Source organism: Rhodophyticola sp. SM2404, from assembly GCF_053570515.1.
Window position 1 is genome coordinate 56835 of the sequence record NZ_JBSEDL010000006.1, and the last position, 55422, is coordinate 112256.

Consider the following 55422-nt stretch of genomic DNA (forward strand, 5'->3'; position numbering starts at 1 on the left):
CATCGAGATCGCCAGATCATTCAACCAGCCGATGAAATTCTCGGCCCGCGCCAATTCCTGATTGTCATCCACATCAATCAGCAAAAGCACATGGAAATTTCCGTCCCCTACATGGCCGACAATCGGTGCCTTAAAGCCCAATTCCAACGCCTTATCCTGCGCAGCGGTCACGCATTCGGCCAAGCGGCTGACGGGCACACAAACATCTGTCGACAAGCCCTTACAGCCAGGGCGCAGGGCCAGACTCGCCCAATAGGTGTCATGGCGCGCCTGCCAGAGGCGGTTGCGCTCTTCCTCACGGGTGGTGAAGACAAAGCCCGATCCGCCAAATTCCTGCGCGATATCGCCAAAGGTTTCGGCTTGTTCCTTGACGCTGGCATCGCTGCCATGAAATTCCAGCAACAAAAGCGGCGAGACAGGTAGGCTGAGCTTGGAATAGGCATTCACCGCCTCGACGGTCAGCGCATCCAGCAATTCGATCCGCGCCACCGGAAGCCCGTATTGGATCGTCATGATCACTGCGTTGCAGGCCTCCTCGACCGTGGCGAAAGAACAGGTTGCCGCCGAAATCGCCTCGGGCGTGCCTTGCAATTTCACGGTCAATTCCGTGATCAGGCCAAGCGTACCTTCCGAGCCGATCATCAGCCGCGTCAGGTCATAGCCCGCGCTGGTCTTGCGCGCCCGCGCGGCGGTCTTGACCACCTCGCCCGAGGGCAGAACCGCTTTGAGCGCAAGGATATTGTCCTTCATCGTGCCATAGCGCACCGCATTGGTGCCGCTGGCATTGGTCGCAGCCATCCCGCCAAGCGAGGCATCCGCGCCTGGATCAACGGGGAAGAACAGCCCCGTATCGCGCAGATGCGTATTCAGCGCCTTGCGCGTCACACCGGGCTGGATCACGGCATCCATATCCTCGGCATGTACATCAAGAATGGCATTCATCTGACTGAAATCAATTGATATTCCGCCCGCTGGCGCATTTACATGCCCCTCAAGCGAGGTGCCTGCCCCAAAGGGAATAATCGGCACGCCATGCGCGGCGCAGACCTCGACCACCGCCACCACATCTTCGGTGCTTTGCACAAAGACCACCGCATCAGGGGCTTGGGTGCGGAGCCATGTTGTGGTGTGGCCATGCTGCTCCCGCAGGGAGCCGCCCGTTTCGCAACGCGGGCCAAAGCGCTGCTGCAAAATACCGATTGCTGTCGAAATTCCCGCTTCATTGCGTGGCAAATCAAGGATCAGAGCCATTATGTTTCCTATCTCTCGGGCCGTCATTGCCCTTTGGGTCAGTCTAGGCGCTCGCCCGCCTAAGGGCAATTCGGCTGTGGCTTAGCGCTCGGGCGGGATGGAATAGGTCATGGTGGCCCGCGCCACGGGCGTGTCACTGCCTTCCGAGAAGATCAAACAATCCCCCACCGCCAGCACACGGCCCAGTTTGAGCAGACGACATTCACATATCAGATCGCGCCCTGCGGCGGGTTTGCGCATAAAATCAATCGAGCAATTCGTGGTCACCGCCAAGGCTTTCGGCCCGATCATTGCCAAAACCGTCAGATAGACCGAAACATCTGCCAAAGCGAACATGGCAGGGCCTGAAACAGTGCCCCCCGGTCTGAGATGCTGCGGCGAGATCACCAGACGGATGCGGGCCTGATTGGGCTGCACCTCCTCGATCTGGAAATCTTCGCTGACCTGAGGAAAATCCGATGCCAGAAACGCCTGCAAAGCGGCCTTATCCATCGTTACGTCTTTTGTCTCACGCATTGCCTGCCTCTCCCTTTGGGCCTAAGGTTTCATAGGTTTTTACAGGCTTGGCAAGGGAGAAGCCGATGAGTGACGATATCCTGATCCGCAAAGATGACGGCGCAATCACCCATTTGGTGCTGAACGCGCCTGCCAGCCTGAATGCCCTCTCCGATGCGATGCTGGCCCGCCTGAAGGCCGAATTTAGCGATTTGTTAGAGAGCGAGAGCCAAAGGGTTGTGGTGATCAGCGGCACAGGCAAAGCTTTTTGCGCGGGCCATGACCTCAAGGAAATGACGGCCAAGCGGCAATCCCCCGATGGCGGGGCGGCGGATTTTGGAGATCTCTTCGCGCGCTGCGGCGAGGTGATGCAAATGATCCCCCGCCTGCCCCAGCCCGTAATCGCCCAAACCCATGGCATTGCCACGGCGGCGGGATGCCAATTGGTGGCAAGCTGTGATCTCGCCGTGGCCGCCGAGGGCACGCGTTTCGGGGTGAACGGGGTGAATATCGGGCTGTTCTGCTCCACCCCGATGGTGGCTTTGTCGCGCAATATGCCGCGCAAACAGGTGATGGAAATGCTGGTCACGGGCAATTTCATCGATGCCAGCCGCGCCAAGGAATTGGGGCTGGTCAACCGCGTGGTCCCCGAGGCCGAGCTTGCGGCTAAGACCCGTGCCTTGGCCGAACAGATCGCGGGTAAATTGGGCCGCGCAGTGCGTATCGGCAAACGCGCCTTTTATGACCAGATCCAGATGCCCTTGGATCAAGCCTATGAGTTCACGGGCGCTGTCATGGTGGAAAACATGCTTGAGAGCGACACCGAGGAAGGGATCGCCGCTTTCATCGAAAAGCGCGACCCGACTTGGACGCAATAGCTTGTTTCAAAGGGGATAGCGGGGCGCGCGGGCGAGGCCCACGCCCCGTTTTCAAGTATTTTTAAAGCAAAGATGATCAGAGGTCGTAAATCGAGGCGAATTTCGCTTCGAGATACTCAAGAAGCGGGGCCTCACTGATTTCGCCGACTGCATCAGCGATCACTTGACGCGGCTCTTTCAAACCTCCAAAACGCTGAACCTTTTCGCGCAACCATCCCGTGGCGGGGGCAAGCTGGCCTTGACCCAGATCAGCGTCGAGATCAGGCAGGTCTTTGCGCATCGCTTGATGCAGGCAGCCTGCATAGACATTGCCCAGACTATAGGTCGGGAAATAGCCAAACAGCCCCTCGGACCAATGCACATCCTGCAACATACCGTTTGAGGGCCTGTCCACCTCCAGCCCGAAATCGGCTTTGAAGCGGTCATTCCATGCGGCTTCCATATCGGCCACTTGCAAATCCCCCTTGATCAAGGCGCGCTCCAGATCAAAGCGCAGCATGACATGGAGATTGTAATGCACCTCATCGGCTTCCGTTCGGATATAGCCTGAGGCCACGCGATTGACGGCGGCAAAGAACCCATCGGCACTGTCGATATTCAAATTGCCAAAGCTCTCGCCCATGCGATCAAAGAGCCAGCCTGTGAAGGGTTTCGAGCGGCCAAGCTGGTTTTCATAGATGCGACTTTGGCTTTCATGCACCCCCATCGACACGCCTTGCCCCAAAGGGGTCAGCGCATAATCTGCGTCGATATTCTGCTCATAGCAGGCATGGCCCACTTCATGGATCGTGGAATAAAGCGCGCCGAAGGGATCGTCCTCAGAGACGCGGGTGGTGATACGCACATCCGAGCCTGAACCCGAGCTGAAAGGATGTACCGCCAGATCGATGCGGCCCTTGCTCAGATCATAGCCAAAGGCGGTGGCGATTTTGCTGGTCAGCGCCAGTTGCGCATCATGGGCGAAATTGCCCGCCAGCGCTTTGGGCGCGGGCTTGCCCAAGATTGCCTCGCGCAGCGCCACAAGGCGGGGGCGCATACGGTCAAACATCGCCGCGATTTCAGCGCCCGTCATGCCGGGCTCGTAATCATCGACCAGCGCGTCATAGAGATCACCACCATTGGCCAGACAGGCGGCCTCTTGGCGGCGCAGATCGACCACTTTTTCCAGCATCGGCAGGAAGGCCGCGACATCATCATTGGCCCGCGCCTCGGCCCAGACACCATGCGCGATCGAGGTGGTTCGGGCCAATTCGGCGGCAAGGCTTTCGGGCAGTTTGTTGGCGCGGTCATAATCGCGGCGGATATGGCGCAGCTTGGCGGCATCCACCGCATCGCGCGGCTCGGCCAAGGCAAGCCATTCGCCGATACGCGGGTTCATCCGACGCTCATGCAGCATGGCGGCCATCGCTCCCATCTCCTCGGAGCGTTGGCGGGCCGCGCCGCGGGGCATCACGGTCTCCTGATCCCAACCAAGCCGCCCTGCCACTTGGCTCAGGGCCTCGGTCTGGCTGGCATAATCCAGAAGCGCGTCTAGGGCTGTGTGGTTCGACATGGGCTTACGCCTCCCGTACAGAGGTGGGGATTGGGTAGATCGACACGAACCGCGCCCGCATAATCAACACGATCAGCACAACCGCGCCCAATTGATGCGCCAGCGCCAAGGCGACAGGGGCAGAATTCATCACCGTGACAATCCCGATCACCATCTGCGCCAGCATCATGACCGCCACCCAATCAAAGGCGCGGCGCGTATGCGGGTTGCCCGATTTGCGCGAGGCAAACCACACACCAATGCCAAAGAGAAACAGCACATAGCCAACCATGCGATGGATGAATTGCACCGTGCCGTCATTTTCAAAAAGGTTGCGATACCAAGGCTCGATCGCCCACATGCCGGGTGGTGTGAAGCCGCCGGCCATCAAGGGCCAATCGATATAATTGCGCCCTGCATCAATCCCCGCCACCAAGGCCCCGATCAGGATTTGCACAAAGGCCAGATGCATCAGCCCCGTCGACATCCCCTTGAGCTTGCGATCCGCGCCGCGACGCGCCTGCATCAAAGCCCCTTCTTCGCGGCTGAGCAGCAAAATATACCACGCCATCAGCGCCAGAATGAAGAAGGCCAACCCCAAATGGGTCGCCAGACGGTAGGAGGCCACATCAAACATGCCAGGTGCGAGGCCGGAATAGACCATCCACCACCCCACAGCGCCCTGTAGCCCTCCCAGAGCGCCCAAGATCACCAAGCGTCCCGTCCAGCCGACAGGCACCGATTTGCTCAGCAGCAAAGCTCCAAGGCCAAGCGCCCAGACAAGCCCGATCATCCGCCCCCATTGGCGATGACCCCATTCCCAAAAATAGATATATTTGAACTCATCAAGGCTCATGCCCCGATTTTGCTCCTGATATTCGGTGGTCTGCTGATACAGCTCGAATTCCGACAGCCAATCAGCCTCATTCAAAGGTGGCACCGCGCCCGAGATCGGCGCCCATTCCGTGATCGACAGGCCTGAATCCGTCAATCGCGTCATGCCGCCAATGGCGATCATGATCGCGACCATCGCAAACAGCACCATCACAAAGGCCCGCGTCCAGCGCCGCCCCTGCCCGCGATCGCGGCTCACACCGCCCGGCGTTGCGGCAGGCTTTGCTGTTTGGGAAACATCTTCGAAAATATTGCGGCTCTTGGACATGCGCCCCACCCTTTTTTGATCGTTGCGCCAGACCTATCGCGCAGCGGCTTTCGCTTCAAGCACGCGCGACAAGCTGACCCAAGCAACCCCGTGATCATCTTTGCTTGCCAAATACTTCGGGGGAGGCGCCGCGCAAGCGGTGGCGGGGGCAGAGCCCCCAAATACAGGTTATTTCCGCTCGGCCCATCTGACCATCTGGCGCAACACGCCATGCAACATCTGAACATCCGCCCGCGTCAGCGGCAATCGCGCCCAAAGATTGCGTAAATTAATCTTCATATAAGCCGCTTTTTCCTCGGGAAAGAAAAAGCCCGCCTTGCCCAAGCGCTCCTCGAAATGATCGCCCAGTTTCTCGATATCCTGCCCCGTGGCGAAATCGGTCTTGGCCATTTCCATGACCATATCCTCGACCTCGCCACTCAGACGCTGCCATTCATAGGAACAAAGCAACACACATTGCGCGAGGTTGAGCGAGGGAAAGTCTGGGTTCACCGGCACCGAGATCAGCGCATTGGCAAGGGCCACATCCTCATTTTCCAGCCCTGCACGCTCAGGCCCGAACAAGACCCCGACCTTGCCCCCTTGGGCATGGATGGCGCGGGCCTCGGCCATGGCGCGCTCGGGGCTTACGATCGGTTTGGTCAATCCACGCTGTCGGGCGGTGGTGGCGAAGACATAGGTGCAATCACCAATCGCCTTGGCCGTGCTTGGCATAACGCCCGCATTGTCCAGCACCTTGCCCGCCGCCCCCGAGGCCAGCGCCACGGCGCGCTCATTCGGCCAGCCATCGCGCGGCTCGACCAAGCGCATATGGCTCAGGCCGAAATTCCACATGGCGCGTGCCGCCGCGCCGATATTCTCGCCCATTTGCGGACGCACAAGGATGAAACAAGGCTCAGTCATGGCCAGCGCCATAGCGCGCGGCGCGCATCCCCGCAAGTCTTGCGCCACACCAAGCATTGAACCACCCGCCCCTTCCCAGTATTGAGGCGCCACCACGCATCAGGAACCGCCCCCATGGATAGTCAAGACCGCCCGCAGCTTTATCTCGTGACACCGCCCGCTTTCGAGCTGGAGGCCTTTGGCACCCGTTTATCGGCCGTGCTCGACACCCATGAGATCGCCTGCCTGAGACTGGCCTTGGCCACCAGCGATGAAGATACGCTGTCGCGCGCGGGTGATCATCTGCGCGAGATTGCCCATGCCCGTGATATTCCGCTGGTCATCACCAATCATCTGCAAATGGTTGAAAAGCTTGGGCTTGATGGTGTTCATCTGACAGATGGCTCCCGCAGCATTCGCGCCACCCGCAAAGCCTTGGGGGCCGATCCAATCGTAGGTGCGTTTTGCGCCATATCGCGCCATGACGGCATGACCGCAGGCGAGGCTGGAACCGATTACATCGCCTTTGGCCCTGTGGGCGACACGGCCCTTGGCGATGGCTCCAAAGCCGAGGCTGAGCTGTTTGCTTGGTGGTCCGAGATGATCGAATTGCCCGTGGTGGCCGAAGGCGCGCTGACCACAGACTTGGTTGAAACCCTCGCCCCCGTCACCGATTTCTTCGCCGTGGGGGAAGAGATTTGGCGGCAAGAGGATGCAGCCCTCGCGCTTGGCGCGCTTATGGCGCCTTTGGGGTAAAGCCCGCCCGCACGGCCGCCTCACATGCCAGTGCCAAAGCCTTGCGATCGGCAAATTCCGCGACCCTTAACGCCTCGTGATAGGTGATCTCGACACGGCCTTGGCCTTGGGTCGCCAAAATCTTGATCAGGTTTGACCCGAAATCCATATCCCCCCACCAGCCGTAATAGGCCGCATCCTCGCCTTGGGGGGCTTGATAACGCAGGGATATGGGCTGGATATGCAGCGCATCGCGCAAAGCATCCGAGAAAAAGGCCTGAAACAGCGTGGTCTTGAAGGGCAACACCCGCAATCCATCGGTCGAGGTGCCTTCAGGGAAAAACAGCAATTTATGCCCTGCCTGCAGGCGCTCTTCAAACAGGGCCTGCTGCGCCTTGGCGCGCAGCCTGTTGCGCTCGATGAAAACGGTGCCCGTGCCCCGCGCCAGCCAGCCGATTCCGGGCCAGGCATGTACCTCGGATTTGGCAACAAAATACATGCGTTTCGATGCATTTAGCGCCAGAATATCAAGCCAGCTTGTATGATTGGCAACAAAGGCCCCGCGTTGCGGCATGGGCTGGCCTGTGACATGGCGCTGGAGGCCCAAAAAGCGGCAGATCAGGATGCAGACGGTTTGCGTGATCCATGGCGTCAGCGGCCTGTTCATGCCCCAGATCGCCTGCTCAGGCAGGCGTAGGAGCAAAAGGCTCGGGAAAGCGATCAAAAGCAGCAGCAATGATGGCAGCCCGCGCGCGACGACCCGTAACCAATCGCGCAACCCCAATGCGCGGGCGGGCGGCGCGGGTGGCGGCACCCAAGCCTCACTCATGCAGCACCACCTTTGGCGTAGAAGGCGCGGTGTTTCTCGCTGATCACGGCCGTATCCACGATCAGGCAGACATCGGTGCAATTGAAGGCGCGATCAATCCAAGCGCCCTGCCCCACAAAACCGCCAATGCGCAGATAGGCTTTGATCAGCGCGGGCACCCCACGTGCGGCTGCGACGAAATCCAGATCCTCAGGCGCGATCATATCCATCGCTACTCCATGGGGCGCACGGGCCTGCGCGCGCAGGGCGGCAGGTGCAAGATGGCGGTGATGCAGCAAGGATAAGGGCGCGGCCAAGGCGGCAGGATCGGTGCCTTTAAGCGAGGCGACCCCGAACATCACCTCAACCCCGTGATCGGTCATAAAGGCAGACAGACCTTTCCACAGATGCACCATGGCGATGCCTCCGCGATACTCGGAATGCACGCAGGAGCGGCCCAATTCCATCAAGCTGCGATCTGAGGATTTCAACGGCTCAAGGTCATATTCGCCTTCGGAATAAAACTGCCCCGCCGCGCGCGCCTGCTCAGCGCGCATCATGCGGTAGACGCCTACAACCTGATCCTCCGCGTCACGGCGGCGATCAAGCAGCATCAAATGGTCGAAATAGGGGTCAAAGCGGTCGCGCTCCAGCCGCGCATCATGATCCACCAGATCACCACCCGCGCCCAGTTCCTCAACAAAAACCTGATAGCGCAGGCGCTGTGCCGCGCGCAGATCGCTGTCATCGCAAGCCAAGCGCAATTCAAAATGGCTATCTTCGATCTGCATGCCCCATCCGCATTTCGTTTCCCGCGAGGTTTGCCCCCGTTTTCCCCCTGCTGCTACCCTATTGGCGGGCGCTTAGGCAAGTTTCTCCGGCCGCGTTAGCCTTCTGTTAACCATCTGCTGAGTAGGTTTGCGGGATTATATGCGCCCAATTCAGGTATCGAAATCCATGAGAAGCATGATCCTGCGACTATCGATCACGACCTTGCCTTCATTCTCGAAATTCACAGTCACCTTGCCCCCAATATTGGATTGCACCTGCCCCAGACCCCAATCGGGCTGGTTGGGATGGCGCACAAACATGCCCGGCTCCAGAAGTGAATTCATTTCCTCGGACATTGAGGGATCCCTTTCATGAATGATCTCGCCCCTTTGAACGAGGATGGCGCTCTCGCGGCTTTGGTGGCCTCGCGGCTCTGCCATGACCTTGTGAACCCATTGGGCGCAATCGGCAATGGGGTTGAACTGCTTGGCATGACAGGCGGCCAGCAAAGCCCCGAGATGGAATTGATTTCCGATGCCGTGCGTGATGCGCAAGCGCGGGTGCGCTTTTTCCGCATGGCCTTTGGCGCATCGCAACAGGGCCAAATGACATCTTTGCGCGAGGCGCGCACCATCCTGTCCGATCTCTATGATAGCGGGCGGCTGGATGTCACTTGGACCGCCGAAACCGATCTGCCCCGCGCTGAAACAAAGATCGGGTTCCTGATGATCGCCTGTGCCGAATCCGCCCTGCCGATGGGGGGCGATATCACCGTGTCACGCCTGTCAGAGGGGCAATGGCATCTCAACGCCACTGGCGCGCGGGTTCTGACCGATAAACAGGGCTGGAGCATGCTGGATCGCACAAGCGCGCCCGCCAATGGCCTACGCCCTGCCGAAGTGCATTTCCTGCTGCTCCGCCAAGAGGCCATGGCCCATAATGCGCAGCTGAATTTGACACTTGGCGACACTGAGATTGAGATTATTTTTTCATTTTAACAGTGTTTTAGGCTGGGATATTAAACCTTTTTCAATCCCGCGCAGAAGCGGCGCATATTTTCTTGGTAATGCACAGCCGATTGGATCAAGCCAAGCCGCGCCGTCTCGTCCAACTCACGCACCACCTTACCAGGCATGCCCATCACAAGGCTTCCATCGGGGATATGCTTGCCTTCGGGGATCAAAGCGCCTGCACCGATCAAGCAGCCTTGGCCGATCACAGCCCCATTGAGAACCGTCGCCCCCATCCCGATCAGCGATCCATCCCCAATCACGCAACCATGCAGCATCGCCTTATGACCGATGGTGCAATTCTCGCCAATCGTCAGCGGGCATCCCGGATCGGTATGGAAAACGCAGTTTTCCTGCACATTCGAGCCGCGCCCGATGCGGATATCTTCATTATCGCCCCGAATGGTGCTGCCAAACCAGATGCTCGCGCCGTCTTCCAGAAAAACGCGGCCAATCACATTGGCATCGGGGGCCACCCATGTGTCCTCGGCGATTTGCGGGGCAATCCCATCCAGCGCGTAAATCATGACTGACCCTTTTCAAATTCATCCTGCAATTTGCGCACATGGCCTGCCAAAGCGGGCTGCTGCTCACGGCGCAAGCGTTCCGAGGCGATGATGGTCTTGAGGCTTTCAAATGTCGCGTCGAGATCATCATTGACCAGCACAAAATCATATTCCGCCCAATGGCTTATCTCATCCCAGCTTTTGATCATGCGCTTGGCGATGGTCTCGGGCGTGTCCTGCCCACGGCTGACCAGACGGCGCTGCAATTCAGGGATCGAGGGCGGCAGAATAAAGATCGAGAGCGCGTGATCCTGCAGGCTGGAATTGCTGATCTGCTGCGCGCCTTGCCAATCGATATCAAACAGAACATCGCGGCCTGCCTCGATCGCCTCGGAGACGGGCGCTGTCGGTGAGCCGTAGTAATTTCCGAAAACATGCGCATGTTCCAGCATGGCTGCATCGGCAACCAAACCCTTAAAGGCGCTCTCGCTCATGAAATGGTAATCTTTTCCATCCACCTCGCCTTCGCGCGGGGCGCGCGTGGTGGCCGAGACCGAAAAACTCAGCGACGGGTCCCATGCCATAAGCCGTTTGGCCAGCGTTGATTTACCTGCGCCTGAGGGCGAGGACAGGATGATCAGCAATCCACGGCGGGTTTGAACGGGATCGGACATGATTACTCCACGTTTTGAACTTGCTCGCGCATCTGATCGATCAGCAATTTGAGGTCAAGCCCCGCACGCGTCAGCGCTTGATCCGAGGATTTCGAGCAGAGCGTATTCGCCTCACGGTTGAATTCCTGCATCAAGAAATCCAGCTTGCGCCCAATCGGCCCGCTTTCGGCCAGATGCGCCTTGGCCGCTGCGATATGGGCTTTGAGGCGGTCAAGCTCCTCGGTCACATCGGTTTTTTGCGCCAGAATGGCCAATTCCTGTGCGATCCGTGCAGGCTCGATATCGCTGGCCTCAAGAATGCGGGCGACATTGGCTAGGAAGGTCTCGGCTTGGCTCTGCGCGCGCGCGGTGGCGGCGGTTTCGGCCTCGGCAAGGGCGGTTTCCATCTGCGCCAACTGCCCCTCCAGAATGCCAAGCAGCGCTGCCCCTTCCGAGGCGCGACTGGCCACAAAACTCTGCAAGACGGGCTCGAAATCAGCCAGCAATACGTCTGGTTTGGGTAAATTCGGGCCGCTCGTCGCCTCGAACACGCCCCGAACGCCCAAGATCGCCGTTGCATGGGAGGGGGCCAAATGCAGGCCAAGTGCGCCCGCTTGCGCCTCAACCTCGGAGAGGGCCGCCATGGCAGCGGCCAAGGCATCATGATCAAGCGAGGCGGCCTGCGCCCCACTTTTCATTCCTGTTTTCAGAGAGATAGACACCGCGCCGCGCGCCACATATTTGCCGGCGCGTTCGCGAAGCCCTGCCTCAAGCGCGCCCAACCCATCGGGCAGACGCAGCCGCACATCCAGACCGCGCGCATTGACCGAGCGGATTTCCCATGACCAAGACAGATCCTGATCCGCGCCATCCCGCGCGCTATAGCCAGTCATCGAGTTAACCACTTAAGAGATTGCCCCCTGCATTTTCATTTATAATTTTACTATTAAGCCTGCGGTAACGAAGGTTTCTGAAGAGTTAACACAAACCACCCCCTCCGCCAACGCGGCTTGGGTGATCTCTGTGGGCAGGTGAGAGAAGAGTAATCATGGCGCAGTTTTCAGCACAAAGCGGCGAGGTCATCGCCATCTCCCAACATGAAGCCGCGATGATGCATCCCAGCTTGGGGCTGGTTTTGCAGCATTGGGAGGGGATTTGTCAGGGCCATCAGCCCCCCGCGCGCGACGCACTTGACCCGCGCGATCTAACGGGGCTGCTGTCGCATATCTTCATTCTGGAACGCAGCCGCCCCGCCACCGTGCGGCTCAGGCTTGGGGGAACGCATCTGACCGATTTGATGGGGATGGAGGTGCGCGGCCTGCCGATCCGCGCCTTTTTCGAATTAAGCGAGCGCACAAGATTGATGAGCGAGGTGGAACAAGTCTTTACCCGCTCGGCCAAGCTGATGCTGCATCTGACCTCGGATCAACAGGGCCAAGCCGTGCTGGACGGGCAGATGCTGCTTCTGCCTTTGCTTGGGTCACATGGCGAGATTGACCGCGCCCTTGGCGTGGTGACAACGACAGGCCCGCTCGGGCTGCGCCCACGCCGCTTCCGCATCAAACGGGCCAAGCTTACGCCGCTGGAAGGCGAGATCGCGGCCAACGGCCAAACCGCTGAGGCACCGCCCGAACCCGCAAAAGGCACCCCCGCCCTGACCTTGATTCAAGGCGGGCTAGCGGAGACCTGATGCGCGTGATCTGAAACAAGAAAAAAGGCCCGAAACTGCGTGGGTTCGGGCCTTTTCAACATCCTAGTTGGGGCAGGCTTATGCGCCAGCCGCCATCCTGTCTGCATCACGAATGGAGACCAGCTCCTCGGCCACGAGGAAGGCCAGTTCCAGCGACTGGCTGGCATTCAGGCGCGGGTCACAGGCTGTGTGATAGCGCGAGGAGAGATCCTCATCGGTCACAGCCCGCACGCCGCCCGTGCATTCGGTCACGTCCTTGCCCGTCATCTCGAAATGCACACCGCCCGGGATCGTGCCCTCAGCGCGGTGGATCGCGAAGAATTCCTGCACTTCGCGCAGGATCGAGTCGAAGGGTCGTGTCTTATAGCCCGTGGAGGATTTGATCACATTGCCATGCATCGGATCACAGGTCCAAAGAACATTGGCGCCCATCTCCTGCACCGTCTTGATCAGGCGTGGCAGGTGATCGCCCACCTTGCCCGCCCCAAAGCGCGCGATCAGCGTCAGACGGCCCGCTTCATTGGCAGGGTTGAGTTTTTCGATCAGCACTTTGAGATCTTCGGCGCTGGTGGTCGGACCACATTTCAACCCGATCGGGTTTTGCACGCCACGGCAGAATTCGACATGCGCGCCATCAGGCTGGCGGGTGCGATCCCCGATCCAGATCATATGGCCCGAGCCTGCAATCGGCTGGCCGCTGGTGGAATCGATGCGGCAGAAAGCCTCTTCATATTCCAGCAACAGCGCTTCATGGCTGGTGTAGAAATCCACCGTGGACAGATTGGGGTTTGTCGCACTGGTCAGGCCTGCAGCGGTCATGAAATCAAGGCTGTCTTGAATGCGGCCCGCCATATCGCGGTAGCGTTCGGCATCGTCACGATCGGTGAAGCCAAGCGTCCAGCTATGAACGCGGTGAATATCGGCGAAACCACCCGTCGAGAACGCCCGCAACAGGTTCAGCGTTGCAGCCGATTGCGTATAGGCCTGCAGCATCTTGGCAGGATCGGGGATGCGGCTTTCAGGGGTGAAATCAAGCTCATTGATAATGTCACCGCGATAGGAGGGCAGCTCCACCCCGTCAATCACCTCGGAAGGCGCGCTGCGGGGCTTGGCGAATTGGCCGGCCATACGGCCCACTTTGACCACAGGCACTTTGGCCCCATAGGTCAGCACCATCGCCATTTGCAGCATCACTTTGAAAGTGTCGCGAATCCCGTCAGCGGAGAATTCCGAGAAGCTCTCGGCGCAATCGCCACCTTGCAGCAAAAAGGCCTCGCCGCGCGATGCAGCGCCAAGAGCGGCCTTCAACCTTCGCGCTTCACCTGCAAAAACCAGCGGAGGATATTGGCCAAGTTGCGCCTCGACGGCCTCAAGGGCGGCTTGATCCGGATAATCCGGCATCTGCACCCGAGGTTTGTTTCGCCAGTTCGCTTTGTTCCATGCCTGTGCGGTCATGGTACCCTCCTAGAATTACGTTAACGGGGCGCTTATACGCAGGTCTCGCCCGCCATCCAATGACAAATTCCGCATTCGGGGGGATTGCGCCGTCGCAAAATTGGTGCTTTCGCTATTTCGGCACGGTTCCAGACGGCTGTGCGAATGTCAGGAAGGTCTGCCGCATGCCCACCCTTTCGCATGGTGTTCCAACGCACCCCAAGCGATATATCTTTGTTCTGCTGGACCAATTTACAATGCTCTGCTTCTCATCGGCGGTCGAGGCGTTGCGGATTGCCAACCGTATGTCGGGCCATGAACTGTATTCATGGGCCTTGGCGGGCGAAGGCGGAGAGATAGCACATTGCTCGGCGGGGATCGGCTTCAAGCTTGATATGGATCTCGACGAATTGCAGCGCGATGACACAATCATGCTGTGTGGCGGGATCAATGTGCAGGCCGCGACCTCCAAACGGGTGTTGAACTGGCTCAGGCGCGAGGCGCGGCGCGGGGCCACGATTGGCGGGCTTTGCACGGCGGGCTATTCACTGGCCAAGGCGGGCTTGCTAGATGGCAAACGCGCCACGATCCATTGGGAAAATCAGGACAGCTTTTCCGAAGAATTCGAGGACGTCACCCTGACCAAATCGGTCTTCGTGATTGACGGCAACCGCATCACCACAGCCGGCGGCACCGCCTCGATTGACCTGATGCTCAAGATCATCGCCAATGATCATGGTGAGGATCTTGCCAATATGGTGGCGGATCAGTTGATCTATACCTCGATCCGCACCGATCAGGACACGCAGCGCCTGTCGATCCCGACCCGTATCGGCGTGCGCCACCCCAAATTGGGGCAGGTGATCCGCATGATGGAGCAAAATATCGAAGAGCCGATCAGCCCTGCCAGTCTGGCCAAGGATGTCGGCATGTCCACGCGCCAGCTAGAGCGGCTGTTTCGCCGCTATCTCAACCGCTCGCCCAAGCGCTATTACATGGAATTGCGGCTGGCCAAGGCGCGTAACCTGCTGATGCAGACGGATATGAGCGTGATCAATGTGGCTTTGGCCTGCGGCTTTGCCTCACCCTCGCATTTCTCGAAATGCTACCGCGCGCATTATGACACAACGCCCTACCGCGAGCGTGGCACCCAAGCGAGCAAAGAGCCGAGTTAGACCACCCTTCGCGCGAATAGCGCCGAAGGCGCCGCGCGATCGCCAGACCGCCCGTAAGGGCTGGCGATTTTGCAATTCAATGCGCATCGTTCATATCTCATCAGGGCTTGGCAGATATAAAGCGCTTCGGCGCAAAAGACGGATCGCCACCCCGTCGTCTGGCGCTCGCGCTCAGCTCTCGGATAAACGCGCCGCGCGCCCGCCTCGACGCTTTGCAGCAGGCGGGGCTTTGGTGCCCTCGGTCAAAACCTGCGTCATCGGGTGGTCTGGTGCATCAGGTGCATAGACCTCCAGCAGACGCGCCAAATGCGCAGGCGCATCGACGCTGTCGATCGACAAGGCCCAATCCACAAAGATCGAGCGGCATTCCTCAAGGCTGATCCCGTCGATGCGATAGGCTTCGCGGATCAGGGCCTTTGGGTCGGTGATGTCACCCTTCATTGCAATCGTCCTATTCCGGCTCAAACCTCTTTGAGCACCCTGTCAATAATCTGCGCCGAGGCCTCGCGCGCCTGTGCCAATTTCAAAGCCAAATCCTTGGCGTCTTTCGCCCCCGCCGCACGGGCCAGAAACCCTTGCCCGCCAATTCCCAATTCATCTGGATCAAGCGGGCGCTCCGTCAAGAGGCGACCTGCCTGATTTACCGTTGAGAAGAGCCGATGGGAAGCGCGCAAAACCTCCGCATCCTCACCCTGTAGCCATCCGATCTGCGCACCCGCCCGCAATTGCCCCTCAACCTGTCGCACAGGATCGGCCGCCATCAAAGCCGCAGCCTGCGCGCAAAGCTCGATATCCTGCATCCCGCCCTTGCCCTCTTTCACCTCGAAGGTCGAGCCCTTGCGCCCCGCTGCCTGCAATCGCGCCCGCATTTGTGCCGCATCCTTCACTACAAGGGCGCGCGCGGCTTTGGCCTTCAGCACATTTTGGCGGATCGCTTCGATATCGGCCAAAAGGCTGGCCTCCCCCGCAATGGGCCGCGCGCGGGTCAGCGCCATATGCTCCCAAGTCCAGGCCTCATGATGTTGGTAATGATCAAACGCCTCCAGCCCCGTGGCCACTGGCCCTTGCCGTCCCGAGGGGCGCAGCCGCATATCAACCTCATAGAGCTTACCCTCAGCCGTCGGCACGCTAAGCGCCGTGACAAGGGTTTTGGTGGCTTTGGCAAACCAGCCGCGCGGGTCCAAGGGGCGGCGACCTTCGGTCAAATCAACCCCGCCCGCATCATAGATCACGATCAGATCAAGATCAGACCCCGCTGTCAGCGCCCCTGCCCCAAGGCTGCCCATGGCCAGCACCGTACCGCCCCGTCCAGGCGCTGGACCGTGGCGTTTGGCGATCTCGGCGCAGGCAATCGGCCAAAGCGCTGTCACCACGGCATCTGCCAGCGCAGTATATTGCGCGCCTGCCTCGGCTTCATCAATCAGATCACGCAAATGATGCACGCCAATGCGGAAATGCCATTCTTTATGCCAGCGCCGCGCAGTATCCAGCGCGGCCTCATAATCCAGCCCCTCAAGCGCGGTTGAGAGCGCGCCTTGCAAGCGTTCTTTTTCGGGCCAAGGCGCAAAGAAAGCCCCGCCAAGCACCGCATCCAATACGCCTGCATTGCGCGACAGATAGCGCGACAAACCCGGCGCTGTGGCACAGATATCGCCGATCAGATCGACCAAAGACGGGTTCGCCTCGAAGAGAGAAAACAGTTGAACACCAGCAGGCAAGCCTTTGAGAAAGCTATCAAAGTTAATCAAGGCCTCATCGGGGTCGGCGGCTTTTTGGAAACAGGTCAGAAGATCGGGCTTGAGGCGATCGAAAATCTCCTGCCCGCGCGCGGACCGCAAGGCAGGATAATGCGGCCAGCGCGAGACGATTTCATGCGCAGGCTCGGACAGCTCGGGCATCGGGGCCTCAAGGCTCGTGGGATTGGGCGCAAAGAACGGCTCGCAAAGCGCATCTACCTGCGCCAGCCGCGCTTGTAATTCCTTGCGAAAGCGCTGCGTATCGCCCTCGCCCATGAAACGGGCCAAACGGTCAAAGCCTTCGGGGGATTTGGGCAGGTCATGGGTTTGGGCATCATTGATCATCTGCAAACGATGCTCCACCTCACGGTGCTGGATATAAAGCTCCGAGAGCGTGTCAGCGACATCCCCGCCGATCCAGCCTTTCGCCGCCAAGGCGGCCAGCGCATCCTTGGTGCGGCGGCCGCGCAGACCTGCGTCACGCCCGCCCGAGACCAATTGGCGGGTCTGGGCGAAAAATTCGATCTCGCGGATGCCGCCCTGCCCAAGCTTGATATTGTGTCCCTCCAGCGCCATGCCATGCAGGCCCTTATGGCTGCGGATGCGTTGGCGCATGTCTTGGGTGTCATGGATCGCCGCGAAATCCAGATGCTTGCGCCAGACAAAGGGGGTGAGGGTTTCCAAGAACCGCGCCCCTGCCGCCAGATCGCCCGCAGCGGGACGCGCTTTGATATAGGCCCCGCGTTCCCAATTGCGCCCTTCCGCCTCGTAATACCGCTCGGCCGCGGCCATGGAGATGCAGACAGGCGTGACGCTGGCATCAGGGCGCAGCCGTAGATCGGTGCGAAATACATAACCCTCGGCCGTATTTTCCCCAAGGCTGCCGGCCATTTTGCGGGTCGCGCGCACAAAGCCCGCGCGCGCTTCCATCTCGTCGGTGCCGTCAAAGCGGCTCTCGTCAAAAAGGCAGATCAAATCGATATCCGAGGAGTAATTCAACTCGGCCGCGCCCATCTTGCCCATGGCCAGCGCCACCATCCCCGCCCCGTCGCGCCACGCGTCCTCCTCCGTCTGGCCGGGGAGCTTGCCGCGCTTGGCCTCATGGGCGACATGGGCCCTCAGCGCGGTTTGCACGCAGGCATCGGCGAAATCGGTCCACGCGGTTGTGACCTGATACAGGTCCCAGATCCCGCCCAAATCCGCCAGCGCAACCATCACCGCGGCGCGTCCCTTCAGCCGCCGCAGCCCTGCATCCAGATGGCCTGCCTCAAGGGCCGCGACCTGCGCCAAAAGGGCAGTTTGCGCGGCCTCAGGCGTGCTTGAGAGAACCTCCTCCAGCCAAGGCGCTTCTTTTTGCATCAGCCCAAGCAGAAAGGGCGAACACCCCGCAGCGCCCGCGACCAAGCCTTTCAAATCATTTGGAATATCTTGCAGCGCCGCCAGCCCTTCCGCCGCGCGATCAGGGTCAAAGGCGATAGGCTCTCGGGTCAGCCTTGATGCGAAACTCATCTGCTTGGTCATATACGGGCCACTCTTGCCTCTTGCCCTTATCCTTGCAACGCTTGCGGGAACAGAACAAGGGGAAGCGTGGATATGAGCAAGAGCCTCAAACGGGTCAAGGCCGCATTGGAGGCCGCAGGGATTGAAACAGATGTGCTGGAGATGCCCGATCTGACCCGCACCGCCGCACAAGCTGCCGCCGCCGCAGGGTGCGAGATTGACCAGATCGCGAAATCCATCATTTTCCGTGCCGAGCAAAGCGGCTGTGCCGTGCTGTTCATTACCGCAGGCGGCAATCAGGTCTGCGCCGAGAAGGCCAGCGCGCTGGCAGGCGAGGCTTTGGGCAAGGCCGATGCGGGGCTGATCCGCGCGCAAACGGGTTTTGCGATTGGCGGTGTCTCTCCGGTCGGGCATCTGAGCCCGATCCGCGCTTGGGCAGACCCGCGTCTTGGCGATTTTGCCAAGATTTACGCCGCCGCGGGAACCCCGCGCCATATCTTTGCGATCACCCCGTCCGAGCTGCTGTCTGTTTCGGGCGCGGTGGAGGCCGATTTCACCCTGTGACGCAGCGCAAAACGGTTAAATTCATATTTCCTGAAATTCATTGTTGAATCGACTCGCCCTGTGCCGTAGGTGGCGCCCTTGTATCGGGGACGATCCCAACCTTGAGGCGCAAGCCTTGGGGGGGCGCTAAGGACCCACCACATCAATCTACTGGTAAGAAGGGGAGCGCCCATGACCCGCGCCAACCTCTTCCAACTGGGGACTGGTCTGGAAACAGGCGCCCATGCGGAAGACACCTGCAGCCACTCGGCTGCGCCCGACATTTTTGACGACACCCGTGAGGATCACTTCATCCGCAAGGATGGTGAAGTGTTTGCTGGCACGCATTTGATCATCGAAGTGGTAAATGGCCATGGTCTTGATGATGAAGCCCGCATCCAAACTGCCTTCCGCGATTGCGTTGAGGAATGCGGTGCCACGCTGTTGCATATCCATACGCATAAATTCTCGCCTCAAGGCGTGTCTGGCGTGGCGGTTCTGGCGGAAAGCCATATCTCCGTCCATACATGGCCCGAGATTGGATATGGCGCGTTTGACGTGTTCATGTGTGGCGATGCGCAGCCTTGGAATGCGGTTGGCGTGTTGAAACGCGCCTTTGGCACCGAGGATGTGCGCGTGAAGGAATTGCGGCGCGGCGAAGGGCTGGTTGACGCCATCGCAGCCGCCTGAGACCCGATGGGGGCCGCGGCCGCGCTGCCCCCGCCCCTGTCCCAAACATGAGGGTTAATCCATGACCGATATGACCGGCTGGAGCGTTGAGCGTCTGCATGCGGACCATTCCCAAGCCTTGCGCGAAGACCGCGTGCTTTATGACAGCAACACCGACCATCAGCGCCTGCGCGTTTTCGAGAACCCGACCTTCGGGCGCGTTCTGACCTTGGACGGGGTGGTGCAGGTCACCGAAGCCGATAATTTCATCTATCATGAAATGCTGACCCATGTGCCGATCTTGGCCCATGGCAATGTCAAACGCGTGCTGATCGTGGGCGGCGGTGATGGCGGCATGGCGCGCGAGGCGCTCAAGCACCGATCCGTCACACAAGTCACCATGGTCGAGATTGATGCAGGCGTGGTCGATTTCTGCACCGAATATATGCCCGATGTCTCGGATGGCGCTTTTGATGATCCGCGCCTTGATCTGGTGATCGCGGACGGGGCCGAATTCATGCGGCTCAATGCTGATTTCTATGACGTCATCATCATCGATTCCACCGATCCCATCGGTCCTGGCGAAGTTTTGTTCACCGACAGCTTTTACGGCCATGCCAAACGCCGCCTAACCGACGGGGGCATTCTGGTGACCCAAAACGGCGTGCCCTTCATGCAAGGCGATGAGCTGACCAATACAATGCGCGCCTTCAAAGCGCTTTTTGCGGATTGGACCTGCTATCTCGCGACGATCCCGACCTATGCGGGCGGGCCGATGGCGCTTGGCTGGGGCAGTGACGGGGCCGCGCGCCAAACCGATCTGGCCACGCTCAAAGCGCGTTTTGAAGCTGCGAATATCGAGACGAATTACTACACGCCCGAGATGCATCACGCAGCCTTCGCGCTGCCGCCCTATGTCTCGAAGCTGATGCCTTAAGGCGTGTGGTTCTTGGCCCGATAAACGGGCCAAGGCCTGCCTTGCGGCTTATTCGGCGGCGTCCTGTGCGCTCAGCGCATCCAGTTCGGCGGCCTTTTTCTCGACCTGCTCGACGATATGCTCGATCATCTGATCATTGTCGAGTTTATGGCTCTGCTTGCCCGCCAGATAGACCATGCCCGAGCCAGCCCCGCCGCCCGTAAAGCCCACATCTGTCATCAAGGCCTCACCGGGGCCATTCACGACACAGCCGATGATCGACAGGCTCATCGGGGTCTTGATATGCTCAAGCCGTTTTTCCAGCGCCTCGACGGTTTTGATCACGTCAAAACCCTGCCGCGCGCAAGAAGGGCAGGAAATGATATTCACACCCCGATGGCGCAGCCCGAGAGATTTGAGGATTTCATAGCCGACCTTCACCTCTTCCACGGGATCCGCCGAAAGGCTGACGCGGATTGTATCGCCAATCCCCATCCAAAGCAGATTGCCCAGACCAATGGCCGATTTGATCGTGCCCGAGGTCAGACCACCCGCCTCGGTGATGCCCAGATGAATCGGCGCAGTCGTGGCCTCGGCCAAGCCCTGATAGGCCGCCGCCGCCATGAACACATCCGAGGCTTTCACGGAAATCTTGAATTCGAAGAAATCATTATCCTCAAGGATGCGGATGTGATCCAAGCCGCTCTCAATCATCGCATCGGGGCACGGCTCGCCATATTTGTCGAGCAGATGCTTCTCAAGCGAGCCTGCATTGACCCCGATCCGCATGGAGCATCCGTGATCGCGCGCCGCAGCAATCACCTCACGCACACGCTTTTCATCGCCAATATTGCCCGGATTGATCCGAAGGCAGGCAGCCCCCGCCTCGGCGGCTTCAATCCCGCGCTTATAGTGGAAATGGATATCAGCCACGATCGGAACGGGGCTTTCCTTCACAATCTCCTTCAGCGCTTTGGATGAGGGCTCATCTGGCACCGAAATCCGCACAATATCCGCACCCGCATCCGCGCAGCGTTGAACCTGATCAATCGTCGCCTTCACATCCGTGGTCAGAGTGTTGGTCATGGTCTGCACCGAAATCGGCGAGCCACCCCCAACAGGCACCTTGCCCACATGGATCAAACGGCTTTCACGGCGGTCGATATTTCGCCATGGACGGATCGGGTTATGCGACATGGGCAAACAGCCTTCTCGGGTCGGGTTCAGAGCATTTGCGCATAGATTAGGCCGATGCTGCGCAAACGACAACGCAACATTCGCATTTCACCGTAAAAGGGGATTTATTGCTGTGGTTGGGTGTCGGAGGGGCTGTCACCGCTCAGGACCAAGGCCGCCACTTCGGGCAGGTCGGGGTCAGTTGTGCCATCGGCCAGCGCATAGGTTTCAAGCAGCGTATCTGCCTGCAAAACCACATTGCGCGCAACGGATGTGCCTTCGCCCGCAGGTCCGACGGTCACGCCATCAACTGCGAAAAACAACGATCCCGAATTGCCCGCGCGCAGGCTGGGGGGCTCTTCCGAGACGGGCAGCACATAGCTGTCGCCTGTGTTCAGAATGCCTTCGTAAATCACGGTGCCTGAGGCGGCAGTGACACGCACCCAAGACGGGCGCACAGCAAAAAGCATCACCTCGCCCTCGGGGCGTTCGGTCACTTGCACAGGCTCGGAATTGGCAGAGGCCAGTTGTTCGCCCTGCCCCATCGGGATAGGCGCGCCCATAGTGCCAACCTCATCAGGGTTGAGCGATGCAATCGGCTGATCCCGCGAGATCATGACCGGCGCATCCAGCACTTGCGGGCGATAGAGACGATCAAGCGCATCCACGCTTGGGGCGGCGGCAAATTCGGCAAAGCCGATATCTCCGCCCTGCTCAGCGGCAGGCGCTTGCGGCAAGGCCAGCGGATCAAGAACGGCAAGGGTTGCGGGGGCTTCTTCAATCGGCGCGAATTGTACGCGCTGGATATCTGTCAGAACTGCCCACCCGCCATAGCCCAAACCAACCGCCAGCGCGATCAGCACAGCCGCCGAGCCAAGCGCGCCCGGCTCGACATTGGCAAAGACGCGCTCTTTCTCAGGGGCGAAGGCCACACGTGAGGATTTGATGATGTCAGAGGGGTCAATCTTGCTGGGGGCCGCGCCATGGCGACGTTTCGCGCGCGAGGCCTGACCACTGGACATCCCATGAACGCCTGTGAAGCCCGTTTCTTCGCAGAATTTCGAGAAGGCCAGTTCAGGGTCCAAATTCAGATAGCGCGCATAGGAACGGACATAGCCCGCAATAAACCCCTGCGAGCTGAATGCATTGAGATCACCATTCTCAACCGCTGCAATATAGGAGGCACGGATTTTCAACTCGCGTTCGACATCCAGCAGAGATTTGCCAAGCGTCGCGCGTTCACCCCGCATCAAATCACCCAAGGCAACGCCTTCGGCAAATTGATCGTCACTGTTGTGAAGTTGCGGCTCGTGCTGCCCCATGTTGTCCCGCTCAAAGTTCCTGCAGGCTTAGTCACAGCAAATGTGCTGCCCGCATTTTGTTGCCTTCATCCCATTATAGAGCCGCCGATTCGCATCGCAGCGCTATATGCATGTTAACACAACAATAACCTGGAGATTAACAGTCGATTCTCTTTCAGCCGGCTAAATCGGCACGATTCAGCGCACAATGGCTCCATAGTTGGTCCATTGATGTCAAAAGATAGTCAATCATCTTTGGGTCATGCACGGGCGACGGCGTGAAGCGCAACCGCTCGGTCCCGCGCGGCACCGTTGGAAAGTTGATCGGCTGCACGTAAATGCCGAATTGTTCCAACAGCATATCGGACAGTTTTTTGGTATGAACGGGGTCACCCACGATCACGGGAACGATATGGCTGCCATGATCAATGATCGGCAGGCCCATGCCTTTGAGGCGCAGTTTGAGTACCTTGGCGCGCTCCTGATGCAGATCGCGCAGCGCCTGATCGGTCTTGAGATGGCGCACGGATGCCGCCGCCCCCGCAGCAACAACGGGCGGGATCGAGGTGGTGAAGATGAAGCCGGGCGCATAGGAACGCACGGCATCACACAGCTTGGCAGAGGCCGCGATATAGCCGCCCATCACACCATAGGCCTTGCCCAAAGTGCCGTTGATGATGTCGATCTGATCGGCCAGCCCCAGCTTTTCAGAGACACCGCCCCCGCGCGGGCCATACAGCCCCACGGCATGGACTTCGTCCAGATAGGTCAGCGCACCGAATTCCTTGGCCAGCGCCACAATCTCGGCAATCGGCCCGAAATCGCCATCCATCGAGTAAACGCTTTCAAACGCGATCATCTTGGGGGCGGCAGGATCATCCGCTTCCAGCTTGGCGCGCAGATCGGCCAAGTCATTATGCTTGAACACACGCTTGGCCCCGCCATTGCGGCGAATACCCTCGATCATCGAGGCGTGGTTCAACTCGTCTGAATAGGTGATCAGCCCGGGGAACAGCTTGGGCAGGGTGCTAAGCGTCGCGTCATTGGCGATATAGGCGGAGGTGAACACAAGCGCGCCATCCTTGCCATGCAGATCGGCCAATTCTTCCTCAAGCGCCTTGTGATACACCGTGGTGCCCGAGATATTGCGCGTCCCGCCCGAGCCCGCTCCTGTGGCCTCAAGCGCTTCATGCATCGCGTTCAGAACAACGGGGTGCTGGCCCATGCCAAGATAGTCATTGCCGCACCACACCGTGATGTCTTCTTGCGTGCCGTCTTCCTTGTTCCAGACAGCATGGGGGAATTGACCGCGACGTCGCTCAATATCGATAAAGGTCCGGTAGCGGCCTTCATCATGCAATTTCTGCAACGCGCTATCGAGCAGATTGTCGTAATTCACTATCATTCTCCCATTCCGGCCAGCGCATCTCTCTCCAGAGGCGCATCGCACGGCACGGCGCCGCTGTCTGAATTCAACGGCATGCCTTCCTAGTTATGTACCTCAAATAAGGCCTCCCGCCCTCTGAGCCACGTAACAAATTGCCGCGCTGATACGGTCCGCGTCAATCATATTATTCAGATTTTTGAATTTATTCTTCTGCAACCACTGTCGCGCAATCCTGCGCACCCCCATCCGCCGCGCAAGCGGCAAGCGCCTCCTCAGGGCTGGCACCGATGCCCCAATTGCCTGTGGCTTGCGAAATTGCCATGGCGCGCGGGCGGCCCAATTGGCGGAACGCCCCCCAGAGCGAGGCTGTCGCATCTGCGTTCAATTGCAGGCTGCGGCCCGCCTCCCAGCCTTCGGGGCGCACCACCAGAACAATGGCACAGTCACTGCCGCCACTGCGCGCGGCATCGCAGGCGGCAAGGGCGGCTGCGCGCGCGCCCTCTTCGCTGTGGTAATTGCCAACCGCCGCGGTCGTCTCGGGATCGGCCAGCCCCTGATCAGGGGCAATCGCCAAAGCGCCGTAATAAGCCATTTGCGGCAAGGCGCCCAAAGGAATGATCTGCTCCAGCAATTGAAGCTCAGCAGGGTTCAGGCTGTCATGGCCGATCACCTCCCAGCTCAGCGCCCCATCACGGGCAAAGACCTGATCGCGCGCCTCGCGCATGGTGGGCAGGTCTTGGGCAAACGCCGCCCCTGCCCCAGCCAAGCAAGACACCACCGCCAATACAGCCAAAGAAACCTTCATAATACCGCCCTGCCTCAACCCGTTTTACCCGCCGCGCATACCCAAAGGCCGCGCAGCCAAATCGACGCGGAACCTAGCCTGCCATCCCCCATCGGGCAAGCGCTGGACATTCCCTTTATGCTTGATACTCTGCGCCCAGACTTCACAAAAAGCGGAGCACTCCCCCATGTCCCTCGACGCGGTTCTCGCACGTATTGATGCCAATCTCGACGCCTCGACCGAACGCCTCATGGCGCTGTTGCGCATCCCCTCCATCTCGACCGATCCGGAGTATGACCAGCCCGTGAAAGACGCGGCCGAGTGGCTTTGCGCCGAATTGAACGCATTGGGGTTTGACGCCTCGGTCCGCCCCACGAACGGACATCCTATGGTGGTGGCCCATGGCGGAGGCAGCGGCCCGCATGTGCTTTTCTATGGTCACTACGACGTGCAACCCGTTGATCCAATTGATTTATGGTCACGCGACCCGTTTGACCCCGCACTCGAGGAAACGCCGAAAGGCAAGGTGATCCGCGCGCGCGGGGCATCCGATGATAAGGGCCAGTTGATGACCTTTATCGAGGCCTGCCGCGCCTATCGCGAGGAAACAGGCAGCCTGCCTGCCTAGCTGACGATCTTTCTGGAGGGCGAGGAGGAATCAGGCTCCCCCTCCCTGATCCCCTTCCTCAAGGACAATGCCGAGGAGTTGACGGCAGAAGTGGCGCTGATTTGCGACACTGGCCTGTTTGGCGAGGAAACCCCTGCCATCGTCACCCAGTTGCGCGGGCTTTTGGGCGAAGAGATCACCATAACAGGCCCCGCGCTTGATCTGCATTCGGGCATGTATGGCGGGATTTCGATGAACCCGATCCGTGTCTTGAGCAAAATCCTTGCGAATTTGCATGACGAGGCAGGCCAAGTACAGGTTCCAGGTTTTTATGACGGCGTCCCCGAGCTTGATCCCGCGATCAAGGCGCAATGGGATGCGCTGAATTTCGATGAGGCGGGCTTTTTGGGCGCTGTCGGGCTTGGCCAGCCTGCGGGTGAAGAGGGCCGCACGGGGCTGGAGATGATCTGGTCACGCCCCACCGCCGAGATTAACGGAATTTGGGGCGGCTATACGGGGGCGGGTTTCAAGACCGTGTTGCCCTCCAAGGCACATGCCAAGGTCAGCTTCCGCCTTGTGGGCCAGCAAGACCCGCATCAGCTGCGCGAGAATTTCCGCGCTTGGGTCAGCGCGCAATTGCCGCCCGATTGCGAGGTCAGCTTTGCCGATCACGGTGCCTCACCCGCCAGCCAGATGGATATCTCGCATCCCGCGTTCGAGAAAACCCGCCAAGCCCTCAGCGCGGAATGGCCGCGTGAGGCAGCTTTTATCGGCTGCGGCGGCTCGATCCCTGTGGCGGGGTATTTCAAGGAATATCTGGGGATGGACTCGATTCTGGCAGGTTTCGCCAAGGATGATGACGCGATCCATTCCCCCAATGAGAAATATGATCTGTCGAGCTTTCATCATGGCATCCGCTCATGGGCGCGGGTGCTGGAGGCGCTAAGCCGCTGAAATATCAGGCCGCGCGTCATTCAGGCGCGCGACCTTGGACCAGAAGCGGACCATCATAAAGCCCCCCGCCAGAACCAGCCCCACAACCAGACCCAGCCAAACCCCCTGCCCGCCCCAGTCAAAGACAAAGCCGAACAGGTAGCTGCAAGGAATGCCCACCAGCCAATAGCTGATCGTGGCAATAATCATCGGTACGCGCGTGTCCTGCACCCCGCGCAACAACCCCAAGGCCATAACCTGCGCGGCATCGGCCAAATGGAACAGCGCCGAGACCATCAACAACCCCACCCCGATGGCGATGATCTGATCGCGCAGCGGATCATCAGGCCCGACAAAGGCCGCGACCAGCGGCGCGGGCAAGGTCACAAACACCACAATGGTCGCCGCCACCATAATGCCCGACAAGATCAGCGCAGCGATTGCCGCCAGTCGCAGGCTGGCAAAATCCTTCACCCCCCAAGCGCGGCCCGCGCGCACCGTGGCGGCCGTGCTCAACCCCACATGCACCATGAAGGTCAGCGCGGTGATTTGCAGCGCGATCCCATGGGCGGCCAGCGTCAGTTCATCCACCCAGCCCATCATCAGCACCGAGGCCATGAACAGCGCGCTTTCCGCCAGAAGGGTCAACGCAATCGGCCAGGCAAGACGGAAGACTTGGATGAAGGCTTCCCAATCAGGGCGCCAGAAACGGGCGAAAAGCGTGTAGTCTCTCAAGCCCTGTTTGCGCGTGGCATAAAGCGCAAGGATCATAAAAATCAGAGTGTTAGAAGCGATGGAGGCCCAAGCCGCCCCGCGCAGCCCCATCTCGGGGAGGCCGAAATTGCCAAAGATCAGCAGATAGTTCAGCCCCGCATTCAGCGCTACCGCCGCCAAGGTCGCCAAAAGCACGATGCGGGTATGCTCCAGCGCCGAAAGATGGCTGCGCAACACCAGAAACATCAGCGAGGGCCAAAGCGCCCAACCCGCGATATCAAGATAACTGCGCGTATTCGCGCTGACCGTCGCCTCTTGACCCAAGGCAAGCAGGATCGGCTCGCAGAACACGAAAAGCGGCATCATCGCGGCGCTGAACACCAGCGCCAGCCACAGCCCCATCCGTGTCACGCGGCGGACCTGCACGCTGTCCTCTTGGGCAGCGGCGGCGGCCACCAAGGGCGTCACTGCCAAGGCAAAGCCCATGCCCACGATCAAAACCGTATGGAAATAGGACCCGCCAAGCGCCACCGCAGCCAGTTCAGCCACCCCATACCAGCCGATCATGATCGTATCGGTCAGGATGATCAAAATCTGCGCGACTTGGCTGCCGATCAGCGGCAGACCAAGCGCCAGAGTGGCGCGAATATGATGGCGAAGCGGGGTCATGAAACGGGCTTAGACCCGTTGGAGCCGCTTGACCAGCGCGATCAGAGCGCGCCCAAGGCCAGCCGCGTAGCCAGAAGCGCGATCAGCAACCCTACCCCCAAAGCCAGCACCGATTGCGCCACGCCAAGCCCTGCCAGATTAATCTGGCTGCGCAACACCCCCTCGCGCAGCGTCACCGAGAGGAGTGCGACAGCCACCGTCACGCTTGCCGTGCCGACACCCATCGCCAAAGCCCCTGCAATTCCTGCTACGAAAGCCCCCATTTGCGCCGTCAGGATCAACACGAAAAGCGCGCCTGTGCAGGGGCGGATGGCAACAACACCGATCAGCACGGCCAAATCCCGCAGACTGCCCGCTTGCGCCACCTGCTCAGGGGCGGGTGCATGGGCATGGCCACATGTGGCACAGGTCGCATCTGGCCCGTGATGAGGGTGGTCATGGAAGTGTTCATGGGCGTGATCAGAGCCGCGCAATTCCATCAGACCGCGCGCCCCGCGCCATGCAAGCCAAAGCCCCACCAGCGCGATCAACGCGAAACTGAGGGGTTGGAACACATCATCAGCCAACCCCGTCATCGCCTCGCGGCTGATGCCCAAAACCCAAAGCCCCAAAGCGACCAGACCGATCGCGGTGCCTGCTTGGGCAAGGCTGGAGACAAGCGCCACCAAACTGAGTTTAAGCGCCCCAACCCGCCGCGCCGCGCCATAGCCGCCAATCACCAACTTACCATGTCCGGGACCTGCGGCATGAAACAGGCCATAGGCAAAACACACCCCCATCAGCGTGGCCACGGCCCCCGCCTCACCTGCGCGCAAGGCCCGCAAGGCGCGTGCCAGCAAGGTTTGCGCCTCGCGCTGCCCCTCAAGCGCCCATTGGAAAATCACGTGGTCCCAGCCCAAGGCGAACCCTGCTACAAAGACCAAAACAATCACAATGGCTGCCAAAATCAGGGCGCGCTGCATGTGACCTCCACGCGGTCTGCAAAAATATTGCCGATTTCGGGGAAGTTATCTTCCTCATTCACCGCCCCGCCGATCTCCTGCAAGGCGGCATCAAGGGCAGCATAGGCTTCATCCAGATCGGCGCGGCGCAACTGCGCATCGCAATCCTCGCGGCCTGTGATCTCGGTTGGCAGGTTCATCTCGAAGGCGATGTAGAAGGCCTGATCATAGATCGAGGCGATCAATGCATCGCCCTGATCCCCGCCCGAAACAGGGCGGATATGGGTCGTCTCGATCTGGCCTGTTTCCGTCAGATCAAGGGAAACGGCGCTCGGCGCGCCAAACTCTAGCGGCTGACCATCCGCGCCAAATATCTCCAACCCGCCGCTGAACCCGCTATTCCAGTTCAGATCAAAGCCCAAAAGCCCGTCACGCTCGGCTTGGGTCAGGACCCCGTCAAAATCGAGGTCGAGATTGTAATCCTGCAGGATGATCAGGGAATAGAGCTCGTCATAGCGCCAAGTCACCTCAACCGCGTGCAGCGCGCCTTGCGTGTCATAGATCAGGCGCAGCCCCGCATCGATAAAGATATGGGGATGCGCCACGGCCATGCCCACGCCCGAAACCCAAATGGCGCAGCTGGCGGCAAAGCTTTTCAAAAGGCGCAAACCGACTGTCATAAGACGCAGATATAGAGGCGTGCCGCGCGAAACAACACTCCCCGCATGTGGGCAATGGCAAAACTTCGCGCATCTCCAACGGCGCTGCATTGGAAACGGATCGTTTCCGAGATTGCGCCCTAGCGTCATATTCACGCCCAGATTGGGGGGCAAACGGTAACCCTGCTAATACGGCTTCAAGGATAAACGCAAAATGCGGGTACTACGCGAATTCATTCTGGACGAAACAGGCGCAATCACCGTCGATTACGTTGTTTTGTCTGCGGCGGCAGTGGGCATGGCCATTGCGACAACGGATGTTTTGCGCGTTGGCATTGGCGATATGACCTCCAATCTCGAAGAACAATTGCGCACGCGCAACCTCTCGGATGACTTCGTGGTTTTCGACGCCTCGCATTTCGGCCCGTCGATCCAGTCGGGCTTTATGAATGAAACTGACGCCAATGAATTGTTCAATCTGGCCAACCAAATGACCAATGCCAGCATCATGTCGCTGCTTGAGGAAGGTTTCACCGCCTTGTCGAACGGGGTTGAACTCTCGGATATGGATTATGCCGAGCTTTCGGCTGTTGCCTCGGTTGCCCGTCAGCGAAATATCGCAGATTCCCAGATGCTGGATGCCTTCTTCGCGGGTGAAGGTGGCGGCCCTGTAATGACCAATTAAGCCGCGCCTCGCCCCGTTTCATCCCCGCCGCGCCTGCATCTGCGCATAAAACGGGCCAAGCAGGCCCCAAGCTCCCTTCCCCATCCTCCCCAAACCTGCCAATATGTAGGAAACTACATACAAGATAGAGCAGACGATGGCCGACGACCTTCTTAAGGGCGCTTCCCCCGAGCAAACCTATGACGCGACCTCTATTGAGGTTCTGGAAGGGCTGGAGCCCGTCCGCAAACGCCCCGGCATGTATATCGGCGGCACGGATGAGCGCGCGCTGCATCATTTGGTGGCCGAGGTTCTCGACAACTCGATGGATGAGGCCGTCGCGGGCCATGCCAACCGCATCGAAGTAGAATTGAACGAGGATTATTCGGTCACGATCCGCGATAATGGCCGTGGCATCCCGATCGATCCGCACCCCAAATTCCCTGACAAATCCGCGCTTGAGGTGATCCTTTGCACTTTGCATGCGGGCGGTAAATTCTCGGGCAAGGCCTATCAGACCTCGGGTGGTCTGCACGGGGTTGGTATTTCGGTGGTCAATGCCCTGTCAGATCATGTGCGCGTCGAAGTCGCCCGCAACAAGGAGCTGTTCGCGCAGGAGTTTTCGCGCGGCATCCCGCAAGGCAGCGTGGAAAAGGTCGGCACGGCCCCCAATCGGCGTGGCACCTCGGTGACCTTCCATGCCGATGACCAGATTTTCGGCGCACATCGCTTCAAGCCCGCGCGTTTGATGAAAATGGTCCGCTCCAAGGCCTATCTGTTCTCGGGCGTAGAAATCCGCTGGAAAACCGCCATTGATGATGGCGAAACCCCTGTTGAGGCCGTGTTCCACTTCCCCGGTGGTCTGGCCGATTATCTGGGCGAGACCTTGGGCACCGCCGCCACCTATGCCGACAAACCCTTTGCAGGGAAGGTCGAGTTTCAGGAACGCTTCAAAGTGCCAGGTCAGGTGGAATGGGCGATCAACTGGACGCCTGTGCGCGACGGGTTCATCCAATCCTATTGTAACACCGTGCCCACGCCCGAAGGCGGCACGCATGAGGCAGGGTTCTGGGCCGCCATCCTCAAAGGCATCCGCGCCTATGGCGAATTGGTCAGCAATAAAAAAGCCGCCAGCATCACCCGCGATGATCTGGTGGCGGGCGGCTGTGCGCTGGTGTCATGCTTTATTGCCGAGCCTGAATTTGTGGGCCAGACCAAAGACCGCCTTGCCACCACCGAGGCGCAACGTCTGGTCGAGGCCGCCGTGCGCGACCGTTTTGACAACTGGCTGGCCGCCGATACGAAGTCAGCGGGCGCAATCCTTGATTTCCTTGTGCTGCGCGCCGAAGAACGCCTGCGCCGCCGTCAGGAAAAAGAGACCCAACGCAAAACTGCCACCAAGAAGCTGCGCCTTCCAGGCAAGCTGGTGGATTGCTCGGCCACGAACCGCGCGGGCACGGAATTGTTCATCGTCGAGGGCGATAGCGCGGGCGGCTCGGCCAAAATGGGGCGCAACCGCAAAACCCAAGCGCTGCTGCCCCTGCGCGGTAAAATCCTGAACGTGCTCGGCGCGGCCTCCTCCAAACTGGGGCAAAACGCCGAGATCAATGATCTGTGCCAAGCGCTTGGTGTGCAGATGGGCACCAAATTCAACATCGAAGACCTGCGCTATGACAAGGTCATCATCATGACCGATGCGGATGTGGATGGCGCGCATATCGCGGCCCTGCTGATGACGTTTTTCTTTACCCAGATGCGCCCGATGATCGACCAAGGGCATCTCTATCTTGCTTGCCCGCCATTGTTCCGCCTGACCCAAGGGGCCAATCGCGTCTATTGCCTTGATGAGACCGAGAAAGCCGACTGGATGGAGAAGGGCTTGGGCGGCAAGGGCAAGATCGATGTCAGCCGCTTCAAGGGTTTGGGGGAAATGGATGCCAAGGACCTCAAGGAAACCACGATGGACCCCGCCTCGCGCAAATTGATCCGCGTGACGATCGACGAAGACGCACCCGGAGAAACCGGCGATCTGGTCGAGCGGCTGATGGGCAAGAAACCCGAGATGCGCTTCCAATATATTCAGGAAAACGCGCGCTTTGTGGAAGAATTGGATGTTTAGCCTGTAAGGCAATGGGGGCGGCTCGGTTTGAGCCACCCCCTCTTCATCTCACCATGTCTTGGTCGCGCGCCCTCAAACCTGTGTCCAGATCTGGAACAGAAGGCCCGACAGGAACGCCCCTGTCAGCGAGAACCCGATATAGGCCACAAAGACGGGCCAGCGCGCCAAGGCCCAAACCGCAATCGCTGCGGGAATGGAGGTCACCCCGCCGGCCACCAGAAAGGCCAGCCCTGCCCCTGCGGCCATGCCCTGCTCGATCAAACCGCCCACCAAGGGCAGCGCGGCATAGCCGTTGAGATAGGCAGGCACACCCACCAGCGTCGCTGTGATAATCGGCAGCAACCCTTGCCCGCCAAGCACCGCCGAGACCCGCTCAGCTGGTACAAAATGCAGCATCAGGGCTTCAAGGATAAAGGCGAGAAACAGCCATTTCGCGAGGAAATTGGTGTTCTTCAAAGCCTCCTTGCCGAATTTTCCAAGACGCTCGGCATCGGTCCAGAATTTCCACACAACCTGTTTTGGCGCGCGGATTTTCGAGCCGCCGCAGCCGCCATTGCCGATCCCTTCGCGCAAAGGATTGCTGAAGGCCCCCAGACCTGCCAGCGCATGGATACCAAGCCCGCCAAAGACCCCAAGGCCAATCGCCGCCAGCGTTTTGGCAACCGCGAAATCAACGCCCAAAACACCCGCGGTCAGAACAAACATCGAGGGGTCCATCACAGGCGAGGCAAGCCAGAAGGCCATCACCGCCGAAAGCGGCACCCCCATTGCTAGCAAAGCTGCGATCAGCGGGATCACCCCGCAAGAGCAAAAGGGCGATAATCCCCCCGCAAGGGCGGCCAGCCCGATCATGATCACAGGCGCGCCTGTGAAGGCCTTGGCAATCAGGTTATCCGCCCCCGTTGCACTCGCCCAAGCCGCAATCGCGATGGAGAACAGCAAAAACGGCGCTGTATTGATCAAAGCGCTGGTGGCGAAGATGAAACTCTCCCGCGCGAGTGCTGCATCCCACAGCAAAAGGCCCAGAAGAAGAATAAGGCAGGCAAGCCAAACCCGCTCCTGCTTGAGGAATTGCGCCAACCTCTGAGACCAATCGGGCCGCACCAGTGCTGTATCGGACATGTTCGAATTCCTTATTGGTTAAGGCTGCGCCATTGTTTCGGCATGCGCCCCGTCGGTTTGGCCATCGGTTTCACTGTCGGTTTGAAAGCCTACGCAACAGGCCTCGGTCAGAAAGGCGATGAGATGATCCATCTGCGGGTAATTCGCGCGGCAAATGATTTCGCGCCCTTGGCGGGATTGCAGAACCAGATTGCTTTTCACCAGCGCAGTCAGATGATGAGCCAGCGTTGAGGGATGCAGCGACAAAACCTCCGAAATCTCGCCAACCTTCATCCCCTCCGCGCCTGCTTTGAGCAACAACCTGAATACCGCCAAACGGCTTTCATGGCCAAGGGCGGCAAGGGCATCTGCATATCTTCGTTCATTGCTCATATAGCCATTAAAACTATAAAACTAGTTTTGTCAAAATGTTTCGCGGATAGTCTGTGTTTCTGAAACCTTCCCCATTTGGAGCAAACGGCACTCCCCACAGAAAAACACCCCCAAGCAGCAGCACTGCGCGGGGGCATAAATCGACCTAAAGTCTCATTTAGCTTTGGTGTTCAGCGCGATGATGTTCTGATCGAAATCAGGCAATGCGCCTCATCAGCATGGCGGGCGGGGATATCCCGCGCCAAGCTGTCGATCCGATTGGCATTGCGCAAAACAGACGCGTTTCTGCCCGAACCCGCATTGTCCCGCCGCGCGCCATGCCCCGATGTCAGGCAGCTTATCAGGTCCCCCTCCTGCGTGGTGACCGAGGGCGCATTCCGCGCATCCTGACGCCCCGCGACGGGTGTGATGATGTTATGGTTTTGCGAGCCACTGCTGCTGGGGGAATGGGTGGAGCTTCCGCTTGCCACGCTTGCAGAGGGGCCAAGCCTATTGGGCGTTGGACGCGGCCTTGGCACCAGAACGGGCGCAATATTCGCATTGACCGATGGAATGGTTTGCGGCTGGCTTGGCGTCCCCGTGCCGCCGAAAGACGGGGTGGGAACAGGGTGCAGTGTGACCACAGGGCTCAAGCCCGAGAAAGACGGGGTCGAGACAGGCAGGATCGTCACAACAGGCGATGTGCCGGTAAAGCTTGGGGCCAGCACGGGATGAATAATGGGCACAGGGCTTACGCCTGTGAAGGATGGCACAACAACGGGGTTCACATTAATGGCAGGGCTATAGCCACTATAAGATGGTCCGGGAATGGACTGGATGGCCCCGGGGCTGACACCTGCAAAGCTTTGAGGGGCTAGGGGTGAGATCACATAGCCGGGGCTAAAGCCTGTAATATCAGGACCAGGCGAGCTGGTGATCACCCCATGCCCCGATATCGGCGCGGTTGGGGGCAGTGGCGTTACAATGAGGGGTTGCGTATTGACCACAGGCTGGCTGCCTGATGGTCCCCCCACGCTGCCTGAAGGGTTGGTTGTTCCACCCGGAACGGTCGTGGGTGTTCCCCCAAGCCCGCCACAGGCCGCGGAATTGTAATGTGGGTTTTGCGGATGACACCACCCCAGATGCAGGCCCGGATTGGCATTTGCGGTTTGCGCAAAACCGATTGACGCACTCAGCAAGATCAAAGAGCGCCAAATTCGTGCATGTGATTTTGAAAAACGCATCATACTGGTCACCATGTTCTTGAAATAGCGAGATACAAAGCCGGATCATCGCGCGAGATGGGTCCGTCAATCAGCGGCATTGCGGCGTGGAACCTGCCAGACAGCCTGTCTGACCAGCTGAAATCAAAGCCGATACCGATCGAGGCCCCCTCTTCCGAGCGGGCAAAGCGTTCCGAGAAGGTGTTGGACGACACCCACCCCATTTCGGCGAAGGCAAAGGGCACAACTGCAAAATCGCGCCCCAGAGAGATCGCATCGGCGGTTGCAATCTCGCCGCTGATAAAGATGCCGCTATCGCCCGCAAGCTCGCCATAATCATAGCCGCGATTGATATTATGCCCGCCCATTGCAAAATTTTCCGACCCCGGCAGGACATCATTGCTGAGTTGCCCCAGAAGTTGCAGATCAATCGTCATCTCGCGCTGGTTGATCAGGGCAGAGCTGCTCCAGCCAAGCCCGAACCTTGCATATTGAAACTGATCCGCGCTGGCGGGGTCATCCGATTGCTCGCCCGCACTTAAAGACACAGCATATTCAAGCGCGTTTCCATTGGGGGTGATCCGACCATCGATCCAGATCAGACTGCCAACCACAACCGATTCATCCGAATTCACCAGCGGTGAGTCGATATCTGTTTGCGAATAGCGCAACTCGCCAATCACATAGCCATAGCGATCTGCGGTTCTCACCGTGGGCTGGCCATAGGCCAAGATCGCGGTATTGCCCGAGCTGTCCACTGTGCTCAGCGTTCCCCGCGCGTCATGACGTGCATTATAGCTGCCGATATAGGTCTCGACATAACCACCAGCAGGCCCCGCAGGCGTTCTATAGGCAAGCGAGCCCAGAAACTTGTCATTGCCGTCTTCCAAATTATTGGTGACCTGCAGGTTCAAGCGCAACAGATCGCCCGCCGTCAGGCTGTGATAGTAATTCTGCTCGAGACCGGTGCTGATCGCATCGCCGATCTCGCGGGATGGGGTATCCAGCGTCAGCCGTCCCCAATTCGACAGATGCTCCTCTGCGATGATCCGCATCTGGGTTGTGCCATCCTCGGGCGAGGTGACCAATTCGGCCACCGCCGTGATCGTCTCGATATCCCTGACCAGCATCAAAACGCGTTCCAGTTCGGCATGGGAAATCGCGGGATCTGCCAGCAATGGCGCCGCATAGGACTGGATCAGCGCGAACATATCGGCATCCACCCCTTCAACATGGAGCGAGCTGATCTGCCCTTCGGTGACGATGATCGCCTGCGAAGCAGCGTCAAAACGCGTTCTCGCCAGAAAATACCCGTCCTCGTGATATAATTGCTCGACGATGCGCGCGATGTTTTCACCGCTGATATCACCTTGATCAATCGCGGCATGGGCCGCGTATTGCAGCAAGGAGGAGGCCTCGTATTCGCTGACACCAACCAGATGATATTGGGGCTGTTCCTGCGCATTTGACAGCGTGGGCAGGAAGGCTGCTGCGATAAGAACCAGAAAATGAAACCGAAAGGAGCGCAGGTTTTTCAATATTGTCAGCATGATACTCGTCAAAATTCCGCCAAAAGGGTCACCGCTAGATACGACTTAAACGATACGGGTTTTACGTCAGCCTGTATAGCGTCATCATCTTTCGCTTTTGAGCGGCATGACCCTCCAAGGATAGCGCCACCGCGCCTTCGCTATGAACAGCCCACGGCGCGATCCCTGACCGATTTCAGCCATGGCTTAACTTTGAATTGAAAATGGCGCACCCGAGAGGATTCGAACCTCTGGCCTCTGCCTTCGGAGGGCAGCGCTCTATCCAGCTGAGCTACGGGTGCCTGCCCTCGCTATACCTTCCCTTTTTGCACTCTGCAATCGGTTAGAAGCCTACCCCAAAGCGCCGATATATTCCGCTTGCGTGATATATGCCGCTCGGGTCAATTGGGACGAAATGAGAGAGGCGAGATATATATGACCCGCGCAACACCGCTTTGGCTTTTGGTTTGGTTACAAGCCAGTATCTCGGCGGCCTCCTTGGTGGTCGAGATTGTGGCGGGCCGCATGCTGGCCCCGCATGTGGGCATGTCGCTTTATACATGGACCGCCGTGATCGCGGTGGTTCTGGCTGGGTTTTCCGCAGGGCATTGGTGGGGCGGACGGCTGGCCGCGCGCCCCGCGCCCCAAGCGCTCAGCCGCACGGGCGGGGCAATGTTGGGCGCGGCCCTGACCACAGCGGCGGCCGTTTTGATCCTGCCGCAGGTCGCAGGCCCCGTTCTGGCGCTGCTGAGCAGCCCTGTCTGGGGGATCACGGGGCTGACCATGGTGGTGTTTTTCCTACCCTCTTTCTTTGCAGGTGTGCCCGCCCCCGTGCTGGCGCAAATCGCGATTGATACGCAGAAAAGCTCGGGCCCCGCGCTTGGGGCGATGTTTGCCTCGGGCGCGATCGGAGCGATTGCGGGTGTGCTTTTGGCGGGGTTTGTCTTTATCTCATGGCTCGGCTCGGCGCTGACGCTGGTTGTGGTGGCCCTGCTTTATGTGGCCACGGGGCTTTGCTTTTTCTGGCTGGCGCGCAGCAAGGGATTGGAGCTGGCAGCCTTGGTCGGTCTGCTGGCAGTGGTCCTGTCGGGCTTTGCACTAGCAAGCCCCAATCCGTGCGAGCGGGAAAGCCAGTATTTCTGCCTGCGCATGGATGACCTTTCAGCCAATCCCGACAGCCCCGTGCATTTAATGGTGATTGATCATCTGGCCCATGGCATCAGCGCGCGCGACCTGCCCCAAGTGATGTTTACCGAGCATACCGCAATGCTGCACGGGCTGGCGCGGCTGCGTGCCCCGCGGCCTGATTTCACCAGTTTCCATATTGGCGGCGGCTCCTATTCCGTGCCGCGCGCCTTTGCGGCCGAGGGCACAGGCGAGATCACCGTGGCCGAGATCGACCCTGAGGTCACCGCAATGGCCGAGGATCATTTCTGGTTCGATCCCGCAAGCGCCCGCGTGCTGCATGAAGATGCCCGCCGCGCCCTTCTGACCCGCCCGAATGAGCGCTATGACATCATTCTAGGCGATGCCTTCACCGATGTGGTGGTGCCCGTTCATCTGATCACGCAGGAATTCTTTGAACTGGCCGCCAGCCGCCTGACGGAAGACGGCACCTTCATGATGAATGTGATTGACCATGAGGACCGCCTCGGCGCGGTTGCAAGCGTTGTCGCCACGATGGAGCGGGTCTTTCCCGTGGTCGAGGTCTGGACCCATCAAGCCCCGCCCGCACCCCGGCAGCGGATGGTATTTGTTGTGGTGGCGGGCCAATCCCCAACCGATCTCGACAGTTTCGAGGCCCCTGCCCCTGACAGAATGCGCTTTGGCGCGCTGGCGGATGGCATGGTGGCGCAACTCGTCTCGGCACGCGGGACCATCCTGAGCGATGATTACGCCCCGATTGACCGCCTTATGGGACGACAGGATTGAGCAAGGCGCGCAGCAGCTGGCCTTAGGCGAACAGCTCGTGGCATAGCTCAAGCGCCTCGACCAGCACATCCACTTCGGCCTGCGTGTTATAGAGACCAAAACTCGCGCGGCAGGTGGCGTTGATGCCCATATGCTCCATCAAGGGCTGCGCGCAATGCTGGCCTGCCCGCACCGCGACGCCCTTTTTATCAAGCACCGTTGAGATATCATGCGCATGCGCCGCCCCGTCCAGCGTGAATGAGAAGATCGCACCTTTGCTGGCAGATTGGCCTTGGACACTCAGCCAATTTAGCCCGTCCAGTTTGCTGCGCGCATAATCGGTCAGCTGCTTTTCATGGGCGGCGATATTGTCCATCCCCAGCTCCATCATATATTCCAGCGCCACGCCAAGGCCGATCTGCTGCACAATGCCTGGCGTACCAGCCTCGAATTTCATCGGCGGGTCGTTATAGATCACCTCATCGCGGTGCACATCGCGGATCATATCGCCACCACCGATAAAGGGCCGCATCTCGGCCATGCGCTCCTTAGTGATATGGATCGCCCCTGATCCCGAAGGCCCGTACAGCTTATGCCCCGTGATCGCGTAGAAATCGGCCCCGAGCTCCGCAAGATCAAGCGGCATATGCACCGCCGCTTGCGAGCCATCAACCAGCACAGGCACACCGCGTGCTTTCGCGCCGTCAATCACCGTTTTGACGTCAAACACCGTGCCAAGCACGTTTGACATATGGCTCATCGCGATCAGTTTGGTGCGCGGGGTGATCGCATCCAGCATCGCTTGGGGATCGAGATCGCCATTGGCATCCACATTGACCCAGACCAGCTTCACCCCCTGCCGCTCGCGCAGGAAATGCCATGGCACGATATTGGCGTGATGCTCGGCAATGCTCAGGATGATCTCATCGCCCGCCTGCATGCGCGGCGCGGCCCATCCATAAGAGACTAGATTGATCGCCTCGGTCGTGCCGGAGGTGAACACGATCTCTTCTTCGTCTTTCACGCCCAAGAATTTGGCGATGATACCGCGCACGCCTTCATATTTATCGGTCGCAAGATTGCTGAGGTAATGCAGGCCGCGATGCACATTGGAATATTCCATCGAATAGGCCTGTTTGATCGCATCAATCACCACTTGGGGCTTCTGCGCCGAGGCACCATTATCCAAATAGACTAACGGTTTTCCGTTCACTTCACGCGATAAAATCGGAAAATCGGCTCTAATATTGTCTAAATCGAACATATTACCCCTCATTGGATCAGTTTACACCAAAGCCGATGCCAAGGATCGTGAAGACCAGAGTTAGGGCGAAAGCAAGCGCGATCAATGTCACAATGATCATCACAAAAACCTGCCCTATCGATTGAAAGCCATGCAATTCCGCGATGAAATTCGCCAAGAGCCAGAAGAACAGGGCAAAGGCCAAGATACCGATGATATCGGCGATGGCAGGCAACATGATTATGATAAAAACAAGCTGGATGACCTGCAGGCAGATAAAGATGAATTGCAGCCAGATCATCACGGCCAATGCGCCGTCAAAACTGCCCTGCCCGCCGAAAATTCGCCCGATCTTGTCGATGCCATGGGTCACCAGAAACAGCAGCATGGCCTGAACCAGACCAAGCGCCACGGGGCTGAACAAAAGCGAGGCCTCTTCAGAGGTCAGGCCTTCGGGTATCGGCATCAGCAAGGTGACGGCTTGGGCCAGCACCATTGAGACCACCACCACAATCGCGAACAGAAGCCAGAGCGCGTTGCGCGGCAAATCCAGTGAAAGCGCCGCACGCGCGCCTTGGCGGGGCGCGGTCAGCGTGTCACGGGCCGCAAGGATCAGGCTGCGCAGATTGGTCGGATCAATCTGGATCATTCCACACCTGCCTCGGGCGCGCTCTCCGCCTCGATCAAACCCAAGATCCACATGCCCAGAAACGCACCCAAAACCAACAAACCCACCATCTGCACGCCTGCGCTGTCGCCGATAAAGCCTGTCATCAAGCCATAAAGCAACCATGCAGGCGAGGAGGCCAGCAGCGCCCAAAACAACGCCAGCCGCGAGGAATACCATGTGCCTTTGCCGCCAAACCCGCGCGCCATCAGATGCGACAGCCCTGCCAACAGATAAAGCAGGATCGGCCAGACCATCAGCATGGCGAAAAAGGTGATCGAAAGGCGCGCCTCAAGCGGCACGCTCGGATCCAGAAACGCCTCACGCGACAGACGCGGCCATTGGGCTACGAAGATCAGCCCGCAAGCAACCAACAGGAACATCAAGGCGCGATCCTCGCGGCGGCCCATGGACAGCAAGCGCCGGATCACAACCCGAGGGCGGCGCCAGCTTTGCACGATATCACGCGTGACCGACATCGCGCCCTACCCGCGCCGACGTGCGAGCCAATGCTCAAGCCGGCTCAAGATATCCTCACGCAGGGTTTCATCCTCGATCTCGTCGATGGCCTCGGCCAAGAAGGAGAGCACCAAAAGATCGGTCGCCTCCTTACGCGGCACACCGCGCGAGCAGAGATAAAACAAGGCATCTTCGTCAATCGCGCCCGTGGTCGAGCCGTGGCTGCATTTCACATCATCGGCATAGATCTCAAGCTCGGGCTTGGCTTGGAAGGTGGAATCATCATCCAGCAAAAGCGCCTGAGAGATTTGATAGCCATCGGTCTTTTGTGCGTCCGGCTTGACCAGGATCTTGCCTTGGAACACGCCAACAGCCCCGTTGCGCAGCACCTTTTTGAACACCTGACGGCTTTCGCAATCCACCGCGTCATGGGTGACAAAGACCGTGTCATCATGGTGGAACTTGCCATAAGCCCCATCACCCATAGCCGCACCTGCCACATGGGCCTTGGCGCGATCTCCAATGATTTCAATGACATGCTCATTGCGCGTCATCACACCATTGGCGGTCAGGGTGAAGGATTTATAGGTCGCATCCTCGGCAATGCGCGCGAAAATATGGGTCGCGGCGCGGCGTTCATGGTCGCGGCCTTGGGCGCGCAGATGGTGGAAGCTACCCCCTTTGGCAACCTCGACCTCCATGCATTTATTGAAGCGCGCAGCGGCGGGGCCATGCTCCAGAATGGTGACCTCGGCGCCCTCTTCGACCTTGACCAGATGATGCATGATCGCATCCGAGGTCTCGGATTGATGCAGATAGATCAGATTGATCGGGCGCGATACTTTGGCGGTCGCGCGGATCACAACGCCTTGGGCGGCATAGGCCGTGTTCAGCGCCGCCAAGGGCCGCACCACAGGGTCCTGCCCACGGGTTTCAAGCGTGCCATAGGCCTCGCGCGCCCAGTGGATATCCTTGGAGAGCGCATCGCCGAGCAAGTCGATCTCAACCCCCTCCATTGCCAGATCGCTGGATAGATCCGCGTCAAACACACCATCCACAAAGACGATCTTCAGCCGCTCAATGCCCTTGAACAAAGGCGCTTCGTCGGAATCGTCGAAAATGGCCGCCTTGGTGGGAGTTACCTGCGTCAACGAGGAGGGATCGGTGTATTTCCAATACTCGTCACGCCCCGTGGGCAGCCCCATGGCACGCAGGCGCGACAGCGCATCGACGCGCGCCTCATTGGCCCAACCCGCGCCCTCAGGCAGGGTCAGACCTGCCAGACGGTCTTCGGTCAGGTCGGTCTTGCTCTGCGGCAGGGCCATTATTCCACCTCCGCCAGCAGATCCGCATAGCCGTTGTTTTCAACTTCAAGCGCCAGTTCTGGGCCACCGGTTTTGATGATCCGGCCATTGGCCATGATATGCACAACATCGGGTTTGATATGGTCGAGCAAACGCTGGTAATGCGTGATCACCAAGAAGCTGCGGCCCGCATCGCGCAGCGCATTCACGCCTTCCGAGACCAGCTTCATCGCATCGACATCAAGGCCTGAATCCGTCTCGTCCAGAATGCACATCTTCGGCTCGAGCATGGCCATCTGTAGGATTTCATTGCGCTTTTTCTCACCACCCGAGAAGCCGACATTGACAGGACGCTTGAGCATATCCGCGTCGATCTTGAGCGTTTTGGCCTTGGCGCGCACTTCCTTGAGGAAATCGGCGGCGCTGAGCTCTTCCTCGCCGCGCGCTTTGCGCTGCGAATTTACCGCCGTGCGCAGGAAGGTCATATTCCCAACACCAGGAATTTCGACAGGGTATTGAAAGGCAAGGAAAACGCCCGCAGCCGCGCGCTCTTCAGGCTCCATATCCAGCAGGTCTTCCCCCAGAAGGCTCGCGGCCCCATCGGTGACCTCATAGCCATCCTTGCCAGACAGAACATAGGAGAGCGTGGATTTGCCCGAGCCGTTCGGCCCCATGATCGCATGAACCGAGCCTGCCTCGATCTTGAGGTCTACGCCTTTGAGGATCTGCTTGTCCTCATCTTCAAGTTTGACGTGCAGGTTGTTGATTTCCAGCATTTTTCTCTCCATCCAGCGCAGCCATTCAGGCGCGCGTTAAGCCAGTGTAACAGCCGTGCCGGATGCACTGACCATCATCATATTGTTAATCACTTCATAATCGAGATCGACGCCGACCACCGCATTGCCGCCGATCTCGCGGGCGCGGTCTTCCATCTCGGCAAGGGCTGTCGCGCGGGCGCGGCCAAGCTCTTCCTCATAGGCGCCCGAGCGGCCACCGATAATATCGGTGATGCCAGCAAACAGGTCACGAAACACATTGGCCCCCAAGATCGCCTCGCCCACGACAATGCCGTGATAGGCGCTGATCGGGCGGCCTTCGACCGTTGGGGTGGTGGTCACGATCATCGGCTTAGCGCTTCATAATCATTTTGGCCGAGACATGGCTGATCACAATCGCCGCCACAGCCGCAAAGGCGGCCATGCCCGGTCCGCCCGGATGCCAGATCGGATAGGTGAAGGCCATCATGATCACCACACCAAGCGCCACCAAAAGCGCATAGCGCATCCGTGGCTCCGCCGCCGTTAACCAGAACTTCCAATCCATCTTAGCCCACGCTCCCCTCAAGACTGATCGCCACAAGCTGTTGCGCTTCCATCGCAAATTCCATCGGCAGCGCCTGAAGCACATCACGACAGAACCCGTTCACGACAAGCGCCACGGCCTCTTCCTCATCCATGCCGCGCTGGCGGCAATAGAACAATTGATCATCATCCACCTTGGAGGTGGTCGCCTCATGCTCCACGCGAGAGGAGTTATTCTTGACCTCGATATAAGGCACCGTATGCGCGCCGCATTTATCGCCGATGAGCAAGCTGTCACATTGCGTGTAATTGCGCGCATTTTTGGCCTTGGGATGCATCGTCACAAGGCCACGATAGGTGTTTTGCGCACGGCCCGCGCTGATCCCCTTGGAGACGATCCGGCTTTTGGTGTTCTTGCCCAGATGGATCATCTTGGTGCCCGTATCGGCCTGCTGCGCGTTATTGGCGATGGCAATCGAGTAGAACTCGCCTTGGCTATCATCGCCGCGCAGAATGCAAGAGGGGTATTTCCACGTGATGGCCGAGCCTGTTTCCACCTGCGTCCACATCACTTTGGAGCGGTTACCACGGCAATCGGCGCGCTTGGTCACGAAGTTATAGATGCCGCCCTTGCCATTCTCATCGCCCGGATACCAGTTCTGGACGGTGGAATATTTGATCTCGGCATCATCCAGCAGCACCAGCTCAACAACCGCCGCATGAAGCTGGGTGGTGTCGCGCATGGGGGCCGTGCAGCCCTCAAGATAGGAGACATAGCTTTCTTTATCCGCAATGATCAGCGTGCGTTCAAACTGACCCGTATTCTCGGCATTGATCCGGAAATAGGTGCTCAATTCCATCGGGCAGCGCACACCGGGTGGCACATAGACGAAGGAACCATCCGAGAAGACCGCCGAATTCAGCGTGGCAAAGAAGTTATCCGTGATCGGTACGACCGAGCCGAGATATTTCTTCACCAATTCAGGATGGTTCTGGATCGCCTCCGAGATCGAGCAGAAGATCACGCCTTCTTTCTCAAGCTCGGCCTTGAATGTCGTGCCCACAGAGACACTGTCAAACACCGCATCAACCGCGACCTTGCGGCCCTCGGCGGGCATTTGGTCTGCCCCTTCGACACCTGCCAAAATCATCTGCTCTTTCAGCGGGATACCCAGTTTTTCATAGGTCGCAATCAACGCAGGATCGACATCATCGAGGCTTTTGGGCTTCTCGGTCATGCTTTTGGGTTTGGCGTAGTAATACTGGTCTTGGTAATCGATCTTGGGGTAATCGACCATCGCCCAATCGGGCTCGGCCATCTGCTTCCAGCGTTTGAACGCCTGCAGACGCCAATCCAGCATCCATTGTGGCTCGTTGTTCTTTTCCGAGATCAGTTTGACGATATCCTCATTCACACCTTTGGGCGCGAATTCCATTTCGATATCGGTGGACCAGCCGTATTTATACGCACCACCCACGGCCTTGACGGTTTCCACCGTTTCGCGATCAACGCCATCGCGGACATCACTATCAAGTGCGGTCATGGGCCTCTCCTCTTCTCGTTTGAGCGCTGGCCAATATGGCGCGCCCGTTCTTGTCTATGTAGCGCGTGCGCGCCATCTGTCATGAGCGGCAAGCCACCCCTCGGCAAAGCGCAAAACGTCTTCCTCAGACGTCTGCGGCCCGAGCGACACCCTGATTGCGCATCCTGCATCCTCCGCAGAGAACCCCATCGCGCGCAAAACCGAGCTGGCCGCCACCTTGCCGCTGGAACAGGCCGACCCCGCCGAAACGGCAAAGCCCGCCAAGTCCATTTGCATCACCTGCGTCTCGCCCTTCCAGCCTGGTGTGACCATCAAACTGGTATTGGGAAGCCGCGAAACTTCTTTCCCGACAAAAATAGTCTTATTTGCGCGAGGTTCCAGAGCCTTTTCTAGAATATTTCTAAGTTTTTCAACTTGCGACCACAGCCCAATTTCAATATCTTGTGTGACTGCTGCCGCCGCACCACCAAATCCAGCAATGCCAATCAGGTTCTCTGTTCCCGAGCGCCGCCCCATTTCTTGGCCGCCCCCCCGAATCTGCGCCTCCAAATCCAATCCGCGCTTCAAAATCAGCGCCCCGATTCCCTTTGGGCCGCCAATTTTATGGGCCGAAACAAAGGCCATCTCCACGCCCGACCAATCAAAGGCCAAGGGCAGCTTGCCAAAGCCTTGGGTCCAATCGGACACGGCCAAGCCTTCGGGCAGGGTTTGGATGACGCCTGTCTCGGAATTGGCAAATTGCAGCGCGCTGGTGGTGGGGTCAGCGATCTCGACCAAACCATTTGCATCGCAAGGCAGCGTATCTGCCCCCCAAGCCCGCACAGCATCATGCTCGATTGCGCTGCAGGCCAGCCCACGGCCCGCCATGGCCAGCGCCGCCGCCTCGGTCGAGCCCGATACAAAGACAATATCAGCCGCCTGCGCGCCAATGGCCTCGGCCAATTGCGAACGTGCCTTTTCCAGCAAGGTCTTGGCCGCGCGCCCTTCGGCATGGACCGAGGAGGGATTGCCAACAACATCCATCGCGCCAAGCATCGACTCGCGCGCCTCGGCCCGTAAGGGCATGGTGGCATTATGGTCCAGATAGACCCGTTTCATGCGGCTTTATCCTGTAAATACAATGGCGAGGCGGCCAAAGCTCACGCGCCATCTACCACGGTGAACAAATTCGGCACCGCAGGGCATGGTGTCAGTTCATTGCGGATCACATCCGACAGGCGCGTCTGGTGCAAGAACACATAGACATGCGCACTCAAACCCTCCCAAAGGCGATTGGTCATGCTTTGCGCACGGCTGCCCGACACCCCGCCAGAGGCCCCCGCGCCCGTATGCATTGCGCTGACGGTTTCCTCGACCGCGCTGAAAATATCGAAAACGCGGATATCCGTTGCAGGCCGCGCCAAACGGTAGCCCCCGCCCGGGCCCCGCACGGATTCTACCAAACCCGCGCGGCGCAGCTTGACGAAAAGCTGCTCCAGATAGGGCAAGGAGATATCCTGCCGCTTGGAAATATCCGAGAGCGAGACCAACTCATCAGGTGTTTGCAGCGCGAGATCAGAGAGCGCGACCATCGCATAGCGTCCCTTGGTGCTCAATTTCATTGGAAATTCCCTCGCATGATGCCGCTTTCCCGTGCCGCATGATTGACCTTTGAGCCAAGCAAGCTTAACTGCGTTCAACCCCCTGCAGAAGCGCTCTGCGGGATTTAGAATTGTTCTAGGTAGGGTGCCGCCTCCCGTCAAGCATTTGACATGCGGCCCCGCCACCAGAGGAGGCACGATGCCCGAGGTCATTTATCCCGGTCCAGAAGGACGGCTTGAGGGCCGTTATCACCCGCAAAAGGCCAAGGACGCGCCAATCGCGATCATCCTGCACCCGCATCCGCAATTCGGCGGCACTATGAATAACCGCGTGGTCTATAACCTGCATTACGCATTCCATAATATGGGCTTTACGGTTCTGCGCTTCAATTTCCGTGGCGTGGGGCGCAGCCAAGGCGAATATGACCAAGGCATTGGCGAGTTAAGCGATGCAGCCTCCTCGCTGGATTATCTGCAAGCCATGAACCCCAATTCCAAGCATTGCTGGGTTGCGGGGTTCAGCTTTGGCGCGTGGATCGGGATGCAGCTTTTGATGCGCCGCCCCGAGATCACGGGCTTCATCTCGGTCGCACCGCCCGCGAATATGTATGATTTCAGCTTCCTCGCGCCCTGCCCCGCATCGGGTTTGATCATCAATGGCACCAATGACCGCGTGGCCAAGCCGCAAGATACCCGCATTCTCGTCGATAAATTGCACGAGCAAAAAGGCATCACCATCACCCATCAGGAGATGGAAGGTGCGGGCCATTTCTTCGAGGATCCCAATATGGATCCGATGATCGACAGCGTTCAAACCTATGTGCGCCGCCGCCTCACGGAAAACACACGGTAATCCCAGATGCCCACCATCGCCGAAGAAATCGCCGATAAACTGGCCATCGAGACCATCAAGGCCGCACAAGAAATCGGCGATGACCGCTTGATCGAGGAGATCGCGCAAAGCATCGGGGCCTCCTCAACCACCACCGAGGAGGCCTTCCGCACTGCCGTGCGCGTCCGCCTCTCCGAGCAGCGCGCGCGTAAATTGCTGCATGACAAGATCAAAAAAGCGGCATTGGCCAAGCAAGCGGGTCAAACCGAAGCGCAATAACCGCCCCGCGCAGGTTTTGCGAAAATCTGCTAGAAAAGATTCAGTATACAATCGTATACCACTTTATTTGATGCCCCGTCTGCGCTAGAGACAGGGCAGATACACCCCTATGCCGGAGGGCCTCCCCCATGAGCAAAATCAAGGTCGCAAACCCCATCGTCGAGATGGATGGCGATGAGATGACCCGCATTATCTGGGATTTCATCAAGCAAAAGCTGATCCTGCCCTATCTTGATATCGATCTGCTCTATTATGATCTCGGCATCGAGGAACGCGATCGCACCGATGACCAGATCACGATTGATGCGGCCGAAAAGACCAAAGAGGTCGGCGTTGCCGTCAAATGCGCAACGATCACCCCTGATGAGGCCCGCGTCGAGGAATTCGGTCTCAAGCGGATGTATCGCAGTCCCAATGGCACCATTCGCAATATTCTGGGCGGCGTAATTTTCCGCCAACCTATTATCTGCCAAAACGTCCCCCGCCTTGTGCCGGGCTGGACCAAACCCATCGTGGTCGGCCGCCATGCCTATGGCGATCAATATCGCGCCACCGATTTCACCTTCCCCGCCGCGGGCAAAATCACGCTGAAATATGAAGGTGAAGACGGCACAATAATCGAAAAAGAAGTCTTCGATGCCCCCGATGCGGGCGTCACCATGGCGATGTTCAACTTGGATAAATCCATCTATGACTTCGCCCGCGCCTCGCTCAATTACGGCCTGAATTTGGGCTGGCCCGTCTATCTCTCAACCAAAAACACTATTCTCAAAGCCTATGACGGCCGCTTCAAGGATATCTTCGAGGAGGTTTTCGAGGCGGAATTCAAAGAGAAATTCGAGGAAGCGGGCATCTGGTACGAACACCGCCTGATCGATGATATGGTGGCCTCGGCGCTGAAATGGTCAGGCGGCTATGTCTGGGCCTGCAAAAACTATGACGGCGATGTGCAATCCGATATCGTGGCCCAAGGCTTCGGCTCGCTCGGCCTGATGACCTCAATCCTGATGACACCTGATGGAAAGATCGTGGAATCCGAGGCCGCTCATGGCACCGTCACCCGCCATTACCGCCAGCACCAAAAGGGCGAACAGACCTCGACCAATTCCATCGCCTCTATCTTTGCATGGACGGGTGGGCTGAAACACCGCGCCAAGCTTGATAACAATACCGAGTTGAAGGATTTCGCCGAGACCTTGGAACGCGTCATCGTCGAGACCGTTGAGGCAGGCGATATGACCAAAGACCTCGCTCTGCTGGTCGGGCCAGATCAGAAATGGCTCACAACCATCGGCTTTCTCGAAAAGATCGACGAGAACCTGCAAAAAGCCCTCGCCGCCAAATAAAACGGGGCGGTGCCCGCGCGGCCCGCCCCATTTCTTTGTTTCAAAAATACCTCCGCCGGAGGCAGCGGGCCGCAAGGCCCGCTTTTTTCATTCCAAGGCTTCGATCAGCACCAGATCACGCTCCGATGCCCCCTGCGCATGGCTCAAGGCCTCTTGATATTCTGCGCTCTCATAGCAGGCCTCGGCGGCCTCAAGGCTCGGAAAAATCGAGATCACATTGCGTGGATGCGCGCGGCCCTCTTTCTGGATGGCGCGGCCGCCGCGCGCCAGAAACTCACCGCCATGGGCCGCAATTGCCTTGGTGGCCAGCGCTGCATAGCGGCCATAGGCCTCTTCATCCGTCACGGTGACATGGGCCACCCAATAGGCTTTCGGCATCTTATTCTCCCTTGATCACAGCTTCTGCAGCCGCAACTGCGGCCTCGGCATTGGCAGCATCCTTGGCCCCGCCTTGGGCCATATCCGCACGACCTCCGCCGCCCTTGCCGCCCAATTCGACAACAGCCGCCTTGACCAGATCAACCGCCGAAACCTTGGCCGTCATATCCTCGGTCACGCCCGCCGCCACGGCCACTTTGCCATCCGCATCCGCGATCAGCAAAACCGCGCCCGATCCGATCTGCGCCTTATGCGCATCAATCAATCCAGGCAGGTCCTTGCCAGTCACGCCTTGCAAGACCTGCGACAAGAAGGGCACGCCGCCCACATCCCGCGCGGCAGGCGCATCCGCCTTGGCCCCGCCCGACATCGCAACCTGTTTGCGCAATTGCGCCACTTCGTTTTGCAGCGCGCGGCGCTCATCCATGAGTGCTTTGACGCGCTCCACCACCTCAGCGCTCGGCGCTTTAAGCATGCCTGCCACTTCGCCAATTTTGCGGTCTTGCGCCGCGAGATAGTCAAACGCCGCCTCACCCGTCAGCGCCTCGATCCGACGCACCCCTGAGGAGGACGCACTGTCACCAAGCGCCACGAACAGCCCGATATCGCCCGTCTGGCGCACATGGGTGCCTCCGCAGAGCTCCAGCGAATAGGTCTGGCCATCGCTGCCCTTGCCCGAGCCATCCAGCATCCCCATCGACACAACGCGAACCTCATCGCCGTATTTCTCGCCGAACAAGGCCTGAGCACCCAATTCGCGTGCAGCATCAGGTGTCATGATGCGCGTCTCAACCGCAGCGTTCTGGCGGATGAAGGTATTCACTTCCGCCTCGACCTTGGCCAATTCCGCAGGCTCCAAGGCTTTGGAATGGCTGAAATCAAAGCGCAAACGATCGGCTGCATTGAGCGAGCCGCGCTGCGCCACATGATCCCCGAGCGCGCGGCGCAAGGCTTCATGCAACAAATGCGTAGCGGAATGGTTGGCGCGAATATTGGTGCGGCGCGTATGCTCCACCTCCAGCTCGGCCGCTTGGCCAAGGGCGATCTCGCCTTCTGTGACTTCGGCAATATGCAGGAAGACACCCGCAATCTTTTTGGTGTCACTGATCCGCGCGAGGCCCGTCTCGGTGCGGATCAGGCCCGTATCGCCAACCTGCCCCCCCGATTCCGCATAAAACGGCGTTTGGTTCACCACGATCGAGACCTGCTGGCCTGTGCTGGCGGCCTCCACTTCGGCCCCCTCAGAGACAAGCGCCAAGACCTGCCCCTCGGCCTTCTCGGTGTCATAGCCCAAGAATTCGGTTACACCCTGCTTATCGGCAATATCATACCAGATCGTGGCATCCGCAGCCTCGCCCGAGCCAGACCACGCCGCACGCGCCTTGGCCTTCTGCTCTTCCATGGCCGCATCAAAGCCCTCGGTATCTACCGTGCGGCCCTTTTCGCGCAAAGCGTCCTGCGTCAGATCCAGCGGGAAGCCGAAAGTGTCATAAAGCTTGAACGCGGTCGCGCCGGGCAATTCCGCCGCCTCGGGGAGGTTGGACAATTCATCATCCAACAGCTTCAACCCGCGATCCAGCGTGGTGCGGAAGCGCTCTTCCTCAAGACGCAAAGTCTCGGTGATCAAGGGCTGCGCCTGACCAAGCTCGGGATAGGCCTGCCCCATCTGGCTGACCAACGCGGGCACAAGGCGATGCATAAGCGGGTCTTTCGCGCCAAGCAAATGCGCATGGCGCATCGCGCGGCGCATGATCCGGCGCAGCACATAACCGCGGCCTTCATTCGATGGCATCACACCATCGGCAAGAAGGAAGGAGCAGGAGCGCAAATGGTCGGCAATCACGCGGTGATGCACGTTTTTCGGACCATCGGGATCGACGCTTGTGGCATGGGCCGAGGCCTCGATCAATGAGCGCATCAAATCGGTGTCGTAATTGTCATGCTTGCCTTGCAAAAGCGCGCCGATCCGCTCCAGCCCCATGCCCGTATCGATGGATTGCATATCCAAAGCGCGCATCGAGCCATCTTCGAACTGCTCGTTCTGCATGAAAACAACGTTCCAGATTTCGATGAAACGGTCGCCATCTTCCTCGGCTGAGCCCGGAGGGCCACCCCAGATATGATCGCCATGGTCATAGAAAATCTCGGTGCAGGGCCCGCATGGCCCAGTTGGCCCCATCTGCCAGAAATTATCCGAGGTCGCGATACGGATGATCCGGTCTTCCGGCACGCCGAGCTTTTTCCATATCTCGAATGCCTCGTCATCGGTGTGATAGACCGTGGCCAGAAGGCGCGATTTATCGATGCCGAAATCTTTGGTGATCAACTCCCACGCAAAGGGGATCGCTTCTTTCTTGAAGTAATCGCCAAAGCTGAAATTCCCCAGCATTTCAAAGAAGGTATGGTGGCGCGCGGTATAACCGACATTGTCGAGGTCATTATGTTTACCGCCTGCGCGCACGCATTTCTGCGAGGAGGTCGCGCGCGTGTAATCGCGGGTCTCGACGCCTGTGAACAGGTTCTTGAACTGCACCATGCCCGAATTGGTGAACATCAATGTCGGATCATTGCGCGGCACCAGCGGAGAGCTGTCCACGATCTCATGCCCGTTACGTGCAAAAAACTCGAGAAATGTTGAGCGGATTTCGTTCAAACTGGCCATGATGTGGTCGGACTTTCCCTTTAAAATGCGAGCGAGGGACGGTGTAGCCGCAAGGGCAGATACTGTCCACAGGACTTTGCCCGCGACACCGACGCAAAAAGGGCGCAGCCAATGCCGCGCCCTTCAAGACTTCAAATGCTTGGCCGCGCTCAGTCTTCGAGCATCGCCGCATCATCATCTGCATCGCCACCCATGGCGTCGAAATCCAGACCATGCGCCGCGCGGATTTTATCCTCGATCTCCATCGCCATGGCCTCGTTTTCCTTCAGGAAGGTCTTGGCATTTTCACGGCCTTGACCGATCCGCTCATCCCCGTAGGAGAACCAAGCACCCGATTTCTCAACCACGCCTGCCTTGACGCCCAGATCAAGCAATTCCCCCATTTTGGAGATGCCTTCGCCATACATGATGTCGAATTCGACCTGTTTGAAAGGCGGGGCCACCTTGTTCTTCACCACTTTGACGCGGGTTGCATTGCCCACCACCTCATCGCGGTCCTTGATCGCGCCAATGCGGCGGATATCGAGGCGCACGGAGGCATAGAATTTCAGCGCATTGCCGCCTGTTGTGGTCTCGGGGCTGCCGAACATCACGCCGATTTTCATCCGGATCTGATTGATGAAAATCACCATGCAATTGGACCGCGAGATCGAACCTGTCAGTTTGCGCATTGCCTGAGACATCAATCGTGCATGCACGCCGACCGAGCTGTCTCCCATATCGCCTTCTAGTTCGGATTTCGGTGTCAGCGCCGCGACCGAGTCGACCACAACCATGCTCACCGCGCCCGAGCGCACCAAAGTATCAACAATCTCAAGCGCTTGCTCGCCCGTATCTGGCTGCGAGATCAGCAATTCATCAAGATTGACGCCAAGCTTTCTGGCATATTGCGGATCCAGCGCATGCTCGGCATCCACAAAGGCGCACACGCCGCCCTTTTTCTGCTCTTCCGCCACGGCATGCAGCGTCAGCGTTGTCTTGCCCGAGCTTTCGGGGCCGTAAATCTCGATGATACGGCCTTTGGGCAAACCACCGATACCCAAAGCGATATCGAGGCCAAGCGAGCCCGTAGAGGTGGCCTCAATGTCGTTTAGAACATTGTCGCCCCCCAATTTCATGATGGAGCCCTTGCCGAATTGGCGCTCGATCTGCGCCAATGCGCTGTCGAGCGCTTTTTGTTTATCTGCGGATTTGCGGTCAGTCATGTCCAGAATATCTGCCATTGCCATGCGTTCGGCTCCTTATTTCACGTTGCCACGCTGGCGGCAATCGTTGCTCTTGTTCACCTCTTGTTCCAGAACATAAATGCAAACAAAATGAGAACATTTCAAGTAAAATCTTGTGGAACTCATTTTTTCCTGAGATTGGTTAAAGAAGGGTTAGCGTTACGAAATAGGGGTGTGGCTTAGATTTATGCTGGTGTTTTGGAAGCAAAAATTGGTGATGCTGGCGGTTCCGAAAACGGGAACAACCGCGCTTGAGGCCAGTTTGAAACCTTTTGCCTCGGCGATAATTTCTGACCCGCCGGGCATGAAACACGCCTCGCTCAGCCGCTACCGCAATGTGCTGGAGGGATTCTTTGAGCAACGCGGTCGTGCCCCGCATGAAGTGATGGCCGTGATGCGTGAGCCGATTGATTGGTTGGGCAGTTGGTATCGGTATCGCAGCCGCGACCAGATCGCGGGCAAGCCGAACTCCACCCAAGGCATGGATTTTGACGCATTTGTTGAGGCATGGCTGCAGGACAAGCCGCCTCCCTTTGCTCAAGTCGGATCACAAGCCAATTTCCTGACGCCCGATCAGGGACACGACGGTATTGATCAAATTTTCCGCTATGATCGGCTGGAGGAGGCTGTCCGTTTTCTTGAAGACAGGCTCGGCACCAGCCTTGAATTGCCGCGCCGAAATGTGTCGCCACAAAAAGATTTGCAGCTCTCCCCCGCAATCGAGGCGCGTTTGCGCAGCGAGGCAGCGGCGGAGTTCAACCTTTGGGATAAGGTCTGCCAGAAAAAATAGCCCTCAGCAGCTCTGCCTTGCCGCTCAATGAAGCTGATTCTGAATCGTATTTGTCAGCTCGGAGAGCGAAAACGGCTTGGGCAGGAAGACCGAATTGGGGATTTCGGTACTATGCTTCTCAAAAGCGTCCTCCGCATAACCCGAAACAAAAACCACCTTCACATCGGGCCGTGCTTTTCGCGCCTCGCGCACCCATGTCGGCCCATCCATTCCAGGCATGACGACATCGGTAACGAATAGATCAACTGCAATCTCATGATCGCGCAATGTCTCAAGCGCTTGTTCGGCGCAATCAGCTTCCAGCACATGATAACCACGAAGCCGCAACGCGCGCGATGCAAAGGCGCGCACGGGGGCTTCATCCTCGACCAAAAGGATCACACGTTTATCGGCGCCCAGATCACGCGGCGCGATTTGATAGCTCACAGGCTGGGGTATCTCGGCAATGGGCCCATCAATGCGCTTAGGTAGGACGGAATGCAGCTGAGCTTGATCAGCCTCTTGCGGAAGCGTCGTCTCGTCATAGGCCGGGCAATAGACGGTGAAACACGCGCCCTGCCCCTCCTCAGAGTCGACAAAAACAAATCCGCCCGATTGTTTGACGATGCCATAGACCATTGACAGGCCAAGCCCCGTTCCCTCGCCCGTGCGTTTGGTGGTGAAAAACGGCTCAAATATCCGCCCGAGCCTGTCGGCAGGTATGCCCACACCCTCATCTTGAACGCGAATGGTTACGTAGTTGCCCGCAGGCACATGCGCCCTGTCCCGCTCCAGCGGGGCTTCGAGATGCTCCATACGGGTCGTGACATGGATATCGCCGCCCTCTGACATCGCATCGCGCGCATTGACCACAAGGTTCATGATGATCTGGTCAAACTGGCGTCTATCCGCGCGGATCGGGGCAAGATCGGGATCATGCGACAGATGCAGCCGGATTTTCTCGCCCACCAAACGGTTAAGCAGATGCGTCAACTCCCCCATCGTTTCGCGCAAATCAACCATCTCAAGTTGCAAGGTCTGTTTGCGGGAGAAGGCCAAAAGCTGGCCCACAAGACTTGCCGCGCGATTGGCATTCTGGCTGATTTGGACCAGATCGGCAAAATCCTGATCCCCCTCATCATGGCGCATGAGCAATAGGTCACAATGCCCTGTGATTGCTGTCAAAAGATTGTTGAAATCATGGGCCACACCGCCCGCAAGCTCCCCGATGGCCTGCATTTTCTGGCTTTGGGCGAATTGCTGTTCCAGCGATTTCAACTCGGTCGCGTCATGCAAAACGGCGATCAATGAGGGGCCATTTTCATCCGCGATCTGACCCAATGAAATCTGGAGGAACTGGTCATCCTCGCGCCTGCGCGCCCGCACGAATTCGGCGC

The 55422-nt window shown here is 58.7% G+C and carries 54 protein-coding genes, 1 tRNA gene and 1 pseudogene (2 of these 56 running past the window's edge); 16 read left to right on the top strand and 40 right to left on the bottom strand.

The annotated features are described in order from the left end of the window. Window positions 1–1251 carry the 5' portion of an FAD-binding oxidoreductase gene (locus tag ACTYEO_RS10535; protein WP_449323704.1) on the bottom strand. It extends 162 nt beyond the left edge of the window, so only the first 1251 of its 1413 coding nucleotides appear in the window; it begins with the start codon at window positions 1249–1251; its stop codon lies off the left edge, out of view. Window positions 1252–1332: 81 nt separating this feature from the next. Further along, a complete protein-coding gene (locus tag ACTYEO_RS10540; protein ID WP_449323705.1) occupies window positions 1333–1767 on the bottom strand; it encodes a PaaI family thioesterase in 435 nt (144 codons plus the stop codon). A gap of 65 nt (window positions 1768–1832) precedes the next feature. On the opposite strand from ACTYEO_RS10540, the gene ACTYEO_RS10545 reads away from it, so the two are divergent. Then, entirely contained in the window at window positions 1833–2624 is a 792-nt protein-coding gene (locus ACTYEO_RS10545; protein WP_449323706.1) for an enoyl-CoA hydratase, read from the top strand. Window positions 2625–2700: 76 nt separating this feature from the next. Here ACTYEO_RS10545 and ACTYEO_RS10550 read toward each other — a convergent pair whose 3' ends face one another. From ACTYEO_RS10550 to ACTYEO_RS10560, 3 genes are all read right to left on the bottom strand, one after another. Further along, complete coding sequence (locus ACTYEO_RS10550) at window positions 2701–4176, bottom strand: carboxypeptidase M32 (RefSeq protein ID WP_449323707.1); 1476 nt, start codon at window positions 4174–4176, stop codon at window positions 2701–2703. Between the two features lie 4 nt (window positions 4177–4180). Next, window positions 4181–5317: a heme A synthase gene (ctaA, locus tag ACTYEO_RS10555; protein ID WP_449323708.1), complete on the bottom strand. Its 1137-nt coding sequence runs from the start codon at window positions 5315–5317 to the stop codon at window positions 4181–4183. A gap of 168 nt (window positions 5318–5485) precedes the next feature. Further along, window positions 5486–6220, bottom strand: coding sequence for an RNA methyltransferase (locus ACTYEO_RS10560; RefSeq protein ID WP_449323709.1), 735 nt, complete (start codon window positions 6218–6220; stop codon window positions 5486–5488). Window positions 6221–6334: 114 nt separating this feature from the next. Between ACTYEO_RS10560 and ACTYEO_RS10565 the strand changes: the two genes are divergently transcribed. Beyond that, window positions 6335–6955, top strand: a complete 621-nt coding sequence (locus ACTYEO_RS10565; protein ID WP_449323710.1) for a thiamine phosphate synthase — start codon at window positions 6335–6337, stop codon at window positions 6953–6955. Here ACTYEO_RS10565 and ACTYEO_RS10570 read toward each other — a convergent pair. The 3 genes from ACTYEO_RS10570 to ACTYEO_RS10580 all read right to left on the bottom strand — a co-directional run bounded on the left by ACTYEO_RS10570 (window position 6936) and on the right by ACTYEO_RS10580 (window position 8869). Next, a complete protein-coding gene (locus ACTYEO_RS10570; RefSeq protein WP_449323711.1) occupies window positions 6936–7763 on the bottom strand; it encodes a lysophospholipid acyltransferase family protein in 828 nt (275 codons plus the stop codon). The two genes, ACTYEO_RS10565 and ACTYEO_RS10570, sit on opposite strands and share 20 nt — an antisense overlap. Then, complete coding sequence (locus ACTYEO_RS10575) at window positions 7760–8533, bottom strand: GNAT family N-acetyltransferase (RefSeq protein ID WP_449323712.1); 774 nt, start codon at window positions 8531–8533, stop codon at window positions 7760–7762. The genes ACTYEO_RS10570 and ACTYEO_RS10575 overlap by 4 nt, the downstream gene beginning before the upstream one ends. Before the next feature lie 150 nt (window positions 8534–8683). After that, window positions 8684–8869: a DUF3553 domain-containing protein gene (locus ACTYEO_RS10580; protein WP_449323713.1), complete on the bottom strand. Its 186-nt coding sequence runs from the start codon at window positions 8867–8869 to the stop codon at window positions 8684–8686. A 15-nt stretch (window positions 8870–8884) separates the two neighbouring features. Here ACTYEO_RS10580 and ACTYEO_RS10585 point away from each other — a divergent pair, with 15 nt between their 5' ends. Next, the gene (locus ACTYEO_RS10585) at window positions 8885–9511 is read left to right on the top strand and encodes a histidine phosphotransferase family protein (protein ID WP_449323714.1); all 627 of its coding nucleotides are present in this window, start codon (window positions 8885–8887) and stop codon (window positions 9509–9511) included. 20 nt (window positions 9512–9531) lie between these two features. Here ACTYEO_RS10585 and ACTYEO_RS10590 read toward each other — a convergent pair whose 3' ends face one another. Genes ACTYEO_RS10590 through ACTYEO_RS10600 form a run of 3 tightly spaced genes read right to left on the bottom strand, consistent with a single transcriptional unit; the run spans window position 9532 to window position 11575 of the window. Continuing rightward, window positions 9532–10050: a gamma carbonic anhydrase family protein gene (locus ACTYEO_RS10590; protein ID WP_449323715.1), complete on the bottom strand. Its 519-nt coding sequence runs from the start codon at window positions 10048–10050 to the stop codon at window positions 9532–9534. Then, a complete protein-coding gene (gene gmk / locus ACTYEO_RS10595; protein WP_449323716.1) occupies window positions 10047–10703 on the bottom strand; it encodes a guanylate kinase in 657 nt (218 codons plus the stop codon). The genes ACTYEO_RS10590 and gmk overlap by 4 nt, the downstream gene beginning before the upstream one ends. Before the next feature lie 2 nt (window positions 10704–10705). After that, on the bottom strand, window positions 10706–11575 hold the full coding sequence (locus ACTYEO_RS10600; protein ID WP_449323717.1) for a YicC/YloC family endoribonuclease: 870 nt from the start codon (window positions 11573–11575) through the stop codon (window positions 10706–10708). A 155-nt stretch (window positions 11576–11730) separates the two neighbouring features. Between ACTYEO_RS10600 and ACTYEO_RS10605 the strand changes: the two genes are divergently transcribed. After that, window positions 11731–12372 (top strand): PAS domain-containing protein, encoded by a 642-nt coding sequence (locus ACTYEO_RS10605; RefSeq protein WP_449323718.1) that lies wholly within the window; start codon window positions 11731–11733, stop codon window positions 12370–12372. Between the two features lie 78 nt (window positions 12373–12450). Here the strand turns inward: ACTYEO_RS10605 and ACTYEO_RS10610 are convergent, their stop codons facing one another. Further along, on the bottom strand, window positions 12451–13827 hold the full coding sequence (locus ACTYEO_RS10610; RefSeq protein WP_449323719.1) for a class II 3-deoxy-7-phosphoheptulonate synthase: 1377 nt from the start codon (window positions 13825–13827) through the stop codon (window positions 12451–12453). Window positions 13828–13991: 164 nt separating this feature from the next. Between ACTYEO_RS10610 and ACTYEO_RS10615 the strand changes: the two genes are divergently transcribed. Continuing rightward, window positions 13992–14981 (top strand): GlxA family transcriptional regulator, encoded by a 990-nt coding sequence (locus tag ACTYEO_RS10615; RefSeq protein ID WP_449323833.1) that lies wholly within the window; start codon window positions 13992–13994, stop codon window positions 14979–14981. A 171-nt stretch (window positions 14982–15152) separates the two neighbouring features. On the opposite strand, the gene ACTYEO_RS10620 is transcribed toward ACTYEO_RS10615, so the two are convergent. Both ACTYEO_RS10620 and ACTYEO_RS10625 read right to left on the bottom strand, forming a co-directional pair. Further along, complete coding sequence (locus ACTYEO_RS10620) at window positions 15153–15422, bottom strand: hypothetical protein (protein ID WP_449323720.1); 270 nt, start codon at window positions 15420–15422, stop codon at window positions 15153–15155. Between the two features lie 20 nt (window positions 15423–15442). After that, a complete protein-coding gene (locus tag ACTYEO_RS10625; RefSeq protein ID WP_449323721.1) occupies window positions 15443–18226 on the bottom strand; it encodes a [protein-PII] uridylyltransferase family protein in 2784 nt (927 codons plus the stop codon). Between the two features lie 84 nt (window positions 18227–18310). On the opposite strand from ACTYEO_RS10625, the gene ACTYEO_RS10630 reads away from it, so the two are divergent. The 3 genes from ACTYEO_RS10630 (at window position 18311) to speE (ending at window position 20366) form a co-directional block, all read left to right on the top strand. Then, window positions 18311–18781 carry a YbaK/EbsC family protein gene (locus tag ACTYEO_RS10630; RefSeq protein WP_449323722.1) on the top strand — a complete coding sequence of 157 codons (471 nt, stop codon included), beginning with the start codon at window positions 18311–18313 and terminating at the stop codon, window positions 18779–18781. A gap of 171 nt (window positions 18782–18952) precedes the next feature. Further along, on the top strand, window positions 18953–19450 hold the full coding sequence (gene speD, locus ACTYEO_RS10635; protein WP_449323723.1) for an adenosylmethionine decarboxylase: 498 nt from the start codon (window positions 18953–18955) through the stop codon (window positions 19448–19450). A gap of 61 nt (window positions 19451–19511) precedes the next feature. Continuing rightward, window positions 19512–20366, top strand: a complete 855-nt coding sequence (gene speE, locus ACTYEO_RS10640; protein WP_449323724.1) for a polyamine aminopropyltransferase — start codon at window positions 19512–19514, stop codon at window positions 20364–20366. 48 nt (window positions 20367–20414) lie between these two features. Here the strand turns inward: speE and ispG are convergent, their stop codons facing one another. The 4 genes from ispG to ACTYEO_RS10660 form a co-directional block, all read right to left on the bottom strand. Continuing rightward, on the bottom strand, window positions 20415–21542 hold the full coding sequence (ispG, locus tag ACTYEO_RS10645) for a flavodoxin-dependent (E)-4-hydroxy-3-methylbut-2-enyl-diphosphate synthase (protein WP_449323725.1): 1128 nt from the start codon (window positions 21540–21542) through the stop codon (window positions 20415–20417). Window positions 21543–21646: 104 nt separating this feature from the next. Further along, complete coding sequence (locus tag ACTYEO_RS10650; RefSeq protein ID WP_449323726.1) at window positions 21647–22843, bottom strand: helix-turn-helix domain-containing protein; 1197 nt, start codon at window positions 22841–22843, stop codon at window positions 21647–21649. 154 nt (window positions 22844–22997) lie between these two features. Beyond that, window positions 22998–24221: a 5-aminolevulinate synthase gene (gene hemA, locus ACTYEO_RS10655; protein WP_449323727.1), complete on the bottom strand. Its 1224-nt coding sequence runs from the start codon at window positions 24219–24221 to the stop codon at window positions 22998–23000. Between the two features lie 190 nt (window positions 24222–24411). Continuing rightward, window positions 24412–25014, bottom strand: coding sequence for a 5-aminolevulic acid synthase (locus ACTYEO_RS10660; RefSeq protein ID WP_449323728.1), 603 nt, complete (start codon window positions 25012–25014; stop codon window positions 24412–24414). Between the two features lie 166 nt (window positions 25015–25180). On the opposite strand from ACTYEO_RS10660, the pseudogene ACTYEO_RS10665 reads away from it, so the two are divergent. Next, window positions 25181–26554 (top strand): annotated as a pseudogene (locus tag ACTYEO_RS10665) (M20/M25/M40 family metallo-hydrolase). Here ACTYEO_RS10665 and ACTYEO_RS10670 read toward each other — a convergent pair. Genes ACTYEO_RS10670 through ACTYEO_RS10680 form a run of 3 tightly spaced genes read right to left on the bottom strand, consistent with a single transcriptional unit; the run spans window position 26543 to window position 29537 of the window. Beyond that, window positions 26543–27916, bottom strand: coding sequence for an MATE family efflux transporter (locus tag ACTYEO_RS10670; protein WP_449323729.1), 1374 nt, complete (start codon window positions 27914–27916; stop codon window positions 26543–26545). The pseudogene ACTYEO_RS10665 and the gene ACTYEO_RS10670 overlap by 12 nt on opposite strands. 41 nt (window positions 27917–27957) lie before the next feature. Further along, complete coding sequence (locus ACTYEO_RS10675; protein WP_449323730.1) at window positions 27958–28878, bottom strand: nickel/cobalt transporter; 921 nt, start codon at window positions 28876–28878, stop codon at window positions 27958–27960. Then, the gene (locus ACTYEO_RS10680) at window positions 28863–29537 is read right to left on the bottom strand and encodes a DUF1007 family protein (protein ID WP_449323731.1); all 675 of its coding nucleotides are present in this window, start codon (window positions 29535–29537) and stop codon (window positions 28863–28865) included. Before ACTYEO_RS10680 ends, ACTYEO_RS10675 begins: the two co-directional genes overlap by 16 nt. A gap of 193 nt (window positions 29538–29730) precedes the next feature. Here ACTYEO_RS10680 and ACTYEO_RS10685 point away from each other — a divergent pair, with 193 nt between their 5' ends. Both ACTYEO_RS10685 and parE read left to right on the top strand, forming a co-directional pair. Next, window positions 29731–30201 (top strand): hypothetical protein, encoded by a 471-nt coding sequence (locus ACTYEO_RS10685; protein WP_449323732.1) that lies wholly within the window; start codon window positions 29731–29733, stop codon window positions 30199–30201. Window positions 30202–30337: 136 nt separating this feature from the next. Next, window positions 30338–32299, top strand: a complete 1962-nt coding sequence (parE, locus tag ACTYEO_RS10690; protein ID WP_449323733.1) for a DNA topoisomerase IV subunit B — start codon at window positions 30338–30340, stop codon at window positions 32297–32299. Window positions 32300–32371: 72 nt separating this feature from the next. On the opposite strand, the gene ACTYEO_RS10695 is transcribed toward parE, so the two are convergent. The 5 genes from ACTYEO_RS10695 to ACTYEO_RS10715 form a co-directional block, all read right to left on the bottom strand. Beyond that, the gene (locus ACTYEO_RS10695; protein WP_449323734.1) at window positions 32372–33421 is read right to left on the bottom strand and encodes a permease; all 1050 of its coding nucleotides are present in this window, start codon (window positions 33419–33421) and stop codon (window positions 32372–32374) included. Between the two features lie 18 nt (window positions 33422–33439). After that, window positions 33440–33793 (bottom strand): ArsR/SmtB family transcription factor, encoded by a 354-nt coding sequence (locus ACTYEO_RS10700; protein ID WP_449323735.1) that lies wholly within the window; start codon window positions 33791–33793, stop codon window positions 33440–33442. A gap of 170 nt (window positions 33794–33963) precedes the next feature. Continuing rightward, on the bottom strand, window positions 33964–35019 hold the full coding sequence (locus ACTYEO_RS10705; protein ID WP_449323736.1) for a hypothetical protein: 1056 nt from the start codon (window positions 35017–35019) through the stop codon (window positions 33964–33966). A 5-nt stretch (window positions 35020–35024) separates the two neighbouring features. Continuing rightward, the gene (locus tag ACTYEO_RS10710; protein ID WP_449323737.1) at window positions 35025–36545 is read right to left on the bottom strand and encodes a ShlB/FhaC/HecB family hemolysin secretion/activation protein; all 1521 of its coding nucleotides are present in this window, start codon (window positions 36543–36545) and stop codon (window positions 35025–35027) included. 204 nt (window positions 36546–36749) lie between these two features. Next, a tRNA-Arg gene (locus tag ACTYEO_RS10715) sits at window positions 36750–36826 on the bottom strand. 133 nt (window positions 36827–36959) lie between these two features. Here ACTYEO_RS10715 and ACTYEO_RS10720 point away from each other — a divergent pair. Next, window positions 36960–38456, top strand: a complete 1497-nt coding sequence (locus ACTYEO_RS10720; protein ID WP_449323738.1) for a fused MFS/spermidine synthase — start codon at window positions 36960–36962, stop codon at window positions 38454–38456. A gap of 22 nt (window positions 38457–38478) precedes the next feature. On the opposite strand, the gene ACTYEO_RS10725 is transcribed toward ACTYEO_RS10720, so the two are convergent. Genes ACTYEO_RS10725 through iscR form a run of 10 tightly spaced genes read right to left on the bottom strand, consistent with a single transcriptional unit; the run spans window position 38479 to window position 46554 of the window. Beyond that, window positions 38479–39699: a cysteine desulfurase gene (locus ACTYEO_RS10725; RefSeq protein WP_449323739.1), complete on the bottom strand. Its 1221-nt coding sequence runs from the start codon at window positions 39697–39699 to the stop codon at window positions 38479–38481. A 16-nt stretch (window positions 39700–39715) separates the two neighbouring features. Beyond that, on the bottom strand, window positions 39716–40327 hold the full coding sequence (locus ACTYEO_RS10730) for a Yip1 family protein (RefSeq protein WP_449323740.1): 612 nt from the start codon (window positions 40325–40327) through the stop codon (window positions 39716–39718). After that, window positions 40324–40824, bottom strand: coding sequence for a YIP1 family protein (locus ACTYEO_RS10735; RefSeq protein ID WP_449323741.1), 501 nt, complete (start codon window positions 40822–40824; stop codon window positions 40324–40326). The genes ACTYEO_RS10730 and ACTYEO_RS10735 overlap by 4 nt, the downstream gene beginning before the upstream one ends. 6 nt (window positions 40825–40830) lie before the next feature. Further along, window positions 40831–42129, bottom strand: coding sequence for a Fe-S cluster assembly protein SufD (gene sufD, locus ACTYEO_RS10740; protein ID WP_449323742.1), 1299 nt, complete (start codon window positions 42127–42129; stop codon window positions 40831–40833). Continuing rightward, window positions 42129–42884, bottom strand: a complete 756-nt coding sequence (gene sufC, locus ACTYEO_RS10745) for a Fe-S cluster assembly ATPase SufC (RefSeq protein WP_449323743.1) — start codon at window positions 42882–42884, stop codon at window positions 42129–42131. Before sufC ends, sufD begins: the two co-directional genes overlap by 1 nt. 36 nt (window positions 42885–42920) lie before the next feature. Continuing rightward, window positions 42921–43232 carry a heavy metal-binding domain-containing protein gene (locus tag ACTYEO_RS10750; RefSeq protein ID WP_449323744.1) on the bottom strand — a complete coding sequence of 104 codons (312 nt, stop codon included), beginning with the start codon at window positions 43230–43232 and terminating at the stop codon, window positions 42921–42923. 4 nt (window positions 43233–43236) lie between these two features. Beyond that, window positions 43237–43431: a hypothetical protein gene (locus ACTYEO_RS10755; RefSeq protein WP_449323745.1), complete on the bottom strand. Its 195-nt coding sequence runs from the start codon at window positions 43429–43431 to the stop codon at window positions 43237–43239. Window position 43432: 1 nt separating this feature from the next. Beyond that, entirely contained in the window at window positions 43433–44953 is a 1521-nt protein-coding gene (gene sufB / locus ACTYEO_RS10760) for a Fe-S cluster assembly protein SufB (RefSeq protein ID WP_449323746.1), read from the bottom strand. A 54-nt stretch (window positions 44954–45007) separates the two neighbouring features. Then, the gene (locus ACTYEO_RS10765; protein WP_449323747.1) at window positions 45008–46051 is read right to left on the bottom strand and encodes a cysteine desulfurase family protein; all 1044 of its coding nucleotides are present in this window, start codon (window positions 46049–46051) and stop codon (window positions 45008–45010) included. Window positions 46052–46092: 41 nt separating this feature from the next. After that, window positions 46093–46554 carry a Fe-S cluster assembly transcriptional regulator IscR gene (iscR, locus tag ACTYEO_RS10770; RefSeq protein WP_449323748.1) on the bottom strand — a complete coding sequence of 154 codons (462 nt, stop codon included), beginning with the start codon at window positions 46552–46554 and terminating at the stop codon, window positions 46093–46095. Between the two features lie 178 nt (window positions 46555–46732). On the opposite strand from iscR, the gene ACTYEO_RS10775 reads away from it, so the two are divergent. The 3 genes from ACTYEO_RS10775 to ACTYEO_RS10785 all read left to right on the top strand — a co-directional run bounded on the left by ACTYEO_RS10775 (window position 46733) and on the right by ACTYEO_RS10785 (window position 48990). Beyond that, complete coding sequence (locus ACTYEO_RS10775) at window positions 46733–47386, top strand: alpha/beta hydrolase (RefSeq protein WP_449323749.1); 654 nt, start codon at window positions 46733–46735, stop codon at window positions 47384–47386. A 6-nt stretch (window positions 47387–47392) separates the two neighbouring features. Further along, the gene (locus ACTYEO_RS10780) at window positions 47393–47644 is read left to right on the top strand and encodes a hypothetical protein (protein ID WP_449323750.1); all 252 of its coding nucleotides are present in this window, start codon (window positions 47393–47395) and stop codon (window positions 47642–47644) included. 128 nt (window positions 47645–47772) lie between these two features. After that, window positions 47773–48990, top strand: coding sequence for an NADP-dependent isocitrate dehydrogenase (locus ACTYEO_RS10785; RefSeq protein ID WP_449323751.1), 1218 nt, complete (start codon window positions 47773–47775; stop codon window positions 48988–48990). A gap of 87 nt (window positions 48991–49077) precedes the next feature. Here the strand turns inward: ACTYEO_RS10785 and ACTYEO_RS10790 are convergent, their stop codons facing one another. The 3 genes from ACTYEO_RS10790 to recA form a co-directional block, all read right to left on the bottom strand. Beyond that, on the bottom strand, window positions 49078–49368 hold the full coding sequence (locus tag ACTYEO_RS10790; RefSeq protein ID WP_449323752.1) for a DUF1330 domain-containing protein: 291 nt from the start codon (window positions 49366–49368) through the stop codon (window positions 49078–49080). Between the two features lies 1 nt (window position 49369). Further along, complete coding sequence (alaS, locus tag ACTYEO_RS10795; protein WP_449323753.1) at window positions 49370–52030, bottom strand: alanine--tRNA ligase; 2661 nt, start codon at window positions 52028–52030, stop codon at window positions 49370–49372. A 149-nt stretch (window positions 52031–52179) separates the two neighbouring features. Then, complete coding sequence (gene recA, locus ACTYEO_RS10800; protein ID WP_449323754.1) at window positions 52180–53259, bottom strand: recombinase RecA; 1080 nt, start codon at window positions 53257–53259, stop codon at window positions 52180–52182. Between the two features lie 184 nt (window positions 53260–53443). On the opposite strand from recA, the gene ACTYEO_RS10805 reads away from it, so the two are divergent. Continuing rightward, window positions 53444–54046 carry a gamma-glutamyl kinase gene (locus tag ACTYEO_RS10805; protein ID WP_449323755.1) on the top strand — a complete coding sequence of 201 codons (603 nt, stop codon included), beginning with the start codon at window positions 53444–53446 and terminating at the stop codon, window positions 54044–54046. A gap of 24 nt (window positions 54047–54070) precedes the next feature. Here ACTYEO_RS10805 and ACTYEO_RS10810 read toward each other — a convergent pair whose 3' ends face one another. Further along, a protein-coding gene (locus tag ACTYEO_RS10810) for an ATP-binding protein (RefSeq protein ID WP_449323756.1) crosses the window boundary here: on the bottom strand, window positions 54071–55422 show its 3' portion. The gene runs 790 nt beyond the window's last position; 1352 of the gene's 2142 nt are visible here — the last part of the coding sequence; its start codon lies beyond the right edge, outside the window; its stop codon occupies window positions 54071–54073.

What these genes read in the sequence shown, in the direction of transcription:
- ACTYEO_RS10540 (WP_449323705.1), bottom strand. Translation starts at nt 1,767, where the DNA reads ATGCGTGAGACAAAAGACGTAACGATGGATAAGGCCGCTTTGCAGGCG.
- ACTYEO_RS10545 (WP_449323706.1), top strand. Translation starts at nt 1,833, where the DNA reads ATGAGTGACGATATCCTGATCCGCAAAGATGACGGCGCAATCACCCAT.
- ACTYEO_RS10550 (WP_449323707.1), bottom strand. Translation starts at nt 4,176, where the DNA reads ATGTCGAACCACACAGCCCTAGACGCGCTTCTGGATTATGCCAGCCAG.
- ctaA (WP_449323708.1), bottom strand. Translation starts at nt 5,317, where the DNA reads ATGTCCAAGAGCCGCAATATTTTCGAAGATGTTTCCCAAACAGCAAAG.
- ACTYEO_RS10560 (WP_449323709.1), bottom strand. Translation starts at nt 6,220, where the DNA reads ATGACTGAGCCTTGTTTCATCCTTGTGCGTCCGCAAATGGGCGAGAAT.
- ACTYEO_RS10565 (WP_449323710.1), top strand. Translation starts at nt 6,335, where the DNA reads ATGGATAGTCAAGACCGCCCGCAGCTTTATCTCGTGACACCGCCCGCT.
- ACTYEO_RS10570 (WP_449323711.1), bottom strand. Translation starts at nt 7,763, where the DNA reads ATGAGTGAGGCTTGGGTGCCGCCACCCGCGCCGCCCGCCCGCGCATTG.
- ACTYEO_RS10575 (WP_449323712.1), bottom strand. Translation starts at nt 8,533, where the DNA reads ATGCAGATCGAAGATAGCCATTTTGAATTGCGCTTGGCTTGCGATGAC.
- ACTYEO_RS10580 (WP_449323713.1), bottom strand. Translation starts at nt 8,869, where the DNA reads ATGTCCGAGGAAATGAATTCACTTCTGGAGCCGGGCATGTTTGTGCGC.
- ACTYEO_RS10585 (WP_449323714.1), top strand. Translation starts at nt 8,885, where the DNA reads ATGAATGATCTCGCCCCTTTGAACGAGGATGGCGCTCTCGCGGCTTTG.
- ACTYEO_RS10590 (WP_449323715.1), bottom strand. Translation starts at nt 10,050, where the DNA reads ATGATTTACGCGCTGGATGGGATTGCCCCGCAAATCGCCGAGGACACA.
- gmk (WP_449323716.1), bottom strand. Translation starts at nt 10,703, where the DNA reads ATGTCCGATCCCGTTCAAACCCGCCGTGGATTGCTGATCATCCTGTCC.
- ACTYEO_RS10600 (WP_449323717.1), bottom strand. Translation starts at nt 11,575, where the DNA reads ATGACTGGCTATAGCGCGCGGGATGGCGCGGATCAGGATCTGTCTTGG.
- ACTYEO_RS10605 (WP_449323718.1), top strand. Translation starts at nt 11,731, where the DNA reads ATGGCGCAGTTTTCAGCACAAAGCGGCGAGGTCATCGCCATCTCCCAA.
- ACTYEO_RS10610 (WP_449323719.1), bottom strand. Translation starts at nt 13,827, where the DNA reads ATGACCGCACAGGCATGGAACAAAGCGAACTGGCGAAACAAACCTCGG.
- ACTYEO_RS10615 (WP_449323833.1), top strand. Translation starts at nt 13,992, where the DNA reads ATGCCCACCCTTTCGCATGGTGTTCCAACGCACCCCAAGCGATATATC.
- ACTYEO_RS10620 (WP_449323720.1), bottom strand. Translation starts at nt 15,422, where the DNA reads ATGAAGGGTGACATCACCGACCCAAAGGCCCTGATCCGCGAAGCCTAT.
- ACTYEO_RS10625 (WP_449323721.1), bottom strand. Translation starts at nt 18,226, where the DNA reads ATGAGTTTCGCATCAAGGCTGACCCGAGAGCCTATCGCCTTTGACCCT.
- ACTYEO_RS10630 (WP_449323722.1), top strand. Translation starts at nt 18,311, where the DNA reads ATGAGCAAGAGCCTCAAACGGGTCAAGGCCGCATTGGAGGCCGCAGGG.
- speD (WP_449323723.1), top strand. Translation starts at nt 18,953, where the DNA reads ATGACCCGCGCCAACCTCTTCCAACTGGGGACTGGTCTGGAAACAGGC.
- speE (WP_449323724.1), top strand. Translation starts at nt 19,512, where the DNA reads ATGACCGATATGACCGGCTGGAGCGTTGAGCGTCTGCATGCGGACCAT.
- ispG (WP_449323725.1), bottom strand. Translation starts at nt 21,542, where the DNA reads ATGTCGCATAACCCGATCCGTCCATGGCGAAATATCGACCGCCGTGAA.
- ACTYEO_RS10650 (WP_449323726.1), bottom strand. Translation starts at nt 22,843, where the DNA reads ATGGGGCAGCACGAGCCGCAACTTCACAACAGTGACGATCAATTTGCC.
- ACTYEO_RS10660 (WP_449323728.1), bottom strand. Translation starts at nt 25,014, where the DNA reads ATGAAGGTTTCTTTGGCTGTATTGGCGGTGGTGTCTTGCTTGGCTGGG.
- ACTYEO_RS10670 (WP_449323729.1), bottom strand. Translation starts at nt 27,916, where the DNA reads ATGACCCCGCTTCGCCATCATATTCGCGCCACTCTGGCGCTTGGTCTG.
- ACTYEO_RS10675 (WP_449323730.1), bottom strand. Translation starts at nt 28,878, where the DNA reads ATGCAGCGCGCCCTGATTTTGGCAGCCATTGTGATTGTTTTGGTCTTT.
- ACTYEO_RS10680 (WP_449323731.1), bottom strand. Translation starts at nt 29,537, where the DNA reads ATGACAGTCGGTTTGCGCCTTTTGAAAAGCTTTGCCGCCAGCTGCGCC.
- ACTYEO_RS10685 (WP_449323732.1), top strand. Translation starts at nt 29,731, where the DNA reads ATGCGGGTACTACGCGAATTCATTCTGGACGAAACAGGCGCAATCACC.
- parE (WP_449323733.1), top strand. Translation starts at nt 30,338, where the DNA reads ATGGCCGACGACCTTCTTAAGGGCGCTTCCCCCGAGCAAACCTATGAC.
- ACTYEO_RS10695 (WP_449323734.1), bottom strand. Translation starts at nt 33,421, where the DNA reads ATGTCCGATACAGCACTGGTGCGGCCCGATTGGTCTCAGAGGTTGGCG.
- ACTYEO_RS10700 (WP_449323735.1), bottom strand. Translation starts at nt 33,793, where the DNA reads ATGAGCAATGAACGAAGATATGCAGATGCCCTTGCCGCCCTTGGCCAT.
- ACTYEO_RS10705 (WP_449323736.1), bottom strand. Translation starts at nt 35,019, where the DNA reads ATGATGCGTTTTTCAAAATCACATGCACGAATTTGGCGCTCTTTGATC.
- ACTYEO_RS10710 (WP_449323737.1), bottom strand. Translation starts at nt 36,545, where the DNA reads ATGCTGACAATATTGAAAAACCTGCGCTCCTTTCGGTTTCATTTTCTG.
- ACTYEO_RS10720 (WP_449323738.1), top strand. Translation starts at nt 36,960, where the DNA reads ATGACCCGCGCAACACCGCTTTGGCTTTTGGTTTGGTTACAAGCCAGT.
- ACTYEO_RS10725 (WP_449323739.1), bottom strand. Translation starts at nt 39,699, where the DNA reads ATGTTCGATTTAGACAATATTAGAGCCGATTTTCCGATTTTATCGCGT.
- ACTYEO_RS10730 (WP_449323740.1), bottom strand. Translation starts at nt 40,327, where the DNA reads ATGATCCAGATTGATCCGACCAATCTGCGCAGCCTGATCCTTGCGGCC.
- ACTYEO_RS10735 (WP_449323741.1), bottom strand. Translation starts at nt 40,824, where the DNA reads ATGTCGGTCACGCGTGATATCGTGCAAAGCTGGCGCCGCCCTCGGGTT.
- sufD (WP_449323742.1), bottom strand. Translation starts at nt 42,129, where the DNA reads ATGGCCCTGCCGCAGAGCAAGACCGACCTGACCGAAGACCGTCTGGCA.
- sufC (WP_449323743.1), bottom strand. Translation starts at nt 42,884, where the DNA reads ATGCTGGAAATCAACAACCTGCACGTCAAACTTGAAGATGAGGACAAG.
- ACTYEO_RS10750 (WP_449323744.1), bottom strand. Translation starts at nt 43,232, where the DNA reads ATGATCGTGACCACCACCCCAACGGTCGAAGGCCGCCCGATCAGCGCC.
- ACTYEO_RS10755 (WP_449323745.1), bottom strand. Translation starts at nt 43,431, where the DNA reads ATGGATTGGAAGTTCTGGTTAACGGCGGCGGAGCCACGGATGCGCTAT.
- sufB (WP_449323746.1), bottom strand. Translation starts at nt 44,953, where the DNA reads ATGACCGCACTTGATAGTGATGTCCGCGATGGCGTTGATCGCGAAACG.
- ACTYEO_RS10765 (WP_449323747.1), bottom strand. Translation starts at nt 46,051, where the DNA reads ATGAAACGGGTCTATCTGGACCATAATGCCACCATGCCCTTACGGGCC.
- iscR (WP_449323748.1), bottom strand. Translation starts at nt 46,554, where the DNA reads ATGAAATTGAGCACCAAGGGACGCTATGCGATGGTCGCGCTCTCTGAT.
- ACTYEO_RS10775 (WP_449323749.1), top strand. Translation starts at nt 46,733, where the DNA reads ATGCCCGAGGTCATTTATCCCGGTCCAGAAGGACGGCTTGAGGGCCGT.
- ACTYEO_RS10780 (WP_449323750.1), top strand. Translation starts at nt 47,393, where the DNA reads ATGCCCACCATCGCCGAAGAAATCGCCGATAAACTGGCCATCGAGACC.
- ACTYEO_RS10785 (WP_449323751.1), top strand. Translation starts at nt 47,773, where the DNA reads ATGAGCAAAATCAAGGTCGCAAACCCCATCGTCGAGATGGATGGCGAT.
- ACTYEO_RS10790 (WP_449323752.1), bottom strand. Translation starts at nt 49,368, where the DNA reads ATGCCGAAAGCCTATTGGGTGGCCCATGTCACCGTGACGGATGAAGAG.
- alaS (WP_449323753.1), bottom strand. Translation starts at nt 52,030, where the DNA reads ATGGCCAGTTTGAACGAAATCCGCTCAACATTTCTCGAGTTTTTTGCA.
- recA (WP_449323754.1), bottom strand. Translation starts at nt 53,259, where the DNA reads ATGGCAATGGCAGATATTCTGGACATGACTGACCGCAAATCCGCAGAT.
- ACTYEO_RS10805 (WP_449323755.1), top strand. Translation starts at nt 53,444, where the DNA reads ATGCTGGTGTTTTGGAAGCAAAAATTGGTGATGCTGGCGGTTCCGAAA.